Consider the following 57671-nt stretch of genomic DNA (forward strand, 5'->3'; position numbering starts at 1 on the left):
TGCTCGCCGCGTGGGTCATCACGCTCGACAAGTTCAAGCTCCTCGAGGCCAAGGTCGAGGGCAAGACCTTCACCCCGGGCTGCAGCCTCAACCCGGTCGTCTCCTGCGGCAGCGTCATGGAGAGCAAGCAGGCCGCCGTCTTCGGCTTCCCGAACCCGATGCTCGGCCTCGTCGCCTACGGCATCGTCGTCGGCGTCGGCATGGCCCTGCTCGCCCGCGCCCGCTTCCCGCGCTGGTACTGGCTCACCTTCAACGCCGGCTGCCTGTTCGGCGTCGTCTTCTGCGCCTGGCTGACGTTCCAGTCCCTGTACCGGATCAACGCGCTGTGCCTGTGGTGCTCCCTGGCCTGGGTCGCCACGATCGTCATGTTCTGGTACGTGACGTCGTTCAACATCCGCAAGGGCTTCCTGCCCGCCCCGAGCTGGCTCAAGGGCTTCTTCGGCGAGTTCACCTGGGTCCTGCCCGTACTGCACATCGGCATCATCGGCATGCTGGTCCTGACCCGCTGGTGGGACTTCTGGACCAGCTGACCCGGGCGCTCCGGGGCCCGGACGGATTGTCAGTGCCGTGATTTAGGGTTTTGGACGTGGAGCCCGACCTGTTCACCGCCGCAGCCGAAGAGCGCCAGGAGAAGGAGCCGTCCAGCAGCCCCCTGGCGGTGCGGATGCGCCCGCGCACGCTCGACGAGGTCGTGGGCCAGCAGCACCTGCTGAAGCCGGGCTCGCCCCTGCGCAGACTGGTCGGCGAGGGCGCCTCCGGCCCGGCCGGCCCCTCCTCGGTGATCCTGTGGGGCCCGCCCGGCACCGGCAAGACGACCCTGGCGTACGTCGTCTCCAAGGCGACCGACGCCCGCTTCGTGGAGCTGTCCGCGATCACCGCCGGCGTCAAGGAGGTCCGCGCGGTCATCGACGGCGCCCGCCGCGCCTCCGGCGGCTACGGCAAGGAGACCGTCCTCTTCCTCGACGAGATCCACCGCTTCAGCAAGGCCCAGCAGGACTCCCTGCTCCCGGCCGTCGAGAACCGCTGGGTGACGCTCATCGCGGCGACGACGGAGAACCCCTACTTCTCGGTGATCTCACCCCTGCTGTCCCGCTCCCTGCTGCTCACCCTCGAACCGCTCACGGACGACGACATCAGGGGCCTGGTCCGCCGCGCCCTCGCCGACGAGCGCGGCCTCAACAGCGCCGTCACCCTCCCCGAGGAGACCGAGAGCCACCTCCTGCGCATCGCCGGCGGTGACGCCCGCCGCGCCCTGACCGCCCTGGAGGCGGCCGCCGGAGCCGCCCTCGACAAGGGCGAGGCGGAGATCGGCCTGACCACCCTGGAGGAGACGGTCGACCGGGCGGCCGTGAAGTACGACCGCGACGGCGACCAGCACTACGACGTGGCCAGTGCCCTGATCAAGTCCATCCGCGGCTCCGACGTCGACGCCGCCCTGCACTACCTGGCCCGCATGATCGAGGCCGGCGAGGACCCCCGCTTCATCGCCCGGCGCCTGATGATCTCCGCGAGCGAGGACATCGGCCTGGCGGACCCGACCGCCCTGCAGACGGCGGTCGCCGCCGCCCAGGCCGTCGCCATGATCGGCTTCCCCGAGGCCGCCCTCACCCTGAGCCACGCCACGATCGCCCTCGCCCTGGCGCCGAAGTCCAACGCCGCGACGACGGCGATCGGCGCCGCCCTGGAGGACGTACGCAAGGGCCTGGCCGGACCGGTGCCGGCCCACCTGCGCGACAGTCACTACAAGGGCGCGACCAAGCTCGGCCACGGCCAGGGCTACGTCTACCCGCACGACCTGCCCGAGGGCATCGCCGCCCAGCAGTACGCCCCGGACGCCCTCAAGGACCGCCAGTACTACGAGCCCACCCGGCACGGCGCGGAGGCCCGCTACGCGGACGCGGTCGAGTGGACCCGCAAGAACCTCGGTCGAAAGCGGTCCTGAGGACCCTGTAAACTCGATCGGAGTGCCGCGTCCCGTGCAGTCAGAACGGGACAGTCGGCCGGAGCCCGATCCTCCGGGATCGGCTCCAGGAGCGTCGCGCACCGTCGAACGGTGTCGCGGGCAGCCCACCACCCCTCGTCGTACGGACGGGACCGGTCGGTGGGCCACTCGCGTGCTGCACGTATGTGCCCAGACCAGGGGAGCGGCTGCCCACCGAGGTCCACCAGGACCGAGGCGGGTTTCCCCGGCTGCGGATGCGACCTCCCTCAACCCTGACAAGCCGAATCCAGGAAATGAGAAAGCAGTGGCGAACCAGTCCCGCCCCAAGGTCAAGAAGTCGCGTGCCCTCGGCATCGCGCTGACCCCGAAGGCCGTCAAGTACTTCGAGGCCCGCCCCTACCCGCCGGGTGAGCACGGCCGTGGCCGCAAGCAGAACTCGGACTACAAGGTCCGTCTGCTCGAGAAGCAGCGTCTGCGCGCGCAGTACGACGTGTCCGAGCGCCAGCTCGTCCGCGCCTACGAGCGCGCCTCCAAGGTCCAGGGCAAGACCGGTGAGGCCCTGATCATCGAGCTGGAGCGCCGTCTCGACGCCCTGGTCCTGCGTTCGGGCATCGCCCGCACGATCTACCAGGCCCGCCAGATGGTCACGCACGGCCACATCGCCGTCAACGGCAAGAAGGTCGACAAGCCCTCCTTCCGTGTCCGCCCGGACGACGTCGTGCAGGTCCGCGAGCGCTCCAAGGAGAAGACGCTCTTCACGATCGCCCGTGAGGGTGGCTTCGCCCCCGACGGCGAGACTCCGCGCTACCTCCAGGTGAACCTCAAGGCCCTGGCGTTCCGCCTGGACCGCGAGCCGAACCGCAAGGAGATCCCGGTGATCTGCGACGAGCAGCTCGTCGTCGAGTACTACGCCCGCTGATCCCGGCAGGCACGCGGTACCCCGGCCCGCCGTCTCCCCGCCCCTGTGGGCGGGCGAGGCGGCGGGCTTTCGCGATTGACCAGCCCCCGGCGGGTAATCCGGTACGGAGCGCCACCCCCGGCGCGATAGGCTCGTCGCACGACTTTTTCGATGTTCAGGCACGTTTCAGGGAGCGGGTGCACAGTGTCCGGTGGAGAGGTGGCCGGAATCCTGGTGGCCGTCTTCTGGGCGATCCTGGTCTCCTTCCTCGCCGTCGCGCTGGCGAGGCTGGCCCAGACGCTCAGGGCGACCACCAAGCTCGTGGCGGACGTGACCGACCAGGCCGTCCCGCTGCTGGCCGACGCATCCTCGGCGGTCCGCTCCGCGCAGACCCAGATCGACCGGGTCGACGCGATCGCGTCCGACGTCCAGGAGGTCACGTCGAACGCCTCCGCGCTGTCGACCACCGTCGCCTCCACCTTCGGCGGCCCCCTGGTCAAGGTCGCGGCCTTCGGCTACGGCGTGCGCCGGGCCCTCGGCGGCCGCAAGGAGGACGTGCCCGCCAAGACGCCGAGGCGTACCGTGATCGTGGGCCGCACGGTCTCCCGGCGCAGCTCCCGAGGGAAGAGGGACTGAGAGCCAGCGATGTTCCGCCGCACCTTCTGGTTCACCACGGGCGTCGCCGCCGGTGTGTGGGCCACCACCAAGGTCAACCGCAAGCTGAAGCAGCTGACCCCCGAGAGCCTCGCCAGAACCGCTGGGAACAAGGCGATCGAGGCCGGTCAGCGCCTCAAGGACCGCGCGGTGGACTTCGCGCTCGACGTCCGGGACAACATGGCCGTGCGGGAGGCCGAGTTGGGGGACGCCCTCGGGATCAACGAGAACCCCGAACTCCCCGCACCCCGGCGGTACGCCGCCATCGAGAACCGCAGCAACCCGAAGTACGTCGACAGGACGACGTACTCGTACAACCGGAATGAGGACCACTGATGGAGTCGGCTGAGATCCGCCGCCGCTGGTTGAGCTTCTTCGAGGAGCGCGGTCACACCGTCGTCCCTTCGGCGTCGCTCATCGCGGACGACCCGACTCTGCTCCTCGTCCCGGCCGGCATGGTGCCCTTCAAGCCCTACTTCCTGGGTGAGGTCAAGCCGCCCTACGCCCGCGCCACGAGCGTGCAGAAGTGCGTGCGCACGCCGGACATCGAAGAGGTCGGCAAGACCACCCGGCACGGCACGTTCTTCCAGATGTGCGGCAACTTCTCCTTCGGCGACTACTTCAAGGAAGGCGCCATCAAGCTCGCCTGGGAGCTGCTCACCAGCCCCCAGGACAAGGGCGGTTACGGCCTCGACCCCGAGCGCCTGTGGATCACCGTCTACCAGGACGACGACGAGGCCGAGCGCATCTGGCACGAGGTCGTCGGGGTGCCCAAGGAGCGCATCCAGCGCCTGGGCAAGAAGGACAACTACTGGGACATGGGCGTACCCGGTCCCTGCGGTCCCTGCTCCGAGATCAACTACGACCGCGGCCCCGAGTTCGGTGCCGAGGGCGGCCCCGCCGTCAACGACGAGCGGTACGTGGAGATCTGGAACCTCGTCTTCATGCAGTACGAGCGGGGTGAGGGACCGGGCAAGGACTACCCGATCCTCGCCGAACTGCCCAGCAAGAACATCGACACCGGCCTCGGCCTCGAGCGCCTCGCCATGATTCTGCAGGGCGTGCGGAACATGTACGAGATCGACACCTCGATGGCCGTCATCGACAAGGCCACCGAGCTGACCGGCGTCCGCTACGGCGACGCCCAGGCCTCGGACGTCTCCCTGCGCGTGGTCACCGACCACATGCGCACCGCCACCATGCTCATCGGCGACGGCGTCACCCCCGGCAACGAGGGCCGCGGCTACGTACTGCGCCGCATCATGCGCCGCGCCATCCGCAACATGCGCCTGCTCGGCGCCACCGGCCCGGTCGTCAAGGACCTGATCGACGTCGTCATCGGCATGATGGGCCAGCAGTACCCCGAGCTCATCACCGACCGCGAGCGCATCGAGAAGGTCGCCCTCGCCGAGGAGAACGCCTTCCTCAAGACGCTGAAGGCCGGCACCAACATCCTCGACACCGCCGTCAGCGACACCAAGGCCGCCGGCGGCACCGTCCTGCCCGGCGACAAGGCCTTCCTGCTCCACGACACCTGGGGCTTCCCGATCGACCTCACCCTGGAGATGGCCGCCGAGCAGGGGCTGTCCGTGGACGAGGAGGGCTTCCGCCGCCTGATGAAGGAGCAGCGGGAGCGCGCCAAGGCCGACGCCCAGGCCAAGAAGACCGGCCACGCCGACATGGGCGCCTACCGCGAGATCGCCGACCGCGCCGGTGCCACCGACTTCATCGGCTACACCGACACCGAGGGCGAGTCCACGATCGTCGGCATCCTCGTCGACGGCGTCTCCTCCCCGGCCGCCACCGAGGGCGACGAGGTCGAGATCGTCCTCGACCGCACCCCCTTCTACGCCGAGGGCGGCGGCCAGATCGGCGACACCGGCCGCATCAAGGTGGACTCGGGCGCCGTCATCGAGATCCGCGACTGCCAGAAGCCGGTCCCCGGTGTCTACGTGCACAAGGGCGTCGTCCAGGTCGGCGAGGTCACCGTGGGCGCCAAGGCCCACGCCGCCATCGACGACCGCCGCCGCAAGGCCATCGCCCGGGCCCACTCGGCCACGCACCTCACCCATCAGGCCCTGCGCGACGCCCTCGGCCCGACGGCCGCCCAGGCCGGTTCCGAGAACCAGCCCGGCCGCTTCCGCTTCGACTTCGGCTCCCCGTCCGCCGTTCCGACGGCCGTGATGACCGACGTCGAGCAGAAGATCAACGAGGTGCTCGCCCGCGACCTCGACGTCCGCGCCGACGTCATGGGCATCGACGAGGCCAAGAAGCAGGGCGCCATCGCCGAGTTCGGCGAGAAGTACGGCGAGCGGGTGCGCGTGGTCACCATCGGCGACTTCTCCAAGGAGCTGTGCGGCGGCACGCACGTGCACAACACCGCCCAGCTGGGCCTGGTGAAGCTGCTCGGCGAGTCCTCCATCGGCTCCGGTGTGCGCCGCATCGAGGCCCTCGTCGGCGTCGACGCCTACAACTTCCTCGCCCGGGAGCACACGGTCGTCGCGCAGCTCCAGGAGCTGATCAAGGGCCGCCCGGAGGAGCTCCCGGAGAAGGTCTCCGCCATGCTCGGCAAGCTGAAGGACGCCGAGAAGGAGATCGAGAAGTTCCGCGCCGAGAAGGTCCTCCAGGCCGCCGCCGGTCTCGCCGAGTCCGCCAAGGACGTCCGCGGCGTTGCCGTCGTGACCGGTCAGGTCCCGGACGGCACGACCGCCGACGACCTGCGCAAGCTCGTCCTCGACGTGCGCGGACGCATCCAGGGCGGCCGGGCCGCCGTGGTCGCCCTGTTCACGGTGGCGAACGGCAAGCCGCTCACGGTCATCGCCACCAACGACGCCGCCCGCGAGCGCGGCCTCAAGGCCGGCGACCTGGTCCGCACGGCCGCCAAGACCCTCGGGGGCGGCGGTGGCGGCAAGCCGGACGTCGCCCAGGGCGGCGGCCAGAACCCGGCCGCCATCGGTGACGCCGTGGACGCCGTCGAGCGACTCGTCGCCGAGACGGCCAAGTAAGAGACGGTCGAGAACATGCGCAGAGGACGTCGACTCGCGATCGACGTCGGGGACGCCCGCATCGGGGTCGCCTCGTGCGACCCCGACGGGATCCTCGCCACCCCGGTGGAGACGGTCCCGGGGCGTGACATCCCCGCAGCTCAGCGACGGTTGAAACAACTCGTCGAGGAGTACGAGCCCCTCGAGGTCGTGGCCGGTCTCCCGCGCTCCCTCAAGGGCGGCGAGGGCCCGGCCGCGGTCAAGGTCCGCGGCTTCGTCCAGGAACTGGCACGCATGATCGCCCCGGTTCCGGTGAGACTCGTGGACGAACGCATGACGACGGTGACGGCCACTCAGGGACTGCGCGCTTCGGGCGTGAAGTCCAAGAAGGGGCGGTCCGTCATCGACCAGGCGGCGGCCGTGGTCATCCTGCAGCAGGCCCTCGAATCCGAACGGGTGTCAGGTAAAGCACCCGGCGAAGACGTCGAAGTGGTCATCTGATCGCGATACGGTAACGTTCCGCGCGATGCGGCGGGCATTCGAACAGCCGCCGCACAGCAAGAGGCGGGACGGGAGCCGAGCCGGAAGCCGCGTGACCGCCGCCTCGCGGCTCTAGGGGATCGATGACTGAGTATGGCCGGGGCCAAGGCTCCGAACCGTGGCATCCGGAGGACCCGTTGTACGGGGACGGCGGATGGGGAGGACAGGAGGCCCACCAGGGTCGGCAGTCCCCCTACGGCGGCCAGCCGCAGCACTATCCAGAGCAGCCGCAGCAGCCGCAGCAGCCGCAGTACGGCGACTGGGGCACCGGCGAGCAGGCCGGATACGGTCAGGCGCAGCAGCAGTACCCGTACGACCAGCAGTACGCGGCACAGGCTCACGGGCACCAGCAGTACCCGGGCCAGGGCGACCACCACCAGCAGCAGGCCCAGGGCTACCACCAGCAGCAGTACGACAACGGCGGCTGGAACACCGGCGGCCACCAGCAGGCCTCCTACCCCGGGGATCCGGCGGACCCCTACGGGCAGCAGACCGGCTCCTACGGCGGGGGCCAGCAGGACTACTACGGCACGCCCGACGCGTATCCGCCCCCGGAGCCGCCCGGCCGCCGACAGGCCGAACCGGAACCGGAGACCGACTGGGACCCCGGCCCCGACCAGGGCGAACACGCCTTCTTCGCGGGCGGGGACGACGATGACGACGAGCCGGAGGACCGCCGGGGGCGCGAGGACAAGCGCGGACGCGGCGGCAAGCCCAAGAAGCGCCGCAACGGCATGGCCTGCCTGCTGGTCGTCCTGGTCCTCGGCGGCGGCATCGGCGGCGTCGGCTACTTCGGCTACCAGTTCTTCCAGGATCGTTTCGGCGACGCCCCGGACTTCGCGGGCGACGGCAACGGGCAGGAAGTGACCGTCGAGATCCCCCAGGGCGCGGACGGCTATGCGATCGGCCGGGCGCTGAAAGCCGCGGGTGTCGTCAAGAGCGTCGACGCGTTCGTCTCGGCCCAGGCCGGCAACCCCGACGGCCGGAGCATCCAGGACGGCGTGTACACGCTGCAGAAGCAAATGTCGGCCAAGAGTGCAGTCGAACTGATGCTCAGCCCGGAGAGCCGAGACAACCTGATCATCGCCGAGGGCAAGCGCAACGTCGACATCTACCGGCTCATCGACAAGCGGCTGGAGGTCAAGGAGGGCACCACCGCCGCGGTCGCCAAGAAGGACTACAAGAAGCTCGGCCTGCCCGCCTGGGCGCAGAACCAGCCGAACGTCAAGGACCCGCTGGAAGGCTTCCTCTACCCGTCCAGCTACGGCGTCAGCGAAGGCCAGAAGCCCGAGGACGTCCTGAAGCAGATGGTCAAGCGGGCCACCGAGACCTACGAGAGGTTCGGCGTCGAGAAGAAGGCCGAGAGCCTCGGACTCGAGAACCCCTGGCAGCTCGTCACCGTCGCCAGCCTGGTCCAGGCCGAGGGCACGAGCCACAGCGACTTCCGCAAGATGGCCGAGGTCGTCTACAACCGCATGAAGCCCGGGAACCCACAGACCAACGGCATGCTGGAGTTCGACTCCACCTACAACTACATCAAGAACCAGAGCAAGATCGACCTGAGCCTGAGCGAACTGCGGAACTACGACAACCCGTACAACACGTACTTCCACAAGGGCCTGCCGCCCGGTCCGATCGACAACCCGGGAGAGGACGCGATCAAGGGCGCCCTCAACCCGACGGACGACGGCTGGTACTACTTCATCTCGCTCGACGGCAAGACCAGCAAGTTCACGAAGACGAACGCGGAACACCAGAAGCTGGTCGACCAGTTCAACGCCTCACGGAACAACTGAGGACACCTTTGATGGCCGCCGCACCACGCCGAGCCGCCGTACTCGGCTCCCCGATCGCCCACTCGCTCTCCCCGGTCCTGCACCGCACCGCCTACCGGGAACTGGGGCTGAGCGGCTGGACGTACGACAGGTTCGAGGTGGACGAAGCCGGCCTGCCCGGGTTCTTCGACACACTCGGCGCCGAGTGGGCCGGGCTGTCGCTGACCATGCCGCTGAAGCGGGCCGTCATCCCGCTGCTCGACGAGATCAGCGAGACGGCGGCCTCCGTCGACGCCGTCAACACCGTCGTCCTCACGGAGGACGGCCGCAGGACCGGCGACAACACCGACATCCCCGGCATGGTCGCGGCGCTGCGCGAGCACGGCATCGACAAGGTGGAGGCCGCCGCGATCCTCGGCGCGGGCGCCACCGCCTCGTCCGCCCTGGCCGCGCTGGCGCGGATCTGCCCGGGCGAGATCGCCGTGTACGTGCGCAGCGAGGCCCGGGCCGACGAGATGCGGCAGTGGGCCGAGCGGCTGGACGTCGCGGTGCGCATCGCCGACTGGACGGACGCCGAGCAGGCGCTGCGCGCCCCGCTGGTGATCAGCACCACGCCGGCCGGGGTCACCGACACCCTCGCCCGGTCCGTGCCGGAGCGGCCGGCGGCCCTCTTCGACGTGCTGTACGACCCCTGGCCGACCGCCCTCGCGGCCCGCTGGTCGGCGTACGGCGGCGCCGTCGTCAGCGGCCTCGACCTGCTGGTGCACCAGGCCGTGCTCCAGGTCGAGCAGATGACGGGGCTGGCCCCGGCACCCCTGGACGCCATGCGAAAAGCCGGCGAGCGCGCTCTCGCCGCCCGCTAAGATCCGCTCTCGGTTCCGCAGGGGCGGAACAGGGGAGGGGAAAAGCCGTCATGTCCGCAGGCCTGCCTCAGGCGTCCGTCAAGTCCCAGATATTCGAGTCGGTGCTCGGCTTCCTGCCCGACTGGGTCCAGATCACGGTGCTCGCGCTGATCGTGCTCGTCGTCGTGGCGTCCTGGGTCGTGAAGATCAAGCGCAAGATCGCCTACCGGCGCGCCGTCCGCAGCGGGCAGCCCGTCCACGCGGCGGCCCGGTACGGGCAGGGGCGCGGGGCGGACTACCTGGGGGAGTACGCACCACAGCGGGCTCAGCAGACGCAGCCGGCCCAGCAGCAGGTCAGCGGGGCCGACTTCCTCGGCGCGTACGGCCCGCAGCAGGCCCAGCCCGCGCAGCAGCCGAGCGGCGCCGACTTCCTGGGGGCGTACGCGCCGCCGCAGCGCCAGGGCGACGGTCCGTCCGCGAGCGCGTCCGCTTGATGGACCGGCCGCCGGACGGACGGCCGGGACGTGGGAGGATCGGAGGTGGCGGACCGGGCCGCGCACCCGGTCGGGCCGTCGCCGTAAGCGAGGACGCGCGTACGCAGCAGTACGGGCGCGAGCACTGAGGAGCACCGTTGAGCAGGTTGCGCTGGCTGACCGCGGGGGAGTCCCACGGTCCCGCACTCGTCGCGACGCTGGAGGGTCTTCCCGCCGGCGTGCCGATCACCACGGAGATGGTGGCGGATCACCTCGCGCGGCGGCGCCTGGGCTATGGGCGCGGTGCCCGGATGAAGTTCGAGCGGGACGAGGTCACCTTCCTCGGTGGCGTCCGGCACGGCCTCACCCTCGGCTCCCCGGTGGCGATCATGGTGGGCAACACCGAGTGGCCGAAGTGGGAGCAGGTCATGGCGGCCGACCCGGTCGACGAGGAGGTCCTGGCGGGGCTGGCCCGCAACGCCCCGCTGACCCGCCCGCGCCCGGGCCACGCCGACCTCGCCGGCATGCAGAAGTACGGCTTCGACGAGGCGCGGCCGATCCTGGAGCGGGCGTCCGCGCGGGAGACGGCGGCCCGGGTGGCGCTGGGTGCGGTGGCCCGGTCGTACCTGAAGGAGACGACCGGCATCGAGGTCGTCTCCCACGTGGTGGAGCTTGCTTCGGCGAAGGCGCCGCAGGGCGTGTACCCGACGCCGGCGGATGTGGAGCGGCTGGACGCGGACCCGGTGAGGTGCCTGGACGCGGACGCGTCGAAGGCGATGGTCGCCGAGATCGACCAGGCCCACAAGGACGGCGACACCCTCGGCGGCGTGGTGGAGATCCTGGCCTACGGCGTGCCGGTGGGTCTCGGCTCGCATGTGCACTGGGACCGCAAGCTGGACGCCCGGCTCGCGGGTGCGCTGATGGGCATCCAGGCGATCAAGGGCGTCGAGATCGGCGACGGCTTCGAGCTGGCCCGCGTCCCCGGCTCCAAGGCGCACGACGAGATCGTGAGGACCGACGAGGGCATCCGGCGCACCTCCGGCCGCTCCGGCGGTACCGAGGGCGGGCTGAGCACCGGTGAGCTGCTGCGGGTGCGTGCCGCGATGAAGCCGATCGCAACCGTCCCGCGCGCGCTGCAGACCGTGGACGTGACCACGGGTGAGGCCGCCCAGGCCCACCACCAGCGCTCGGATGTCTCCGCGGTTCCGGCGGCCGGCATCGTGGCCGAGGCGATGGTGGCGCTCGTCCTGGCGGACGCCGTGGCGGAGAAGTTCGGTGGTGACAACGTGGCCGAGACCCGCCGGAACGTGACCTCGTACCTCGACAACCTCGCCATCCGATGACCGGCCCACTGGTCGTCCTCGTCGGCCCGATGGGCGTGGGCAAGTCCACCGTCGGGCAGCTGCTGGCCGAGCGGCTCGGCGTCTCCTACCGGGACACCGACGACGACATCGTCGCCGCGCAGGGCCGGACCATCGCCGAGATCTTCGTCGACGAGGGCGAGCCCGCCTTCCGGGCGATCGAGAAGCAGGCCGTGCGCCAGGCGCTCGCCGAGCACGACGGCGTCCTGGCACTCGGCGGCGGCGCGATCCTCGACGCCGACACACGTGCGCTGCTCGCCGGGCAGCGGGTGGTGTACCTGTCGATGGACGTCGAGGAGGCGGTCAAGCGCACCGGCCTCAACGCCGCCCGCCCGCTGCTCGCCGTCAACCCGCGCAAGCAGTGGCGCGAGCTGATGGAGGCCCGCCGGCACCTGTACGAGGAGGTCGCCACGGCCGTCGTAGCCACCGACGGCCGTACGCCCGAAGAGGTCACCCAAGTGGCTTTGGACGCACTGGAGTTGAAGGACGCATGACTGAGGCAGTGACGCGGATCCAGGTCGGCGGCACGGCGGGCACCGAGCCGTACGAGGTCCTGGTGGGCCGCCAACTCCTGGGCGAACTGGGCGGGTTGATCGGCGACAAGGCCAAGCGGGTCGCGATCGTGCACCCCGAGGCACTGGCCGAGACCGGTGAAGCGCTCCGCGCCGACCTGGCCGGGCAGGGCTACGAGGCGGTCGCCATCCAGGTGCCCAACGCGGAGGAGGCCAAGACCGCCGAGGTCGCCGCCTACTGCTGGAAGGCGCTCGGCCAGTCCGGATTCACGCGCACGGACGTCATCGTCGGCGTCGGCGGCGGCGCGACCACGGACCTCGCCGGGTTCGTGGCCGCCACCTGGCTGCGCGGTGTGCGCTGGATCGCCATCCCCACCACCGTGCTCGCCATGGTCGACGCGGCCGTCGGCGGCAAGACCGGCATCAACACCGCCGAGGGCAAGAACCTCGTCGGCGCCTTCCACCCGCCCGCCGGTGTCCTCTGCGACCTGGCCGCGCTGGACTCCCTCCCGGTCAACGACTACGTCTCCGGGCTCGCCGAGGTCATCAAGGCCGGCTTCATCGCCGACCCGGTGATCCTCGACCTCATCGAGTCCGACCCCGAGGCCGCCCGCACCCCGGCCGGTCCGCACACCGCCGAGCTGATCGAGCGCTCCATCCGGGTCAAGGCCGACGTCGTCTCCTCGGACCTCAAGGAGTCGGGCCTGCGCGAGATCCTCAACTACGGCCACACGCTCGGCCACGCCATCGAGAAGAACGAGCGCTACAAGTGGCGCCACGGCGCCGCGGTCTCGGTGGGCATGCACTTCGCCGCCGAACTCGGCCGCCTCGCAGGCCGGCTCGACGACGCGACGGCCGACCGCCACCGCACCATCCTCGAATCGGTGGGGCTGCCGCTGCACTACCGCCACGACCAGTGGCCCAAGCTGCTGGAGACCATGAAGGTCGACAAGAAGTCCCGCGGCGACCTGCTGCGCTTCATCGTCCTCGACGGTCTGGCCAAGCCCACCGTCCTGGAGGGACCCGACCCGGCCGTGCTGCTCGCCGCGTACGGCGAAGTCGGGCAGTAAGTCCACCGGCGCGCCTTCCGCCCGAAATCGCCTTACGGCGCCGGGCACTTCGGGCCGCCCCCGGCCGTTCACACATCGATGACCGGGGGCGGTACCGTTCGGTAGCAGCGGGTTCCGCCCCCGCTGTCAGCGCCCATCGCCTGTACGAGACGGAGTGGCACCGGATGCAGCACGCAGTGGGTTCTCCGCTGCCGCCGCCCCATCAGCCGGGGCACGGACCGGCCGCCGGCTGGTCGCCGGCCGCACACCACCCGCGTCCGCACCACCCGGGCGCGCACCAGGGCTCCGTGCCCGTGCCCCCGCCGCCCCCGGCACCGGGGTATCCCGCGCCCCCACCCGGCCCGGCCGCGCCCCCACCGGGCCCGGCCGCACCTCCACCGCAGGCTTCCGTTCCACCGCCGCCGGACACCACCGGCCATGTGCCCCTGCCGCCGGGTGGCCCCGTCGCCATGCCGAGCGCGCCGCCCGCCGCGACGGCTCCCGACCCCGCCGGTACGACGCTCGCCGTGCTGCTCATAGGCCCCGCGGGCGCGGGCAAGACCAGCGTCGCCAAGTACTGGGCGGATCATCGCCGCGTGCCCACGGCGCACATCAGCCTCGACGACGTACGCGAGTGGGTCCGCTCCGGCTTCGCCGACCCGCAGTCCGGGTGGAACGACAACTCCGAGGCGCAGTACCGCCTGGCCCGCCGCACCTGCGGCTTCGCCGCGCGGAACTTCCTGGCCAACGGCATCTCGTGCATCCTTGACGACGCGGTCTTCCCCGACCGGCCGGTCGTCGGCCTCGGTGGCTGGAAACGCCACGTCGGGCCCGGCCTGCTCCCCGTCGTCCTGCTCCCCGGGCTGGACATCGTCCTCGAACGCAACGCGGAGCGCTCGGGAAACCGGCGGCTGTCGGACGAGGAGGTCGCCCGCATCCATGGCCGCATGGCCGGGTGGTACGGGTCCGGCCTGCCGATCATCGACAACTCACAGCTGGACGTCCCGGAGACGGCGAGGGTGCTGGACGACGTCCTGGCCCGCTCCATCGCCAGCCCACCCCAGTGGTGAGCGCACCTTAGAGGCGCGGGGAACTGCGCGATCAGCTCCCACCGGCTCGCGGACGACGAACGTGCGGCTGCCCCACTCGGCCTCTCCCGAACGGCGCCGAACCCGCGGAGCTCATACGCTCGGGTCATGTCAGAGGTGTACGCGGCCCGCCGGACGCGTCTGAGGGAATACTGCAACGCGGGCGGCAGCGCGGCGGCGCTGGTCTCCCGCCCCGCCAACGTGCGCTATCTCGCGGGTGCCGCCCCGCTCGGCGCCGTTCTGCTGCTGGGCAGGACCGAGGACCTCCTGGTGTGTCCCGGCTCGTCCGCGGACCGACCCACGCAGGAGCGCCCCGACGAGGCCCTGCGCGTACAGACCCTGCCCGGAGCCGACGGCGGTGACCCCGCCGTCGCGGCGGCCCGCCTCGCCGCCGGCCAGGGCGCCGACTCCCTCGCCGTGGAGGAGCACCACCTCACCGTGGCCCGGCACCGGGCCCTCGGCTCGGTCGCCCCCCGGCTGCGCCTGGCCAACCTCGGCGGCGCCGTCGAGCAGCTCCGGGTCGTCAAGGACGAGGAGGAGATCTCCTGCCTCCGCATCGGCGCCGAGATCGCCGACCAGGCCCTCGGCGAACTGCTGGAGTCCATCCTCGTCGGCCGCACCGAGCGCCACCTCGCCCTGGAGCTGGAGAGACGCCTGGTCGACCACGGAGCCGACGGCCCGGCCTTCCCGACCTCTGTGGGCACGGGGCCCAACGCCGGGCGGCCGGGCCACCGCCCCACCGACCGCCGCGTCGAGGAGGGCGACTTCCTCTCCGTCTGCCTCGGCGCGACGTACCGCGGCTACCGCTGCGAGATCGGCCGCACGTTCGTCATCGGCACCGCGCCCGCCGACTGGCAGATCGAGCTGTACGACCTGGTCTTCGCCGCCCAGCGGGCCGGACGTGAGAGCCTGGTACCCGGCGCCGCCTGCCGGGACGTCGACCGCGCCGCCCGCCAAGTCCTGGACTCCGCGGGCTACACCGAGGGCCTCACGGTCCTCACCGGACACGGTGTCGGGCTCGAAATCGACGAGGACCCTCAGTTGAGCCCGGCGGCCATGGGTAAACTGGACGCTTGCGTGCCGGTCACCGTCGAACCGGGGGTCCACCTCCCGGGCCGGGGCGGCGTCCGGATCGATGACACGCTCGTCGTCCGCCCCGAGGCGGACGGCGGACCCGAGCTACTCACCATCACGACCAAGGAGCTGCTCGCCCTGTAGGCAGGTGCGTGCCCCGGGGTCGTACGTCAGTCCAGGAGATTCCGCAACCGTGGCTTCCACGAACGACCTCAAGAACGGCATGGTGCTCAAGCTCGAAGGCGGCCAGCTCTGGTCCGTCGTCGAGTTCCAGCACGTCAAGCCCGGCAAGGGCCCGGCCTTCGTGCGCACCAAGCTCAAGAACGTGCTCTCCGGCAAGGTCGTCGACAAGACCTTCAACGCCGGCGTCAAGGTCGAAACGGCCACCGTCGACAAGCGCGACATGCAGTTCTCCTACATGGACGGCGAGTACTTCGTCTTCATGGACATGGAGACCTACGACCAGCTCATGGTCGACCGCAAGGCCGTCGGCGACGCCGCCAACTTCCTCATCGAGGGCTTCATGGCCACCGTCGCCCAGCACGAGGGCGAGGTGCTCTTCGTGGAGCTCCCGGCCGCCGTCGAGCTGACCGTCCAGGAGACCGAGCCGGGCGTCCAGGGCGACCGCTCCACCGGCGGCACCAAGCCCGCCACCCTGGAGACCGGCCACCAGATCCAGGTCCCGCTCTTCATCACCACCGGTGAGAAGATCAAGGTCGACACCCGCACCAGCGACTACCTCGGCCGGGTGAACAGCTAACCGTGGCTGCCCGCAACACGGCCCGCAAGCGTGCCTTCCAGATCCTCTTCGAGGGCGACCAGCGCGGCGCCGACGTCCAGACGGTCCTCGCGGACTGGGTCCGGCACTCCCGGACGGACACCCGGCAGCCGCCGGTGAGCGAGTACACGATGGAGCTGGTCGAGGGCTACGCGCAGCACGCGAAGCGCATCGACGAGCTGATCGCCCAGTACTCGGTCGGCTGGACGCTCGACCGGATGCCGGTCGTCGACCGCAACATCCTGCGGCTCGGTGCCTACGAGCTGATCTGGGTCGACGGGACCCCGGACGCCGTCGTCCTCGACGAGATGGTGCAGCTGGCGAAGGAGTTCTCCACGGACGAGTCGCCCTCGTTCGTGAACGGTCTGCTCGGCAGGCTGAAGGAGCTCAAGCCCTCGCTGCGCCGCGACGAGGTCTGAGACAGACAGAACGCCGGAGGGCCCGCAGCGTGACCGCCGCGGGCCCTCCGGCGTTCCCACGTACCAGCCGGGGCCGCCAGGCCCGGAGAACGCCGCCGGGGTGGCCGGAACCACAAGGTTCCGGCCACCCCGGCGGCACGTTTCTGCTGGGCCCCAGCGGAGCGCTCAGCCCTCCTCGTGGGTCGCCACCGCGCGGCGCGCGTCCGCGTCCAGGACACCCCAGCTGATCAGCTGCTCCGTGAGCACCGACGGCGACTGGTCGTAGATGACGGCGAGTGTGCGCAGGTCGTCCTGGCGGATCGAGAGCACCTTGCCGTTGTAGTCACCGCGCTGCGACTGGATCGTGGCCGCGTAGCGCTGCAGGGGGCCCGCCTTCTCGGCCGGCACCGTGGCCAGCCGCTCCAGGTCCAGGACCAGCTTCGGCGGCGGCTCGGCGGCGCCGCCCGGGGTCGTGCCCGGAAGCAGCTCCTGCACCGGAACGCCGTAGAAATCCGCCAGCTCGGCAAGGCGCTGCACGGTCACGGCACGGTCGCCGCGCTCGTAGGAACCGACCACGACCGCCTTCCAGCGTCCCTGGGACTTCTCCTCGACACCGTGGAGGGAAAGGCCCTGCTGGGTGCGGATCGCCCGGAGCTTGGCCCCGAGCTGTTTGGCGTATTCGCTGGACATATAGCTCCCCGGCACTGTGTCGACGCGTCTGGCGTGGGTGCCAGCCCGCGCGGCTGGTAACTCACTGTGAGGTTACGCAGCGTTACTCTGCCGCGTCAAGCCGAATGGTCCGCACCGACTCTTCCGTGGTAGTGGCACCGCGTTGGGCCGAATAGGTGATCCGAGGGGGCCGTCCGGGCGATCGCGGGGGCCTGCTACCGTGGATGGCGCAATCCCGACGTCCTTTAAGGTCCGTCCCGTGAGGCGGAGAAGGAGGTCCGTTTCGTATGGACAAGCACGACGCGCAGTCCGATGCCCGGCCCGTTCTCGAAGGGCCCGACATCGCGCGGGTACTGACCCGCATCGCCCACGAGATCGTCGAACGCGCCAAGGGCGCCGATGACGTGGTGCTCCTCGGCATCCCGACCCGGGGCGTCTTCCTCGCCCGCCGGATCGCCGACAAGCTGGAGCAGATCACCGAGCGCAAGGTCCCGTGCGGCTCGCTCGACATCACCATGTACCGCGACGACCTGCGCATGCACCCGCCGCGTGCGCTGGCCCGCACCGAGATCCCCGGTGACGGCATCGACGGCAAGCTGGTCGTCCTCGTCGACGACGTGCTCTTCTCCGGCCGCACCATCCGCGCCGCCCTCGACGCCCTGAACGACATCGGCCGCCCGCGGGCGGTGCAGCTCGCCGTGCTCGTCGACCGCGGTCACCGTGAACTGCCCATTCGCGCCGACTACGTCGGCAAGAACCTCCCCACGTCGTTGCGGGAGACGGTCAAGGTCCAGCTCGCCGAGGAGGACGGTCGCGACACCGTGCTGCTCGGCGCCAAGCCGGACGCCCAGTAGCGCCTCAGGCGTACGCCGCTGTCGTACGCCGGCTCAGTGCGCGCGCTCGCGCGCCCGTCTGCCCCGAATCTCCCGTTTGAACTGCCTTACGGAGCCTGACAGATGCAGCGTCATCTCATCTCGGCCGCCGACCTCACCCGCGACGACGCCGTCCTGATCCTCGACACCGCCGAGGAGATGGCCCGGGTCGCCGACCGGCCGATCAAGAAGCTGCCGACCCTGCGCGGCCGCACGATCGTCAACCTCTTCTTCGAGGACTCCACCCGCACCCGGATCTCCTTCGAGGCCGCCGAGAAGCGGCTGTCCGCGGACGTCATCAACTTCTCCGCCAAGGGATCCAGCGTCTCCAAGGGCGAGTCCCTGAAGGACACCGCCCAGACCCTGGAGGCCATGGGCGTCGACGCCGTGGTCATCCGGCACGGCGCCTCGGGCGCCCCGTACCGGCTGGCGAACTCCGGCTGGATCGACGCGGCCGTGGTCAACGCCGGTGACGGCACCCACCAGCACCCGACCCAGGCCCTGCTGGACGCCTTCACCATGCGCCGCCGTCTGATCGGCCCGGACGCCGGACTCGGCCAGGACCTCGCCGGCCGGCGCATCACGATCGTCGGCGACGTCCTGCACAGCCGCGTCGCCCGCTCCAACGTCGACCTGCTGCACACCCTCGGCGCCGAGGTCACCCTCGTCGCCCCGCCGACCCTGCTGCCGGTCGGCATCGAGACCTGGCCGTGCGAGGTCTCCTACGACCTCGACAGCACCCTGCCCAAGTCCGACGCGGTGATGATGCTGCGCGTCCAGCGCGAGCGGATGAACGCCGCGTTCTTCCCGACCGAGCGCGAGTACTCCCGCCGCTACGGCCTCGACGGCGACCGCATGGCGCGGATGCCCGAGCACGCCGTCGTGATGCACCCCGGGCCGATGGTCCGCGGCATGGAGATCACCGCCGAGGTCGCCGACTCCGACCGCTGCACCGTCGTCGAGCAGGTCGCGAACGGAGTCTCCATCCGGATGGCCGTCCTGTACCTGCTGCTCGGTGGAAACGAGCCCGCCGTCACCCACACCCGTACCGAGGAGAAGCAAGACCGATGAGCAAGATCCTGATCCGTGGTGCCAAGGTGCTCGGCGGCGAGCCGCAGGACGTGCTGATCGACGGGCAGACGATCGCGGAGGTCGGTGCCGGTCTGAGCGCCGAGGGCGCCGAGGTCGTCGAGGCCGGGGGCAAGGTGCTGCTGCCGGGCCTGGTCGACCTGCACACCCACCTGCGTGAGCCGGGCCGCGAGGACTCCGAGACCGTCCTCACCGGCACCCGCGCCGCGGCCTCCGGCGGCTACACCACCGTCTTCGCCATGGCCAACACCTTCCCCGTCGCCGACACCGCCGGCGTCGTCGAGCAGGTCTGGCGGCTCGGCAAGGAGCACGGCTACTGCGACGTCCAGCCGATCGGCGCCGTCACCGTCGGCCTCGACGGCAGGAAGCTCGCCGAGCTGGGCGCCATGCACGAGTCGGCCGCCGGCGTCACCGTCTTCTCCGACGACGGCAAGTGCGTCCACGACGCCGTGATCATGCGCCGCGCCCTGGAGTACGTGAAGGCCTTCGGCGGTGTCATCGCGCAGCACGCGCAGGAGCCGCGGCTCACCGAGGGCGCCGAGATGAACGAGGGCGTCGTCTCCGCCGAGCTGGGTCTCGGGGGCTGGCCCGCGGTGGCCGAAGAATCGATCATCGCCCGGGATGTCCTGCTCGCCGACCACGTCGGCTCCCGCGTCCACATCTGCCACCTGTCGACCGCCGGGTCCGTCGAGATCGTCCGCTGGGCCAAGTCCCGCGGCATCGCCGTCACCGCCGAGGTCACCCCGCACCACCTGCTCCTCACCGACGAGCTGGTCCGCACGTACAACCCGGTCTACAAGGTGAACCCGCCGCTGCGCACCGAGCGTGACGTCATGGCGCTGCGCGAGGCGCTCGCCGACGGCACGATCGACATCGTCGCCACCGACCACGCCCCGCACCCGCACGAGGACAAGGACTGCGAGTGGGCCGCGGCCGCCATGGGCATGGTGGGGCTGGAGACGGCGTTGTCAGTGGTCCAGGAGACCATGGTCGACACGGGCCTGCTGGACTGGGCCGGCGTCGCCGACCGCATGTCCTTCAAGCCCGCGCAGATCGGACAGGCCACGGGCCACGGCCGTCCCGTCTCGGCAGGTGAGCCCGCCAACCTCACCCTGGTCGACACGGCATACCGTGGGCTCGTGGAACCCGCGGGCTTCGCCTCGCGCAGCCGCAACACCCCCTACGAGGGGCGTGAGCTGCCGGGCCGTGTGACGCACACGTGGCTGCGGGGCAAGGCCACACTCGTCGACGGGAAGCTCACGTGACACCTGTACTGCTGCTGGCCGCCGAGAAGGAATCGGCGCAAGTGACCGACTGGGCCGCCCGCATCGGCTGGGTCGTCGGCCTCGCCCTCTTCGTCGCGCTCGTCTACTGGCTGATGCGCGAGGGCTGGAAGTGGCGCGGCACCCTCCAGGGCGACCTGCCCGAGCTGCCCGTCACGCCGGACGACCCGGGCCCGGCGCGCCTGACCATGAGCGGCCGCTACCACGGCTCGACCACCGCCGGGCAGTGGCTCGACCGCATCGTCGCCCACGGCCTGGGCACCCGCAGCCGCGCCGAGCTGACGCTCACAGACGCCGGCCTGGACGTCGTACGCCCCGGAGCGGACGACTTCTTCGTCCCGGTGGCGCAGCTGCGCGAGGCCCGGCTCGACAAGGGCATCGCCGGCAAGGTGCTCACCGAGGGCGGCCTGCTGGTCGTCACCTGGGCGCACGGCGACCGGCTGATCGACTCCGGCTTCCGCTCCGACCACGCGGCCGAGCACAACGAGTGGGTCGAAGCCCTCAACTCCATGATCGAAACGAACACCAGGGAAGGCGCCGAACGATGACCACCTCCACCAGGGGAGCCGCCAAAACTCCCGCCGTACTCGTCCTGGAGGACGGCCGGGTCTTCCGGGGCCGCGCCTACGGGGCCGTGGGGGAGACCTTCGGCGAAGCGGTGTTCTCCACCGGCATGACCGGCTACCAGGAGACCCTCACCGACCCGTCGTACCACCGCCAGGTCGTGGTGATGACCGCCCCGCACGTCGGCAACACCGGCGTGAACGACGAGGACCCCGAGTCCCAGCGCATCTGGGTCGCCGGTTACGTCGTGCGCGACCCCGCGCGCGTGCCGTCCAACTGGCGCTCCCGGCGCACGCTCGACGAGGAGCTGGCCGCGCAGGGCGTCGTCGGAATCTCCGGCATCGACACCCGCGCCCTCACCCGCCATCTGCGCGAGCGCGGCGCCATGCGCGTCGGCATCTTCAGCGGCGACGCCGTCCAGGACGACGGCGCCCTCCTCGCGCGCGTGCAGGAAGCCCCGCAGATGAAGGGCGCGAACCTCTCCGCCGAGGTCGCCACCACCGAGCCGTACGTCGTCCCCGCGATCGGCGAGAAGAAGTTCACCGTCGCCGCCGTCGACCTCGGCATCAAGGGCATGACCCCGCACCGCATGGCCGAGCGCGGCATCGAGGTGCACGTCCTCCCGGCGACCGCCACCGTCGACGACGTCTACGCGGTCAACCCGGACGGCGTGTTCTTCTCCAACGGCCCGGGCGACCCGGCCACCGCCGACCACGCCGTCTCCGTCATGCAGGGCGTCCTGGAGCGCGGCACCCCGCTGTTCGGCATCTGCTTCGGCAACCAGATCCTCGGCCGCGCCCTCGGCTTCGGCACCTACAAGCTGAAGTACGGCCACCGCGGCATCAACCAGCCGGTGCAGGACCGCACGACCGGCAAGGTCGAGGTCACCGCCCACAACCACGGCTTCGCCGTCGACGCCCCGCTCGACCAGGTCTCCGAGACCCCGTTCGGCCGCGCCGAGGTGTCGCACGTCTGCCTGAACGACAACGTGGTGGAGGGGCTCCAGCTCCTCGACCGCCCCGCCTTCAGCGTCCAGTACCACCCCGAAGCAGCGGCCGGCCCGCACGACGCCGCCTACCTGTTCGACCGCTTCGTGAAGCTCATGGAGGGCCAGCGTGCCTAAGCGCACCGATATCCAGTCCGTCCTGGTCATCGGCTCCGGCCCGATCGTCATCGGCCAGGCCGCCGAGTTCGACTACTCCGGCACCCAGGCGTGCCGCGTCCTCAAGGCCGAGGGCCTGCGGGTCGTCCTGGTCAACTCCAACCCGGCGACGATCATGACCGACCCGGAGATCGCCGACGCCACCTACGTCGAGCCGATCACCCCCGAGTTCGTCGAGAAGATCATCGCCAAGGAGCGGCCCGACGCGCTGCTGCCCACCCTGGGCGGCCAGACGGCCCTCAACACCGCCATCTCGCTGCACGAGAACGGTGTCCTCGACAAGTACGGCGTCGAGCTGATCGGCGCCAACGTGGAGGCGATCCACAAGGGCGAGGACCGCGACCAGTTCAAGGAGGTCGTGGAGGAGGTCCGCAAGAAGATCGGCCACGGCGAGTCCGCCCGGTCCTACATCTGCCACTCCATGGACGACGTCCTCAAGGGCGTCGAGGAGCTCGGCGGCTACCCGGTCGTGGTCCGCCCCTCCTTCACCATGGGCGGCGCCGGCTCCGGCTTCGCCCACGACGAGGAGGAGCTGCGCCGCATCGCCGGCACCGGCCTCACCCTCTCGCCGACCACCGAGGTGCTCCTGGAGGAGTCCATCCTCGGCTGGAAGGAGTACGAGCTGGAGCTGATGCGCGACAAGCACGACAACGTCGTGGTCGTCTGCTCCATCGAGAACTTCGACCCCATGGGCGTCCACACCGGCGACTCGATCACGGTCGCCCCGGCGATGACGCTGACGGACCGCGAGTACCAGATCCTGCGCGACATCGGCATCGCCGTGATCCGCGAGGTCGGCGTCGACACCGGCGGCTGCAACATCCAGTTCGCGGTGAACCCCGAGGACGGCCGGGTCATCGTCATCGAGATGAACCCGCGCGTGTCCCGCTCCTCGGCCCTGGCCTCCAAGGCCACCGGCTTCCCGATCGCCAAGATCGCCGCCAAGCTGGCCGTCGGCTACACGCTGGACGAGATCCCGAACGACATCACGCAGGAGACCCCGGCCTCCTTCGAGCCGACGCTCGACTACGTGGTCGTCAAGGCCCCGCGTTTCGCCTTCGAGAAGTTCCCGAGCGCCGACTCCACCCTCACCACCACCATGAAGTCGGTCGGCGAGGCCATGGCCATCGGCCGCAACTTCACCGAGGCCTTCCAGAAGGCCCTGCGCTCCCTGGAGAAGAAGGGCAGCCAGTTCACGTTCGTCGGCGAGCCCGGCGACAAGGACGCGCTGCTGCGCGAGTCGGTCCGCCCCACCGACGGCCGCATCAACACCGTCATGCAGGCCATCCGCGCGGGCGCCACGCCCGAGGAGGTCTTCGAGTACACGAAGATCGACCCCTGGTTCGTCGACCAGCTCTTCCTGATCAAGGAGATCGCCGACGAGCTGGCGGCCGCTCCGGAGCTGACCACCGACCTGCTCGCCGAGGCCAAGCGGCACGGCTTCTCCGACCAGCAGATCGGCGAGATCCGCGGCCTGCGCGAGGACGTCGTCCGCGAGGTCCGGCACGCGCTCGGCGTCCGCCCGGTCTACAAGACGGTCGACACCTGCGCCGCCGAGTTCGCCGCGAAGACGCCGTACTTCTACTCTTCCTACGACGAGGAGACCGAGGTCGCCCCGCGCGAGAAGCCGGCCGTCATCATCCTGGGCTCCGGCCCGAACCGCATCGGCCAGGGCATCGAGTTCGACTACTCCTGCGTCCACGCCTCCTTCGCGCTGAGCGACGCGGGCTACGAGACGGTGATGGTCAACTGCAACCCGGAGACCGTCTCCACGGACTACGACACCTCCGACCGCCTGTACTTCGAGCCGCTGACGCTGGAAGACGTGCTGGAGATCGTGCACGCCGAGCAGCAGGCCGGACCCGTCGCCGGCGTCGTCGTCCAGCTCGGCGGCCAGACCCCGCTGGGCCTGTCGCAGGCGCTCAAGGACAACGGCGTGCCGATCGTCGGCACCTCCCCGGAGGCCATCCACGCCGCCGAGGACCGGGGCGCCTTCGGCCGAGTCCTCAAGGAGGCCGGCCTCCCGGCCCCCAAGCACGGCACCGCCACCACCTTCGCCGAGGCCAAGGCCATCGCCGACGAGATCGGCTACCCGGTCCTGGTGCGCCCCTCGTACGTCCTCGGCGGGCGCGGCATGGAGATCGTCTACGACGAGACGCGCCTGGAGGCGTACATCGCCGAGTCGACCGAGATCAGCCCCTCGCGGCCGGTCCTGGTCGACCGGTTCCTCGACGACGCGATCGAGATCGACGTCGACGCGCTCTACGACGGCGAGGAGCTGTACCTCGGCGGCGTCATGGAGCACATCGAGGAGGCCGGCATCCACTCCGGCGACTCGGCGTGCGCCCTGCCCCCGATCACCCTCGGCGGCTTCGACATCAAGCGCCTGCGCGCCTCCACGGAGGGCATCGCCAAGGGTGTCGGGGTGCGCGGCCTGATCAACATCCAGTTCGCGCTCGCGGGCGACATCCTCTACGTCCTGGAGGCCAACCCGCGCGCCTCCCGGACGGTCCCCTTCACCTCGAAGGCGACGGCGGTGCCGCTGGCCAAGGCCGCCGCCCGGATCTCGCTGGGCGCCACCATCGCCGAGCTGCGCGCCGAGGGCCTGCTCCCGGCCAGTGGCGACGGCGGCGAGCTGCCCTTCGACGCGCCGATCTCCGTCAAGGAGGCCGTCATGCCGTGGTCGCGGTTCCGCGACATCCACGGCCGCGGCGTCGACACGGTCCTCGGCCCGGAGATGCGCTCCACCGGTGAGGTCATGGGCATCGACTCCGTCTTCGGCACGGCGTACGCCAAGTCGCAGGCCGGCGCCTACGGCCCGCTGCCCACCAAGGGCCGCGCCTTCATCTCGGTCGCCAACCGCGACAAGCGCTCGATGATCTTCCCGGCCCGCGAGCTGGTCGCCCACGGCTTCGAGCTGCTGGCCACCTCCGGCACGGCCGAGGTCCTCAAGCGCAACGGCATCAACGCCACGGTCGTGCGCAAGCAGTCCGAGGGCACCGGCCCGAACGGCGAGAAGACCATCGTCCAGCTCATCCACGACGGCGAGGTCGACCTCATCGTCAACACCCCGTACGGCACCGGCGGCCGCCTCGACGGCTACGACATCCGTACGGCGGCCGTGGCGCGCTCCGTGCCCTGCCTGACGACGGTCCAGGCGCTGGCGGCGGCGGTCCAGGGCATCGACGCCCTCAACCGCGGCGACGTGAGCGTCCGCTCGCTCCAGGAACACGCGGAACACCTGACCGCGGCCCGCGACTAGCAGCCCCGAGGGGGACACCGGAAACGGTGTCCCCCTCTTCGTGAGGACGCCACGTCCTCGTGAGGACACCATGTACAAACTCTTCTTCCGTCTCGTCTTCAAGCGGCTGGACCCGGAGCAGGCCCACCACCTCGCCTTCCGCTGGATCCGCCTGGCCGCCCGGGTGCCCGTGCTGCGCACCTTCCTCGCGGCCGCCCTCGCGCCCCGCCACAAGGAGCTGCGCACCGAGGCCCTCGGCCTGCGCATGCACGGCCCCTTCGGGCTCGCGGCCGGCTTCGACAAGAACGCCGTCGGCATCGACGGCATGGCCATGCTCGGCTTCGACCACGTCGAGATCGGCACGGTGACCGGCGAACCGCAGCCCGGCAACCCCAAGCAGCGGCTGTTCCGCCTGGTCAAGGACCGGGCGCTGATCAACCGCATGGGCTTCAACAACGACGGCTCGCTCCGCGTCGCCGCCCGCCTCGCCTCCCGCACGCCCGTCTTCAAGACCGTCGTCGGCGTCAACATCGGCAAGACCAAGGTCGTCCCGGAGGAGGAGGCCGTCGCGGACTACGTGAAGTCCGCCGAGCGGCTCGCGCCCTACGCCGACTACCTGGTGGTCAACGTCTCCTCGCCGAACACGCCCGGCCTGCGCAACCTCCAGGCCACCGAGGCGCTGCGCCCGCTGCTGAGCGCCGTCCGCGAGGCCGCCGACCGCACGGTGCCCGCGCGGCGCGTCCCGCTCCTGGTCAAGATCGCGCCGGACCTCGCCGACGAGGACGTCGACGCCGTCGCCGACCTCGCCGTGGAACTGGGCCTGGACGGCATCATCGCCACCAACACCACCATCGCGCGCGACGGACTCGGCCTGAAGTCCGACCCGGCGCTGGTCAAGGAGACCGGCGGCCTGTCCGGGGCGCCCCTGAAGGAACGCTCCCTGGAGGTCCTGCGGCGCCTCTACGCGCGCGTGGGCGACCGGATCACCCTGGTGGGCGTCGGGGGCGTCGAGAACGCCGAGGACGCCTGGCAGCGCATCCTGGCCGGTGCCACGCTGGTCCAGGGCTACAGCGCCTTCATCTACGAAGGGCCCTTCTACGCCCGCGCGATCCACAAGGGGCTCGCCGCGCGCCTGCGCACCAGCCCGTACGCCACGCTCGCCGACGCGGTGGGCGCCGACGTGAGGAAGACGGCATGAGTGGTCTCGAACCCTTCGGCGCCCGCCTGCGCCGGGCCATGGACGAGCGCGGTCCGCTGTGTGTCGGCATCGACCCGCACGCCTCCCTGCTCGCCGAGTGGGGCCTGAACGACGACGTGGCGGGCCTGGAGCGGTTCAGCCGCACGGTCGTCGAGGCCGTGGCCGACCGGGTGGCCGTGCTCAAGCCGCAGAGCGCGTTCTTCGAGCGCTTCGGCTCGCGCGGCGTCGCGGTGCTGGAGCAGTCCGTCGCCGAGGCGCGGGCGGCCGGCGCGCTGGTCGTGATGGACGCCAAGCGCGGCGACATCGGCTCGACCATGGCCGCCTACGCCGAGTCCTTCCTGCACAAGGACGCGCCGCTGTTCTCGGACGCGCTGACGGTCTCCCCGTACCTCGGCTACGGCTCGCTCAGCCCGGCCGTCGCGCTGGCCCGGGAGAGCGGCGCGGGGCTGTTCGTGCTGGCGCTGACGTCCAATCCGGAGGGCGGCGAGGTCCAGCACGCCGTGCGCTCCGACGGTCGGAACGTCGGAGCGACGATGCTGGCCCACCTCGCCGCCGAGAACGCGGGAGAGGAGCCCCTGGGGTCCTTCGGCGCGGTCGTCGGCGCCACCCTCGGTGATCTGTCGACGTACGACCTCGACATCAACGGCCCGCTCCTCGCACCCGGCATCGGCGCCCAGGGGGCCACGCCGGCCGATCTTCCCCGGGTCTTCGGCGCCGCGGTGCGCAACGTCGTGCCGAACGTCAGCCGGGGAGTGCTACGCCACGGTCCCGACACGGTCGCTCTGCGTGACGCCGCAGACCGCTTCGCGGAGGAGATCCGTCACACCGTGGCGCCGTCCTGACCTCTTCCGGAGACCTCCGATGAGTGGTCCGGGGCCCGCTTGAGTCTGAATACATCCTCAAATCCGGGGCAGTATGTCCTAAATGTCCGTTCAGATGAAGGCTGACCAGGACTTTTCCGCTGTTCTCGCTGACTCTGGCGGACTTGCCCGCTAGTCTCCGACGAGAGTGAACGGGCAAGCGTGTTGCTCGTGGCTCCCCAGGTGTGGGGCGACTAGGTTCCTCACCGGTCCGTATCCGACAGTTCGACATCCGAGGTGACGTAGGCGTGGCTCTTCCGCCCCTTACCCCTGAACAGCGCGCAGCCGCGCTCGAAAAGGCCGCCGCGGCTCGCCGGGAGCGGGCCGAGGTCAAGAATCGACTCAAGCACTCCGGCGCCTCCCTCCACGAGGTCATCAAGCAGGGCCAGGAGAACGACGTCATCGGCAAGATGAAGGTCTCCGCCCTTCTTGAGTCCCTGCCGGGCGTGGGCAAGGTCCGCGCCAAGCAGATCATGGAGCGACTCGGTATCTCCGAGAGCCGCCGTGTGCGCGGCCTCGGTTCCAACCAGATCGCCTCCCTGGAGCGCGAGTTCGGCAGCACCGGCTCCTGACCCGGGCACTCCGGGGAAGCGAGTCCCGGGCACTCCGGGATTGCTGGATAATCGCTGCATGGCTGTAACACCCCGGGGGACGACCCCCGTACCCCCGGACGCACGTCCGCGGCTGACCGTGCTCTCCGGCCCCTCCGGGGTCGGCAAGAGCACGGTCGTCGCCCATATGCGCAAGGAACACCCCGAGGTCTGGCTCTCCGTGTCGGCGACGACCCGCAAGCCCCGCCCCGGCGAGCAGCACGGCGTCCACTACTTCTTCGTCACCGACGACGAGATGGACAAGCTGATCGCCAACGGCGAACTGCTGGAGTGGGCCGAGTTCGCCGGCAACCGCTACGGCACGCCGCGTGCGGCCGTGCAGGAACGCCTGGAGAAGGGCGAGTCCGTCCTGCTGGAGATCGATCTCCAGGGCGCCCGCCTGGTGCGGGAGTCGATGCCGGAGGCCCAGCTGGTGTTCCTGGCCCCTCCCTCCTGGGAGGAGCTGGTGCGCAGACTGACCGGGCGGGGTACCGAACCGCCTGAGGTGATCGAGCGCAGGCTGGCGGCCGCCAAGATCGAGCTGGCCGCCGAACCGGAGTTCGACACGACGCTGGTCAACACCTCCGTCGAGGACGTGGCGCGCGAGCTGCTAGCCTTGATGAACGTCGTGTGACCATCGCTGATCGATCCGGTCCTCGCTGATCACCCCGACAGAATCTTTCCCATCCATCGGAAGGTAGAGCGTGTCCTCTTCCATCTCCGCGCCCGAGGGCATCATCAACCCGCCGATCGACGAGCTCCTCGAGGCCACCGACTCGAAGTACAGCCTCGTGATCTACGCGGCCAAGCGGGCCCGCCAGATCAACGCGTACTACTCGCAGCTCGGCGAGGGTCTCCTCGAGTACGTCGGTCCTCTCGTCGACACCCACGTCCACGAGAAGCCGCTCTCGATCGCCCTCCGCGAGATCAACGCGGGGCTCCTGACGTCCGAGGCCGTCGAGGGCCCGGCGCAGTAAGTCGTATTAGCAGCTTGATGCTGACTTTTCCACAGGCCCGGCAGGCCGACTGCCGGGCCTGTGGTGTGTCATGGAGTCGTACGGTGTGCCGGTTGCCGAGGTCCGGGTCGCCGAGTCCGGGGAGAGACGGGGAGAGACGTGGACAAGCCGAAGGTCGTTCTGGGGGTCAGCGGTGGCATCGCCGCCTACAAGGCCTGTGAGCTGCTGCGGCGGCTGACGGAGTCGGGCCATGAGGTGCGCGTGGTGCCCACGGCCTCCGCGCTGCAGTTCGTCGGCGCCGCCACCTGGTCCGCGCTCTCCGGGAACCCGGTCTCCACGGAGGTCTGGGACGACGTGCACGAGGTGCCGCACGTCCGCATCGGACAGCACGCCGACCTGGTCGTCGTCGCCCCGGCCACCGCCGACCTGCTCGCCAAGGCGGCCCACGGCATCGCCGACGACCTCCTCACCAACACCCTGCTCACCGCCCGCTGCCCCGTCGTCTTCGCCCCCGCCATGCACACGGAGATGTGGGAGCACCCGGCCACCCAGGAGAACGTGGCGACGCTGCGCCGCCGCGGCGCCCTCGTCATCGATCCTGCCGTGGGCCGCCTCACCGGCGTCGACACCGGCAAGGGCCGGCTGCCCGACCCGGCCGAGATCTTCGAGGTCTGCCGCCGGGTGCTGGCCCGGGGCGTGCGGGAACCGGACCTCAAGGGCCGACACGTCGTGGTCAGTGCCGGGGGCACCCGCGAGCCCCTGGACCCCGTCCGGTTCCTCGGCAACCGCTCCTCCGGCAAGCAGGGCTACGCCCTCGCCCGCACGGCGGCCGCCCGCGGTGCCAGGGTCACGCTCATCGCGGCCAACAGCACCCTGCCCGACCCGGCGGGCGTGGACGTCGTCCCGGTCGGCACGGCCGTGCAGCTGCGCGAGGCCGTGCTGAAGGCCGCCGCCGACGCCGACGCCGTGGTCATGGCGGCCGCGGTGGCGGACTTCCGCCCGGCGACGTACGCGGCCGGGAAGATCAAGAAGAAGGACGACCAGGAGCCGGAGCCGATCACCCTGGTGCGGAATCCGGACATCCTCGCGGAGGTCTCCGCCGACCGCGCCCGCGCCGGGCAGGTGGTCGTCGGCTTCGCCGCGGAGACGGACGACGTCCTCGCCAACGGCCGCGCCAAACTGAAGCGCAAGGGGTGCGATCTGCTGGTGGTGAACGAGGTGGGCGAGCGCAAGACCTTCGGCTCCGAGGAGAACGAGGCGGTCGTCCTCGGCGCCGACGGCAGCGAGACGGCGGTGCCGCACGGCCCCAAGGAAGCCCTGGCCGAAACCGTGTGGGACCTGGTCACGGAGCGCCTCCAGTGATGCTCCAGTCCCTCTCGAAGCCGATCAAACCCGGCCGATCGAGGCGTGGCGCCTCTGGCCAACGGCGCTCGGCATTGGGCAGAATGCCCGTGCCGCAGGTCACAGCACTCCCGAGTGGCGAGACAGGGGGACCGTGGCCGAAGCGTGACCGATAAACTGTTCCACGGACGGCGCCGGGTGCAGCCCCCGCCGTCCGCCAATGATCAGCCAGCAGCCGCTGCAACCCCAGGGAGCGTTGTGTCCCGTCGCCTGTTCACCTCGGAGTCCGTGACCGAGGGTCACCCCGACAAGATCGCTGACCAGATCAGCGACACCATTCTCGACGCGCTCCTGCGCGAAGACCCGTCCTCCCGGGTCGCCGTCGAGACCCTGATCACGACCGGCCTGGTGCACGTGGCCGGCGAGGTCACGACCAAGACGTACGCGGACATCGCGACGCTGGTCCGGAACAAGATCCTCGAGATCGGCTACGACTCCTCGAAGAAGGGCTTCGACGGCGCCTCCTGCGGCGTCTCGGTGTCGATCGGCGCCCAGTCCCCGGACATCGCCCAGGGCGTGGACACGGCGTACGAGTCCCGTGTCGAGGGCGACGAGGACGAGCTGGACAAGCAGGGCGCGGGCGACCAGGGCCTGATGTTCGGCTACGCGACGGACGAGACGCCGACGCTGATGCCGCTGCCGATCTTCCTGGCCCACCGCCTGTCGAAGCGCCTGTCCGACGTGCGCAAGAACGGCACGATCCCCTACCTCCGCCCGGACGGCAAGACCCAGGTCACCATCGAGTACGACGGCGACAAGGCGGTCCGCCTGGACACCGTCGTCGTCTCCTCCCAGCACGCCTCCGACATCGACCTGGACTCGCTCCTGGCGCCGGACATCAAGGAGTTCGTCGTCGAGCCGGAGCTGAAGGCGCTCCTGGACGAGGGCATCAAGCTCGACACGGAGAACTACCGCCTGCTGGTCAACCCCACCGGCCGCTTCGAGATCGGCGGCCCGATGGGCGACGCCGGCCTCACCGGCCGCAAGATCATCATCGACACCTACGGCGGCATGGCCCGCCACGGCGGCGGTGCCTTCTCCGGCAAGGACCCGTCCAAGGTCGACCGCTCGGCGGCGTACGCGATGCGCTGGGTCGCCAAGAACGTCGTCGCCGCGGGTCTCGCCACCCGCTGCGAGGTCCAGGTCGCGTACGCGATCGGCAAGGCCGAGCCGGTCGGTCTGTTCGTCGAGACCTTCGGCACCGCCAAGATCGACACGGACCGGATCGAGAAGGCCATCGACGAGGTCTTCGACCTCCGCCCGGCCGCCATCATCCGCGACCTCGACCTGCTCCGCCCGATCTACTCCCAGACGGCGGCGTACGGCCACTTCGGCCGCGAGCTCCCCGACTTCACGTGGGAGCGGACGGACCGCGTGGACGCGCTGCGCAAGGCGGCGGGGCTGTAACGAGCCCCGAGGCTTGAGGAGGCCCGGTTCCCTTCGGGGAGCCGGGCCTTCGCCGTGCCCCGGGCCCCTCCCGGGCGCCGTCGTCTGTCAGTGGTGTTTGGTAAGAATGCAAGCGTGAGCAGCGAGAACGAACAGGCGGGTGGCGGTGGCGAGGGTGCGCCGCCCGAGCAGCTCGCGCTCATCCGGGAGAGTGTGCGGAAGGCGAAGACGCCCCGGGCCAAGCCGCGGACGTGGCGGGGGGCCGCGCTCGCCAAGGAGCTGCCCGTGGCGCGGGTGCTCGTGGACAAGGGCGTGCTGCACCTCGACCGGTACTTCGACTACGCCGTCCCCGAGGAGCTGGACGCGCAGGCCCAGCCGGGCGTGCGGGTCCGGGTGCGGTTCGGGGCCGGGCGGCACCGGGTGCGGGAGGGACGCCGTGAGGGCGGCGGGCTGATCGACGGCTTCCTCGTCGAGCGGCTGCCCGAGTCCGACTACTCCGGGCCGCTGGCCGCCCTCGCCCAGGTCGTCTCGCCCGAGCCGGTGCTGAGCGAGGAACTGCTCGGGCTGGCCCGGGCGGTCGCCGACCGGTACGCGGGCAGCCTCGCCGACGTCCTGCAGCTCGCGGTGCCGCCGCGCAACGCCCGGGCCGAGCAGCGCGCCTCCCCCGAGCCCCTGCCGCCGCCCCCGGCACCGGAGCCGGGGTCCTGGCGGCGGTACGAGCGGGGTGCGGCCTTCCTGGAGTCGCTGGCCTCCGGCGGCGCGCCCCGGGCCGTGTGGAACGCGCTGCCCGGGCCGCAGTGGAGCGAGGAGCTGGCCCGGGCCGTCGCGGCGACCCTGGCCTCCGGCCGAGGGGCACTCGTCGTCCTGCCGGACGGGCGGGCCGTCGCCCGGGTCGACGCCGCGCTGACGGCCCTGCTGGGGGAGGGGCGGCACGCGGTGCTCACCGCCGACGCCGGTCCCGAGAAGCGGTACGCGCAGTGGCTCGCGGTGCGGCGGGGATCCGTCCGGGCCGTGATCGGGACCAGGGCCGCGATGTTCGCGCCGGTCCAGGGCCTCGGTCTGGTCGCCCTCTGGGACGACGGGGACGACAGCCACAGCGAGCAGCACGCCCCGCAGCCGCACGCCCGCGAGGTGCTCCTGCTGCGGGCCGCCCAGGACAAGTGCGGCTTCCTGCTGGGCAGCTGGTCCTGCACGGTGGAGGCGGCGCAGCTCGTGGAGAGCGGCTGGGCGCGGCCGCTCGTCGCCGGGCGGGAGCAGGTGCGCGGAGCCGCTCCGCTCGTACGGACCGTCGGGGACGGGGATCTCGCCCGGGACGAGGCCGCTCGCGCCGCCCGGCTGCCGAGCCTCGCCTGGCAGGCCGTCAGGGACGGCCTGCGGCAGGGGCCGGTGCTGGTGCAGGTGCCCCGGCGGGGCTACGTGCCGCGCATGGCGTGCGCCGGCTGCCGTGCCCCGGCGCGGTGCCGGCACTGCTCGGGGCCGTTGGAGACGCGGGACGGCGGTGCCCTGTGCTGCGGCTGGTGCGGGCGTGAGGAGAGCGGCTGGCACTGCCCGGAGTGCGGGGCCTTCCGGCTGCGGGCCTCGGTCGTGGGAGCCCGGCGGACCGCCGAGGAACTCGGACGGGCCTTTCCCGCCGTGCCGGTGCGGACCTCGGGGCGTGAACATGTGCTCGACACGGTGCCGGGAGCGCCCGCGCTGGTCGTGAGCACGCCGGGGGCCGAGCCCGTCGCCGAGGGCGGTTACGCCGCGGCGTTGCTGCTGGACGGCTGGGCCATGCTCGGGCGGCCCGATCTGCGGGCAGGGGAGGACGCGTTGCGGCGGTGGATCGCGGCCGCGTCCCTGGTCCGGCCGCAGTCGGCCGGGGGGACGGTGGTGGTCGTCGCCGAGCCGACGCTGCGGCCCGTGCAGGCGCTCGTGCGGTGGGACCCCGTGGGACACGCGGTGCGCGAACTGGCGGAGCGGGCCGAGCTGGGCTTCCCGCCCGTGTCGCGGATGGCGGCCGTGTCGGGGCCGGCGGATGCGGTGGCCGACTTCCTCCGCACGGCCGAACTGCCGCCGGAGGCAGAGGTGTTGGGACCCGTGCCGCTGCCCGTTCCCCCTCCGGGGCGACCGAGGCGTGCGGGGGCGCCGCCGCCCGGGGAGCAGTGGGAGCGGGCGTTGTTGCGGGTGCCGCCGGGGAAGGGCGCGGCGCTGGCGGCAGCGCTGAAAGCCGCGCAGGCCGCGCGGATGGCCCGGGGGAGTGGGGGAGGGAGCGGTACCGGGGTCTGGGTGCGGATCGATCCGGCGGATATCGGGTGAGCGGGGGCCGCGCTGGCAGCCGTAACACCGTCCGGATGGGTTGCCGCGCATCGCCTGGATGGGGCGCGGCGTACCGTCGGGATGTGCGGCCGTGCGCCGTCTGGATGGTCGTCGCGCATCGCCCGGATGGGTCGCCGCGTACCGTCCGGATGGGTCGCCGCGCACCACGCGGATGCGCCGCCGCACACCGCTCTGACACGCCGTCGCCCTCCCGGCGGCGCATCCGGGAGGGCGGGGCGGGTGGGGGAGGGCAGGACGGGGGAGGCAGAGTTGTGTCAGCCGTTGCGTGGGCCCGGGAAGGCCGTCGGTCGTGCCTCGTCGCGGATCGCCGGGCTGCCGGCCGTCGGCTGCGTGGGCATGGAACGGGCCGCGGGGACCGTCGGCACCGTGGGGAGGCCGGTGCCCACACTGACCGTGCGCGTGCCGGACGGTTCCGGCGTGCGCTCCGGCTCGGCCGCGGCCGGCTGGGCCGTAGCACGGCGGGCGCCGTAACGGCGGTGGACCGCCTGTTTGGTGACTCCGAGTGCGGAGCCCACCGCGTCCCACGAGAAACCGAGTGAGCGATCGAAGTCCACGGCCGCCGTGACCAGGGTCTCGACACTGTCCCGCAGTTCCTGGGCGAGACGTACCGTCGGGGCGGGGGCCCGTCCGTAGACGACGAAGCCCGTGGAGGGGCCGGAGCGGCGCGGGCGGTAGACGTTGCCCAGCTGGGCGGTCAGGGTGCGCAGTGCGTCCACCTGCCGGCGGACCCGCTCGATGTCCCGCACCAGCAAGTGCAGGCTGGCCCGAGCCTGGGCGTCGTGGGTTGCGTGGTCGGCCATGAACAAGCCTCTCGAACCGGCGTTGAAAGGAATGGGCCGCGATCGCGGCCCGAAGTGGTCAACTCTGTCTTGACCAACGCGGATTCGCTCCGTGGGTCACGGTGTGGGGGCGTGGGGGCATATGCGTGCGCCCGTTTGCGCCGGGCGTGCGCCTTCGGCCTTCGGCCTTCGGCGTTCGTCTCCCACCCGCGCAGCGCCCGTATCCCATCCGCGCAGCGCCCGTAACTGTTGGCCGAGAGGCCGAGCTCTCCCGTGGGGGCGGGCCGTCGTCGGCGGCTGTGCGTTCGCGGCTCATAGACTTGGGCGTTGCCCGTCATCGCCCCCGCCCGAGAGGCCCCCAGCACCCCATGAAGCTCGTCTTCGCCGGTACACCCGAGGTCGCCGTTCCCGCTCTGGACGCTCTGCTCGCCTCCGGGCGGCACGAGGTGGCCGCCGTCGTCACGCGGCCCGACGCGCCGGCCGGGCGCGGGCGCAGGCTCGTCGCGTCGCCCGTCGCCGAGCGGGCGGAGGAGGCCGGGATCGAGGTGCTGAAGCCCGCGAAGCCGAAGGACCCCGAGTTCCTGGAGCGGCTGCGGGAGATCGGGCCGGACTGCTGCCCCGTCGTCGCCTACGGCGCACTGCTGCCCCGGGTCGCCCTCGACGTCCCCGCGCACGGCTGGGTCAATCTGCACTTCTCCCTGCTGCCCGCCTGGCGGGGCGCCGCGCCCGTGCAGCACGCCATCATGGCCGGTGACGAGATCACCGGGGCCTCCACCTTCCTGATCGAGGAGGGGCTCGACTCCGGCCCGGTGTACGGGACGGTGACCGAGGAGATCCGGCCCACCGACACCAGCGGCGACCTGCTGACGCGGCTCGCCTTCGCCGGTGCCGGGCTGCTCGCGGCCACCATGGACGGGATCGAGGACGGCACCCTCAAGGCCGTGCCGCAGCCCGCCGAGGGGGTCACGCTCGCCCCGAAGGTCAACGTCGAGGACGCCCGCGTCGACTGGAACGCTCCCGCGCTGCGCGTCGACCGGGTGGTACGGGGCTGCACCCCGGCCCCCGGCGCCTGGACCACGTTCCGCGGTGAGCGGCTCAAGCTGATCCAGGTGACCCCCGTTCCCGACCGGACCGACCTCGCCCCGGGGCAGATCTCCGCCGGGAAGAACAACGTGTACGTCGGCACCGGCTCGTACGGCGTGGAGCTGCTGTGGGTGCAGGCGCAGGGCAAGAAGCCGATGCGGGCGGCGGACTGGGCGCGCGGCGTGCGGATCGGCGAGGGGGAGCGGCTCGGGGGCTGACCGCCACGGGGCAGCCGGCCGATCCGACTCGCCCACCCAGGGGCAGCGGCCGACACGGCTCGCCCCACCCCAGGGGCAGCGGCCGACACGGCTCGCCCCACCCCAGGGGCAGCGGCCGACACGGCTCGCCCCACCCCGCGTGTCCTGCCGCCCCGCCCACCTGGCCCCGGTCCGCACGGCGTCGCGGCGTAGGCTGGAGGGCGCACTTCATCTCACACCCGGAGCACCTTTTTCGTGAGCGACCAGCCCCGTCGGCCCCGTCCGTCCGGCAAGCCCTACCGTCGGCCCAAGAAGGACCCCGTCCGCGTCCTCGCCTTCGAGGCGCTGAGGGCCGTGGACGAGCGGGACGCCTACGCCAACCTCGTACTGCCGCCGCTGCTGCGCAAGGCGCGGGAGAAGGAGGGGCCCGAGGCGTTCGACGCCCGGGACGCGGCGCTCGCCACCGAGTTGGTCTACGGGACGCTGCGGCGGCAGGGCACGTACGACGCGGTCCTCGCGCGGTGCGTCGACCGGCCGCTCGGCGAGGTCGATCCGCCGGTGCTGGACGTGCTTAGCCTCGGCGCGCACCAGTTGCTCGGGACGCGTATCCCCACCCACGCGGCCGTGTCCGCCACGGTCGAGCTCGCCCGGGTCGTGCTGGGCGACGGGCGGGCCAAGTTCGTCAACGCCGTGCTGCGCAAGGTCGCCCAGGACGATCTGGACGGCTGGCTGGAGCGGGTCGCGCCGCCCTACGACGAGGACCCCGAGGACCATCTCGCCGTGGTCCACTCGCACCCGCGCTGGGTCGTGTCCGCGCTGTGGGACTCCCTCGGCGGCGGGCGCGCCGGCATCGAGGAGCTGCTGCGCGCCGACAACGAGCGGCCCGAGGTGACCCTGGTGGCCCGGCCCGGCAGGGCCACCACCGAGGAACTGCTCAGGGAGGACGCCGCCGTGGCCGGGAGCTGGTCGCCGTACGCCGTGCGGCTGGCCGAGGGCGGTGAGCCGGGCGCCATCGCGGCCGTGCGGGACGGGCGCGCGGGCGTTCAGGACGAGGGCAGCCAGCTCGTGGCCATCGCCCTCGCCAACGCGCCCCTGGACGGGCCCGACCGGCGGTGGCTGGACGGGTGCGCGGGCCCCGGCGGCAAGGCCGCGCTGCTGGGCGCGCTCGCGGCGCAGCGGGGCGCCGCTCTCGTGGCCTCGGAGAAGCAGACCCACCGTGCCGGGCTGGTGGCCCGCGCGCTGGAGGGCAACCCCGGGCCGTACCAGGTGATCGCCGCGGACGGGACCCGTCCGGCCTGGCGGCCGGGCAGCTTCGACCGGGTGCTGGTCGACGTGCCGTGCACCGGGCTCGGTGCCCTGCGGCGCCGCCCCGAGGCACGCTGGCGACGCCGGCCGGAGGACCTGGAGGGGTTCGCGCCGCTCCAGCGCGGGCTGCTGCGGACCGCCCTGGAGTCGGTCCGGGTCGGCGGTGTCGTCGGCTACGCGACCTGCTCGCCGCACCTGGCCGAGACCCGGGCCGTGGTCGCCGACGTCCTCAAGCAGTACCCGGACAGCGACCTCGTCGACGCCCGGCCGCTGCTGCCCGGCGTACCGGACCTGGGCGAGGGGCCCGACGTCCAGCTGTGGCCGCATCTGCACGGGACCGACGCGATGTACCTGGCGCTCATTCGCCGGACCGGCTGACCCCCGCCGGGACGCTCTCCCGGACCGCCGCGCCCCCGTCCTCGCGCGCCAGCCGGTGCGGCCACCACACCTTCGGGCCCACGTCCAGGAACAGCGACGTCACGAGGACCGAGCGCACCACGAAGGTGTCCAGGAGCACGCCGAGGGCGACCGCGAAGCCGATCTCGGCGAAGGCGACCATCGGGAGGGTGCCGAGGGCGGCGAAGGTGCCGGCCAGGACCAGGCCGGCCGACGTGATGACCGCGCCGGTGGCGGCCAGCCCCGTGACCACGCCCGGTCTGGTGCCCTGGCGGGCCGCCTCCTCGCGGATGCGCGTGGTGAGGAAGATGTTGTAGTCGATGCCCAGGGCCACCAGGAAGACGAAGACGAACAGCGGGAAGTCCGTCGTCTCGCCCGCGTAGTCGAAGACGTACCGGAAGGCGAGCGCGCTGATGCCGAGCGCCGCCGCGAACGACAGGATCACCGTCCCAATGAGCAGCAGCGGGGCGATCAGGGCGCGCAGCAGCACGCAGAGGATCAGCAGCACGACCACCAGCACCAGCGGGATGATCAGCACGTTGTCGTGCGTGGTCGCCTTGTCCATGTCCAGCAGGGCCGCCGTGCCGCCGCCCACCCGGGCGTCGGCGTCCGGCACCGCGTGCACCGCGTCCCGCACCCGCTCCACCGTCTGCTTGGCGGCCTCGCTGTCCGCCGGGGCGGTCATGGTGGCCTCGAACAGCACTCTGCCCTCGAAGACGGGTTTCGCGCCGGGCGGCAGCCCGAGGGACTGGGGGACCACGCCCTGCGTGGCGGCGACCGCGCGGCCCACCTGCTCGGCCTGTGCCTGGTTGCTGACGATGACCAGGGGATCGCCGCTGCCCGCCGGGAAGTAGCGCGCCGACACCTCCTGGCCGGTGATCGAGTCCGGTTTCCCGGTGAACGCGTCCGCGTTGCCGATGCCCTCCGCGCGCAGCTGGATCAGCCCCAGCGAGCAGACCGCCAGGACCAGTGCCGTCACGGCCCACGTCATCCGCGGCCGGTGGGCGATGCGGCGGCCCATGCGGGCCCACACGCCGCGCTCGGTCGGCTCGGGGGAGCCGAGGTGCGGGATCACCGGCCAGAAGATCCACCGGCCGAAGATCACCAGAAGGGCCGGGAACAGGCTCATCATCGCCAGCAGGGCGACGGCGACGCCGATCGCGGCTACCGGGCCCAGGCCGCTCGTCGAGTTCATCTCGGCGGCCAGCAGCACCAGCATGCTCAGCACGACCGTCGCGCCGGAGGCCAGCACCGCCGGGCCGGCGCGGTGCAGCGCCAGGGCCATCGCCTCGTGCCGGTCCTCGTGCCGGCGCAGCTCCTCCCGGTAGCGGGCGACCAGCAGCAGGGCGTAGTCCGTCCCCGCGCCGAAGACGAGCACCGTGAGGATGCCGGCGCTCTGGCCGTTGACCGTCAGGCCCGCGTGCTCGGCCAGCAGGTAGATCAGCGCCTGGGAGGCGAACAGCGCGCAGACCACCGCGACCAGGGGCACCAGCAGCAGGGTCAGGCTGCGGTAGGTGATCAGCAGCATGACGATGACGACGGCCATCGCCGAGAACAGCAGGGTCGAGTCGATGCCCTCGAAGCCCTCCGCGAAGTCCGCGGACGTGCCGCCTGGGCCGGTGATGTGCACGGCCAGCCCACCGCCGCCCTCCCCGACGTCCTCCCGGATGGAGTCGACGGCGGGCGAGATCCGCTCCCAGCCCTTCTCGTCCATCGTGATCGGCACGAAGACCTGCGCCGCCCGCGGATCGGTCTGCCGGTCGAAGACCGGGCCCCGGGTCTGCTCACCGATGATGCCGTGGTCACGCAGCTGCTTGAGCTGTGTGACGTCCTCGGCGATCTCCGCCCGGTCCCGCGCCGTCAGCCCACCGTCCCGGGCGTAGATCACCACCGCCGGGATCTGCTCCGGCCGGAAGTCCTCCGACTCCTGCAGGACCTGCGTCGACTCGGCGGATCCCGGCAGCCAGGACGTGGCGTCGTTGTCCTGCGCGTCGGTCAGCTTCATGGCGACCGGCGCGGCGACGACCAGCACCACCACCCACAGCGCCAACACGAGCCACTTGGCCCGCCGGCCGCAGACGAGATGCGCGACGCCCTGCTTCATGACATCCCCCTCCGCGGAGCCCGCCCACGAGGGGCGCGGGGAACTGCGCGATCAGCCACATACGACCCGCACCCAGCGGACCACCCGACACCGATGCCCACAACCCCCGGAGAGCATGGCAGGCTTAGGGCATGGCCGTGCAGATCAACCCCAGCATCCTCTCCGCCGACTTCGCCCGCCTCGCGGACGAGGCGAAGGCCGTGGAGGGAGCCGACTGGCTCCACGTCGACGTCATGGACAACCATTTCGTCCCCAACCTCACGCTCGGCGTGCCGGTCGTAGAGTCGCTCGCCCGTGCGACGGACACCCCGCTGGACTGCCATCTGATGATCGAGGCCCCCGATCGGTGGGCGCCCCAGTACGTGGAAGCGGGGGCCGGTTCCGTCACCTTCCACGTCGAGGCGGCCGCCGCCCCGGTCCGGCTGGCCCGGGAGATCCGCGCCAAGGGCGCCCGGGCCTCCATGGCGCTGAAGCCCGCGACCCCCATCGAGCCGTACGAGGACCTGCTCCCCGAGCTCGACATGCTGCTGATCATGACGGTCGAGCCGGGCTTCGGGGGACAGGCCTTCCTCGACATCATGCTTCCTAAGATCCGCCGCACCCGCGAGTTGATCAGCAAGCACGGACTGGAGCTCTGGCTCCAGGTCGACGGCGGAGTTTCCGCTTCCACGATCGAGCGCTGCGCCGACGCCGGAGCCGACGTCTTCGTGGCCGGATCGGCGGTCTACGGGGCAAACGACCCGGCAGAAGCGGTACGTGCACTACGCACCCAGGCGGAGGCGACGACGGCGAAGGCCTCCTGGGCCTGCGACCACTGAGCCACAGCAAAGTGAACGGCTCCCATCAGGGCTGATCATCCGCGCCGGATCTGCAAGGATGAACGGCGAATCCAGAGTGTGAACAGCAGTGAGGAGATCGCCGTGTCGGGTATGTCGGCGGGCCGGTCAGCCATGCGGATGGGACCCGCTGAGCTGGTGCAGGCGGCGGCCATGGCCCGCCGCTTCTACCTCGAGGGGAAGTCCAAGATCCAGATCGCCGAGGAGTTCGGCGTGAGCCGCTTCAAGGTGGCCCGGGTCCTGGAGACCGCCCTCGAACGGGATCTCGTACGCATCGAGATCCGTGTGCCGGCCGAGCTGGACGCCGAGCGCTCGGACGCGCTCCGCGCCCGCTACGGCCTCAGGCACGCCGTCGTGGTCGAGTCCCCGGCCGAGGCCGAGGAGACGCCCGACCCCGAGAACCTGGGAGAGGTGGCCGCCGACCTGCTCGGCGAACTGGTCAACGAAGGTGACGTCCTGGGCCTGGCCTGGGGCCGCTCCACCATCCACATGGCGGCGGCGCTCGACCGGCTGCCGCCCTGCACGGTGGTGCAGCTGACGGGTGTCTACGACGCCGGGACCGCCGAACGCGGCTCGGTCGAGGCCGTCCGCCGGGCCGCCCAGGTGTCCGGCGGGGACGCCCACCCCATCTACGCGCCGATGCTGCTGCCCGACGCGGCCACGGCCACGGCGCTGCGCAACCAGACGGGCATCGCCCGGGCCTTCGAGCACTTCGACAAGGTCACCGTCGCCTGCGTCTCCATCGGCTCCTGGGAGCCGGGCATCTCCACGGTGCACGACATGCTGACCGAGGAGGAGCGCGCCCACTACGCCTCCCTCGGAGTCGCCGCCGAGATGTCCGCGCACCTCTTCGACGCCGAGGGCCGCCGGGTCGGCCGGGACCTGGGCGAGCGGTGCATCACCGTCAAGGCCGACCAGCTCCGCCGCATCCCCGAGGTCGTCGCGATCGCGGGCGGGCAGCGCAAGGGGCCCGCCATCGATGCGGTGCTGCGCTCCGGGCTCGTCACCAGCCTGGTGACGGACACGTCGGCCGCGGACTACCTGATGACGGCGGGCCCGGCCCCGAAGTCCGCGCTCAACCGCTCCGACCCGGACGGAGTCTGACGGGTGGTCGGTCAGACGCACGGGGTGCACGACCCGGCGGGCCGCATCGTGGTCGTCCTCGACCTCGAAGGGGTCACGGACAAGGCGGGCCTCATGGACCGCTGCGCCCGTGACCTGTCCCTGCCCGAGTGGTTCGGCCGCAACTGGGACGCGCTCGCCGACTGCCTGTCCGACCCCGCCCTCTGGCCCGAGGGCGCCGAGGACCGCGGACTGCTGGTCGTCGTCCGGGGCTGGCGGGCGTACGCCGAGGCGCGGCCCGAGGAGTGGCAGGTCGCGGAGGAGATCTTCGCCGAGGCGACGGACCGGGGCCCCGGCCTCTTCGTCACCCTCGGCCTTGGAGAATCCTCCGAACGGCGCCCTGACCAGCCTGGATGATCTGCTGGGGGACGTTCGCGCACCCGGCATGGGAGAATGAAGTACGTGCTCTTTTCCCCCTGGCCGGCCGGTCGGGGGGTCACCTCTGATCGACTGGGATGTGCAGCACGTGCGTTTCCTCAATGACATCCAGCCCGGGTACGACCTGACGTACGACGACGTCTTCATGGTGCCGAGCCGCTCCTCGGTGGGCTCCCGGCAGGCCGTCGACCTCAGCTCCCCGGACGGCACGGGCACCACCATCCCGCTCGTCGTCGCCAACATGACCGCCATCGCCGGGCGCCGCATGGCCGAGACCGTGGCCCGCCGCGGCGGCCTGGTGGTGATACCGCAGGACATCCCGATCGACGTGGTCACCGACGTCGTCTCCTGGGTGAAGAGCCGCCACCTGGTCCTGGACACCCCGATCATCCTGTCCCCGCACCAGACGGTCGCGGACGCGCTGGCCCTGCTGCCCAAGCGGGCGCACAACGCCGGCGTCGTCGTCGACGAGGACCACAAGCCGATCGGCGTGGTCACCGACTCCGACCTGTCCGGCGTCGACCGCTTCACGCAGCTCTCCGAGGTCATGTCCCGGGACCTGCTGCTCATCGACGCGGGCATGGACCCGGGCGAGGCCTTCGACACCCTCGACCACGCCAACCGCCGCTACGCCCCCGCGGTCAACGAGGACGGCAGGCTCGCCGGCATCCTCACCCGCAAGGGAGCCCTGCGCGCCACGCTGTACAAGCCGGCCACCGACGCGCGGGGACGGCTGCGCATCGCCGCCGCCGTCGGCATCAACGGCGACGTCGCGGGCAAGGCCCAGCAGCTGCTGGACGCGGGCGTCGACACCCTCGTCATCGACACCGCGCACGGCCACCAGGAGTCGATGATCAGCGCCCTGAAGCTGGTGCGCGACCTCGACCCGCAGGTGCCGATCGTCGCGGGCAACGTCGTCGCCGCGGCGGGCGTGCGCGACCTCATCGAGGCGGGCGCCGACATCGTCAAGGTCGGTGTCGGACCGGGCGCCATGTGCACCACGCGCATGATGACCGGCGTCGGCCGGCCGCAGTTCTCCGCCGTCCTGGAGTGCGCCGCCGAGGCGAGGAAGTACGGCAAGCACGTGTGGGCCGACGGCGGTGTCCGCCACCCCCGCGACGTGGCCATGGCCCTCGCGGCCGGCGCGTCCAACGTGATGATCGGCTCCTGGTTCGCGGGCACCTACGAGTCCCCGGGCGACCTCCAGCACGACGCGCAGGGCCGCGCCTACAAGGAGTCCTTCGGCATGGCCTCCGCCCGAGCCGTGCGCAACCGCACCTCGGAGGAGTCGGCGTACGACCGGGCCCGCAAGGCCCTGTTCGAGGAGGGCATCTCCACCTCCCGCATGTTCCTCGACCCGGCCCGCCCCGGCGTGGAGGACCTGATCGACTCGATCATCGCGGGCGTCCGCTCCTCCTGCACCTACGCCGGCGCCGGCTCCCTGGAGGAGTTCGCCGAGAAGGCCATCGTCGGCATCCAGAGCGCCGCCGGCTACGCCGAGGGCAAGCCGCTGCACGCCAGCTGGAGCTGACCCGGCCCACGCCCGCCCAACGCCCTTTCGTGCGGCCCCCGTTCGACCTGCCCCGCAGGGAGGGACGGGGGCCGTACGCGTCTGCCCGCGCAACGGTCGAAACCGGCGGTGCAACGAACCTCCGGTCAGCCTCCATGCACGCAATGATCTTGCGTGTACGCGCAAGGTTGCTGCATTTCGACAGCAACGCCGCTCCTCGTAGGCTGTCGCCTCGTACGTGGCGTGGCGGGGACTCCGCTCGACGGGTCCCTGCTCAAGGGTGCCCGCGGTCCCTGCCGCCCTGACCGGCAGCGATGAAGGAGCCAGCGCGTGCTCGACCAAGGCGCACCCCCGCAGAACCCAGGCCAGACGGCCGCCCCCTCGTCCCCGGGCGTCGGCGCGCGCCTCATGCGCCGCAAGCCCGTGGAACGCCTGGTCGCGGAGGGTGGCCAGGGCGAGGGAGGGTCGCTGCGGCGTACCCTCGGGCTCTGGCAGCTCACCATGATCAGCATCGGTGCCACCCTCGGCACCGGCATCTTCGTCGTCCTCGGCGAGGCCGTCCCGAAGGCGGGCCCGGCCGTCACGCTCTCCTTCGTCATCGCGGGCCTCACCGCCCTCTTCTCGGCCCTGTCCTACGCCGAGCTGGCCGGCACCATCCCCGTCTCCGGGTCCTCCTACTCGTATGCGTACGCAACGATGGGCGAGCTGATCGCCTGGGTCTGCGGCTGGTGCCTGGTCCTGGAGTACGGCGTGTCGGTCGCCGCCGTCGCGGTCGGCTGGGGCGAGTACCTCAACGAACTGCTCGACGGGACCATAGGCGTCACCATCCCGGCCGCCCTGTCCGCACCGCCCGGTGACGGCGGCGTGTTCAACCTGCCCGCGCTGATCGTCGTGCTCCTCGCGATGGCGTTCCTGCTGGGCGGTGCCCGCGAGTCCGCCCGCGCCAACACCGTGATGGTCATCGTGAAGATCGGCGCGCTGGTGCTGTTCTGCGCCATCGGCGTCCAGGGCTTCCGCTCCGGCAACTACGAGAACTTCATGCCGCTCGGCATGGCCGGGGTCAGCGCCGCCGGCGCCACCCTGTTCTTCTCCTACATCGGCTTCGACGCCGCCTCCACCGCCGGCGAGGAGGCGAAGAACGCCCAGCGCGACCTGCCCCGCGCGATCATGCTGTCGCTGGTCATCGTCACCGCGCTGTACGTCCTCGTCGCCGCCGTCGCCGTCGGCGCCAAGCCCTGGCGGAACTTCACCGACTCCGAGGCCGCCCTGGCCCAGATCATGCGCGAGGTCACCGGGCAGACCTTCTGGGGCACGCTGCTGGCGTTCTGCGCGGTCATCGCCATCGCGAGCGTCGTGCTGACCGTGCTCTACGGCCAGACCCGCATCCTGTTCGCCATGTCCCGCGACGGGCTGGTGCCCAAGGTGTTCGCCAAGGTCCACCCCAAGACCGGCACGCCCCGCGCCAACACCCTGATCGTCTCCCTGTTCTGCGGCGTCCTGGCCGCCGCGATCCCGCTGGGGCAGCTCGCCGACGCCACCAGCATCGGCACCCTGTTCGCCTTCGCCCTGGTCAACGTGGCCGTCGTGGTTTTGCGCCGGACCCGGCCGGACATGCCCCGCACCTTCCGCGTGCCGCTCTCGCCGGTCCTGCCCGCGCTGGGCTTCGGCTTCTGCGTCTGGATGATGGGCAGCCTGTCGACCGTGACCTGGGTGGTCTTCGGTGTCTGGATGGCCGCCGGGCTCGTGTTCTACTTCGTGTACGGCTACCGCCGTTCCCGACTGGCACCATCCGAGAAGTGAACGACCCACAGTGCTGAACGATCTCGACGAACGCATCGTGCACGCCCTCGCCGAGGACGCCCGCCGCTCCTACGCCGACATCGGCCACCTCGTCGGCCTGTCCGCGCCCGCCGTGAAGCGGCGCGTGGACCGGCTGCGGGCCACCGGAGCCATCACCGGCTTCACCGTCCGCGTGGACCCGGGCGCCCTGGGCTGGGAGACCGAGGGGTTCGTCGAGATCTACTGCCGCGGCAACACCTCCCCGGAGACCATCCAGCGCGGCCTGGAGCGCTACCAGGAGGTCGTGGCCGCCTCCACCGTCACCGGGGACGCCGACGCGATCGCCCAGGTCTTCGCCTCCGACATGCGGCACTTCGAACGGGTCCTGGAGCGCATCGCCGGGGAGCCGTTCGTCGAGCGCACCAAGTCCGTGCTCGTGCTGTCGCCGCTGCTGCGGCGCTTCTCGTCGGGATCGCCCACGTAACGGGCGGGCGAAATCCAGGGGCCGATCCGCCGGACACCGCCTAGCATCGGTGTCATGACCTGGCGACATTGATCCACCCGCCGTGCCTCCCGAGGACCGCCTCGGCCGCCGTACCTCCGGCGTCCGATCGGTCCTTACGGGAAGGCCTCATGACACTCTCACCCGCACGCGTGCCCGCCACCGGCGTCCGGCGGCTGACGACCACGCTGTACGGCTACGCGTTCCTCGACGACTTCGTCCTGCTCTACCCGGTGTACGCGCTGCTGTTCGCCGACACCGGCCTGTCGCTCTGGCAGATCTCCTCCCTGTTCGCCCTGTGGTCGATCACCGGCGTGCTGCTCGAAGTGCCCTCCGGCGCCTGGGCGGACGCCGTCTCGCGCCGTCGGCTGCTGTGGATCGGCCCGCTGCTCACCGCCGTCGGCTTCGCGCTGTGGGTGGCTCTCCCGTCGTACGGCGCCTTCGCGGTCGGCTTCGTCCTGTGGGGCGCCGGCGGAGCGCTCGGCTCGGGCGCGCTGGAGGCCCTCGTCTACGACGAGCTGGACCGCCTCGGCGCCGCCGGCCGGTACGCGCGGGTCATGGGCCGGGCCCGGGCCGCGCGGCTGACGGGCACCGTGGCCTCCCTGGGCCTCGCCGGACCCGTCTTCGCCCTGGGCGGCTACGAGGCCGTCGGCGCCGCCAGCATCGTGGCCTGTGTACTGACCGCCCTCACCGCGACCCGGTTCCCCGAGCACCGGGTGCGCCCGGAGGCATCCGGCGACAGCTGGGCGGCGACCCTGCGGACCGGGCTCGCGCAGGTCCGCGGGGACCGTGCGGTGCGCGGCGCCCTGCTGCTGGTCCCGGCCGTCGCCGCGGTGTGGGGCGCGCTCGACGAGTACACCCCGCTGCTCGTGCGGGACATCGGCGTCGCGGAGGCGACGGTGCCCTACCTGGTCATGCTGATCTGGGCGGGCGTCACCGTCGGCAGCCTCCTGGCCGGACCGGCCGAGCGCCTCGGCACGGCCGGGTTCGCGGCCCTGCTCGCGGGCGGAGCGCTCGCCCTGGCCGTGGGCGCCGCCTCCCACTCACTCGCCGGTATCGCCCTGGTGAGCCTCGCCTTCGCCGGGTTCCAGCTGGCGGAAGTGCTGGCCGACGTCCGTCTCCAGCACCGCATCGACGAGTCCCGCCGGGCCACGCTCACCTCGGTGGCGAGCCTGGGCACCGAGCTGGCCACGGTCGCCACGTTCGGCGTGTACGCGCTGCTCGGTGCCCGTCTGACGCACGGCACCGTCTTCGCGGTGCTTGCCGTGCCCTACCTGGTGACGGCCCTGGCGCTGGTCAGAGCTCGGGCTGCCAGGGCACGACCGTGAAGTCGCCCGTCCCCTTCGCGACCTTCTCGAAGGGGGCGGAGCTCACGCACTTGGGCAGCCCGTCCGTCTCGGCGGGGGTGCCCGTGGTGGCCCAGCTGTAGCCGAGCCGGTCGTGGCGGCCCAGGTCGTGGACGGTGACCCCGACCCGCTTGCCCTCGGCGCCGGGCAGGTCGGACTCGGTGACGATGCCCGAGACGACGGCGACCTTGCCGCCGGTCAGCAGGCAGTCGACGGCGACCTCGGCCCGGGCCCCGTTGCCGTTCTGGTAGTGGCTGAACGCGAAGGTGCCGGTGGCCTTCATGGGGTCGGCCTTGTCCTTCGCGGCCAGGTGCGCGTCGAAGGAGAAGGTGATGTCGTCCCCGGCCGAGCGGTACAGCTTGGCGGTGCCGGTGAGGGCCGCCGCCTCGCGCGGCCGGTCCGCCTCCGACGCCGCCGCCTCGCGCGGCCGGGGCGGGTCCGACGCGGTCGCGGCCGAGGCCGCCCCGGCGGTGAGCAGCAGTGCGGTGCCGAGCACGACGATCTTGGTACGGCGCTTCATCGCGGTCCTTTCCGCAGGTCGTGTGGACAGCCCTTACTCTCCCGGCCCGGCGCGGACGGGACATCGCGCTGCGGACGCAACCCCGCCTCCGCCGCCCGGCGGGGAAGACCGGCCCGGACCGCGCTCCCAGGAGGAGCGGGGCTGGGCCCGAAGTCGCGCAACGAATCGCCGCCGGACCTCGGAAGCACGCAACGAACCGTCCACCGGCGCGCAACGGCTCCCGCTTGTCCGCCCTGGTCAGCCGCCCGTACCGTCTACGTGGCCCCTCCAACGACCCCGCGGGCCCTCCGACCACCCTTCGCCCGGTGAGGAACACGCATGCGCACCGCCCTGCTCCAGAGCTCCGGCCGCCCCGGCTCCACCGTCGAGAACCTCAAGGTCCTCGACGAGGCCGCGGGCCGGGCCGCCGCCGCGGGTGCCGGGCTGTTGCTCACGCCGGAGATGTTCCTGACCGGCTACGCGATCGGCGACGAGATCGGCCGGCTCGCCGAGCCCGCCGACGGCGACTGCGCGGACGCGATCGCCGAGATCGCGACGAGCCACGGCCTGGCCATCGCCTACGGCTACCCCGAGCGGGCCGGCGAGGCGGTGTTCAACTCCGCCCAGCTGATCTCCGCCGACGGCACCCGCCTGGCGAACTACCGCAAGACCCACCTCTTCGGCTGCTTCGAACGCGATCACTTCACGCCGGGGGAGCAGCAGGTCGTCCAGGCGGAGATCGACGGTCTGCGCGTCGGGATCCTGATCTGCTACGACGTGGAGTTCCCGGAGAACGTCCGCGCCCACGCCCTGGCCGGCACCGACCTGCTGGTCGTCCCGACCGCGCAGATGCACCCGTTCCAGTTCGTAGCCGAGTCGATGATCCCGGTGCGGGCCTTCGAGAGCCAGATGTACGTCGCCTACGTCAACCGGGTCGGCCGGGAGGGTGAGTTCGAGTTCGTGGGCCTGTCCACGCTCGCCGGGCCCGACGGCATCGCCCGGACCCGGGCCGGACGGGGCGAGGACCTCGTCCTGGCCGACGTCGACCCGGCCTTCCTCGCCGCCTCGCGCGAGAACAACCCGTATCTGCGGGACCGGCGCCCCGGCCTGTACGCGTCGCTCGTCTGAAACCCCCACACCCGCCAGTTCGTCACCGTGCAAGGAGTCCGTACCCCATGACGTCCACCGTGCCCAACGCCGTCGAGCACGCAGACGCGCAGCAGCCGCCGATCACCATGTTCGGCCCGGACTTCCCGTACGCCTACGACGACTTCCTCGCCCACCCGGCGGGCCTCGGCCAGATACCCGCGACCGAGCACGGCACGGAGGTCGCGGTCATCGGCGGCGGCCTGTCCGGCATCGTCGCCGCGTACGAGCTGATGAAGATGGGCCTCAAGCCGGTCGTCTACGAGGCCGACCAGATCGGCGGGCGGCTGCGCACGGTCGGCTTCGAGGGCTGTGACGACTCCCTGACGGCCGAGATGGGCGCGATGCGCTTCCCGCCGTCCTCCACGGCCCTGCAGCACTACATCGACCTCGTCGGCCTCGAGACGCGGCCGTTCCCGAACCCCCTCGCGGAGGCGACCCCGTCGACCGTCGTCGACCTCAAGGGCGAGTCGCACTACGCCGAGACGATCGACGACCTGCCCCAGGTCTACCGGGACGTCGCCGAGGCCTGGAACCGCTGCCTGGAGGAGGGCGCCGACTTCTCCGACATGAACCGCGCCCTGCGCGAGCGGGACGTCCCGCGCATCCGCGAGATCTGGTCCCGGCTCGTCGAGAAGCTCGACAACCAGACCTTCTACGGGTTCCTGTGCGACTCCGAGGCGTTCAAGTCCTTCCGGCACCGGGAGATCTTCGGCCAGGTCGGCTTCGGCACGGGCGGCTGGGACACCGACTTCCCCAACTCCATCCTGGAGATCCTGCGGGTCGTCTACACCGAGGCCGACGACCACCACCGCGGCATCGTCGGCGGCTCCCAGCAGCTGCCGCTGCGCCTGTGGGAGCGCGAGCCGCAGAAGATCGTCCACTGGTCCCAGGGGACCTCGCTGGCGAGCCTGCACGAGGGCCGCGAGCCCCGCCCGGCAGTGACCCGGCTGCGCCGCACGGCCGGCAACCGCATCACGGTGACCGACGCGCGCGGCGACATCCGCACCTACCGGGCGGCCGTCTTCACCGCCCAGTCCTGGATGCTGCTGTCGAAGATCGACTGCGACGACTCGCTCTTCCCGATCGACCACTGGACGGCCATCGAGCGCACCCACTACATGGAGAGCTCCAAGCTGTTCGTGCCGGTGGACCGCCCGTTCTGGCTGGACAAGGACGAAGAGACCGGCCGGGACGTCATGTCGATGACGCTCACCGACCGCATGACGCGCGGCACCTACCTCCTCGACGACGGCCCGGACAAGCCCGCCGTCATCTGCCTGTCGTACACCTGGTGCGACGACAGCCTGAAGTGGCTGCCGCTGTCCGCGAACGAGCGGATGGAGGTCATGCTGAAGTCGCTCGGCGAGATCTATCCCAAGGTCGACATCCGCAAGCACATCATCGGCAACCCGGTGACCGTGTCCTGGGAGAACGAGCCCTACTTCATGGGCGCGTTCAAGGCGAACCTGCCCGGCCACTACCGCTACCAGCGGCGCCTGTTCACGCACTTCATGCAGGACCGGCTGCCCGAGGACAAGCGCGGCATCTTCCTCGCCGGCGACGACATCTCCTGGACGGCCGGCTGGGCCGAGGGCGCGATCCAGACCGCCCTCAACGCGGTCTGGGGCGTCATGCACCACCTGGGCGGCACGACCGACCCGACCAACCCGGGCCCGGGCGACGTGTACGACGAGATCGCGCCCGTCGAACTGCCGGAGGACTAACCTCGGAGCGGCGGTTCGGCCAGGGGCGTGAGCAGCATGCGTCCCGCGAGGCCCACCGCCGTGTCCAGGTGTTCCGTGAACTCCCCGGCGATGTCGGGGAGTCCGCGCAGGGCCCACAGGGCCCGGGCCGCCGTCCAGGCCGCGTCGCGGGCCCGCTCCAGGCTCCAGGAGCCGAGCAGGTGGGTGAGCGGGTCGGCGATCTGGAGGAGATCGGGGCCCGGCATCAGATCTTCGCGGATGCGCTCCTCCAGCGAGACGAGGAGATCACCCACCGCGTCGAACTCGTCCTGCAGGTCGACGGGTGCGCAGTCGAGCGTACGGCAGGTGTCCACGACGGCCAGCGCGAGATCGTGCCCGATGTGCGCGTTGATGCCCGCCAGCGCGAACTGCAACGGCCGTACCCCGGGATGGCGGCGGAGCTGGAACAGCGGCCGCCAGCAGGCCGGTGCGCGCCGGTCCCGCGCGGCCGCCTCGACGGCGTCGAGATACCGCTCGGCGAACCGTACGTCCAGCGTGATCGCGGCCCGCGGGTCCGTGAACCGTCCCCTGTCGACGTGCCCGTCCACCGCCTCCGTCACCGCCAGATAGACGCGGTTGAAGACCGCCACCCCGTCCCGGGGGTGCAGGGTCGCACCGAGGGCGCGCATACGGGAGATGACGGCGTCGACCGGTGTGTCCACGGCTGGGGGGACTTGTTCGCATCGCGGCATGCGGGCAGAGTCCCAGCTCTAGGCTGGCGGGAGTGCCGGCGGGCCCGGCGCTTCCCCGGAACGGGGGAACGCCGGGCCCGCCGCAGGGGGAGGGGGAGCAGCACCGTGTCAGGCTCGCGTGCGCAGCGCCTGGCCGCTCGCAGGGCCGCGCGCAGGCGCGCCGCCCGGCGCGGCGCGATGGTCGTGGCGGCCTCCGTCGTGGTCGCGGCCGGCGCGGTCGCGGGGGTCCTCTCCGCGTTCGAGGACGGGCGCGGCTCGGACCAGGCCCGGCGCCCCCAGGTGTCCGCCTCGCCCCGCCTGGCGCCCCTGCCCGCCGTGCCGTCGGCGTCCCCGACCGCCGCCGCCGAGTCCGCCTCACCCTCGCCCTCCACGTCGGTGCGCAGGACGCCGAGCCCCCTGCCGTCACCCTCGAGGACCGAGCAGAAGCGGGAGCGGACCGCGACCGTGGCCACCCGGCTCTACCGCCATCCGGACTCCCAGGTGCTGGACTGGGTCCGGGCCCATGCCGGCGATCCCCGTCACGCGGTCATCGCGTCCCGGATCGCCGACCAGCCGGCCGCCGTCTGGTTCGCCGAGTACGCCCCGGACACGCTCACCGCGCGGGTCGCCGCGGTGACGTCGGGCGGCGCGGCCCAGGGCCGGGTGCCCGTCCTCGTGCCGTACGCGATCCCCGGCCGCGACTGCGGCGGCCACTCCCAGGGCGGGGCGCCCGACCTGGACGCCTACGACGCCTGGATCGACCGGTTCGCGGCCGGGCTGGGCTCCGGCGAGGTCATCGTCGTCCTGGAGCCGGACTCGGTCGCCCAGGCCGAGTGCCTCTCCGCGGGCGAGCGCGCGGACCGCTTCGCCTCCCTGGCCCGGGCCGGACGCGTCCTGAAGGCCGCCAACCCCCGGGCCCGCGTCTACTTCGACGCGGGACACTCGGGGTGGAACGCCCCCGGCAAGCAGGCGGCGTGGCTGCGGCAGGCCGGTGCCGCCTCGCCCGGGTCCTCCGACGGGATCTTCAGCAACGTCTCCAACTTCCACACCACCGCCGACGAGGTCGCCTACGACCGGCGGGTCCTGGACGCCCTCGGCGGCCCGGCGAGCCTGGGCGCCGTCATCGACACCAGCCGCAACGGCAACGGCGCCCCGGCCGACGGCCAGTGGTGCGACCCGGCGGGCCGCAAGCTCGGCCGGACACCCACCCTCAGCACCGGCGAGCCCCGGATCCACGCCTATCTCTGGGTCAAGTTGCCGGGGGAGTCGGACGGCTGCAAAGGCCGGCCCGGGACGTTCACCGCGTCGTACGCCTACGACTTGGCCTCGTCGTAGGAGCTGGTGCCCTCGTCCAGCAGCGGCCGCTGCGTCTTCAGGTGGGCCGGGGCGAAGGCCCGCAGGGCGTGGTAGCCGGTGATGACGACGAGCGTGCCGAGGGCGATGCCGCTCAGCGAGAACGTGTCCGTGAACGTCATGGTGACGTTGCCGACGCCGATGATGATGCCCGCCGCCGCCGGGACCAGGTTCAGCGGATTGCGCAGGTCCACCCCGGCGTTGATCCAGATCTGCGCGCCGAGCAGCCCGATCATGCCGTACAGGATGACGGTGATGCCGCCGAGCACCCCGCCCGGGATCGCGGCGACGACCGCGCCGAACTTCGGGCAGACACCGAAGAGCAGGGCGAAGCCGGCGGCGGCCCAGTAGGCGGCCGTGGAGTAGACGCGGGTCGCGGCCATCACGCCGATGTTCTCGGAGTACGTGGTGTTGGGCGGGCCGCCGACCGCCGTGGACAGCATCGAGCCGACGCCGTCGGCGGAGATCGCCGTGCCGAGCTTGTCGTCCAGCGGGTCGCCGGTCATCTCGCCGACCGCCTTGACGTGCCCGGCGTTCTCCGCGACCAGCGCGATCACGACCGGCAGGGCGACCAGGATCGCGGACCACTCGAACGACGGGCCGTGCAGGGTCGGCAGCCCGATCCAGTCGGCCTGGCCCACGCCGGACAGGTCCAGCCGCCAGTGGTCGGTCAGCTTGCCGCTCGCGTCCACCGAGTGGATCTTGCCGAAGACCCGGTCGAAGACCCAGGAGACGCCGTACCCGAAGACCAGCCCCAGGAAGATGGCGATCCGGGACCAGAAACCGCGCAGGCACACCACGGCGAGACCGGTGAACAGCATCACCAGAAGGGCCGTCCACTGGTCCTGCGGCCAGTACGTCGAGGCCGTCACCGGCGCCAGGTTGAAGCCGATCAGCATCACCACGGCACCCGTCACGATCGGCGGCATCGTGGCGTGGATGATCCGCGCCCCGAACCGCCGCACGGCGAGCCCCACCAGGAACAGCGCGGCCCCGACGACGAAGACCGCGCCGGTCACGGTCGCGCTGCTCCCGCCCTGGGCGCGGATGACCGCCGCCACACCGACGAACGAGAGCGAGCAGCCCAGGTAGCTGGGAACCCGGCCCCGCGTGGCGAGCAGGAACACGACGGTCGCGACACCCGACATCATGATCGCGAGGTTGGGGTCCAGGCCCATGAGGACCGGGGCCACGAACGACGCCCCGAACATCGCCACCACGTGCTGGGCGCCGAGCCCGACCGTGCGGGGCCAGGAGAGCCGCTCGTCGGGGCGGACCACCGCGCCGGGCGCCGGGGTGCGTCCGTCGCCGTGCAGTTTCCAGCGGACGCCGAGATCCATGGTGCGGTTTCGCTTTCGTCGTACGGGCGAGTGTCCGGACCATTGTCGGGGTGCGTCGCGAGCGCCGGTGACCGGGGCTGTCCGGTCCGGCAGGGTGCCGGCTCAGCCCCGGTGTCCGTTCAGGGACGCGGGTCCGGGACCGCCGCGTCCGGCCGGCTGATCTTCGGCCGGTCGCCGGGGCGCAGCACGCCCGCGAACGCCACCAGGCCGCACGACAGCGCCGTCACCAGGCAGAACGACACCATCAGGCTGGTCACCTGCGCCAGCATGCCGATCGCGCTCGGCGCGATCAGGCCCGAGGTGTAGGTGATGGTCGCGACGCCCGCGATGGCCAGGCTCGGGTTGGAGCCGCTGCGGCCCGCCGCCGCGAAGCACAGCGGCACGACCACCGCGATGCCCAGCCCCATCAGCGCGAAGCCGCTCATGGCCACCGCGGGCTCCTCGGCGACCACGATGAGCAGCCCGCCGAGGACGGCGAGCACCCCGCTCGCCCGCACGGTCCGCACCGCGCCGAAGCGGTCCACGATCCTGTCGCCGGCGATCCGGGCGAGCGCCATGGTGAGTGTGAAGCCCGTCGTGCACGCCGCCGCGAGACCGGCCGAGGTGTCCAGCTGCTCGCGCAGGTAGACGGCGGACCAGTCCAGGCTCGCGCCCTCCGCGAAGACCGCGCAGAACCCGATCGCGCCGATGAGAAGCGCCGACCGGGGCGGCAGCGCGAACCTCGGCGGCGGCTCCTCGTCCTCGGCGGGCTGCAGGTCGAGCACCCACCGGCAGGACAGCACGCCGATCACGGTGAGGACCGCGGCGGCCAGGGCGTGGTGCAGCCGGGCGTCCGAGCCGAGGTGCGCGGCGAGCGTGCCGGCCGCCGAGCCGATCAGGGCGCCCGCGCTCCACATGCCGTGCAGCCCCGACATGATCGACCGCTCGAGGCGGTTCTCGACCTCCACGCCCAGCGCGTTCATCGCGACGTCCGCCATGCCCGCCGTCGCGCCGTAGGCGAACAGGGCCAGGCAGAGCGTGAGCAGGTTGGGGGCGAGGGAGGGCAGAACCAGCGACAGCGTCCACAGCGCGATCAGTCCGCGCAGCGCGTTCCGGGCCCCGAAGCGGTGGCTGACACTGCCCGCGAGCGGCATCGCGACGGACGCGCCGAGCGCGGGGAAGGCCAGCGCGATGCCCAACTGCCCGGCGCTGACGCCCGCGTGGTCCTGGATCCACGGCACGCGGGTGGCGAACGAGCCGGTCACGGCGCCGTGCACGGCGAAGACGGCGGCCACGGCGTACCGGGACCGCTTCACCTCGCGCAGATCGTCAACCACGTTGCCCATTCTGCGGTCCCCCTCCAGGTCTCTGCCTCGCTCGCGTCGCTGCGGGCGTAAACTATCAGGAACCCTGCCTGATAGATAAGGGCATAAACCGTCGGCCCGTCCGTCCGCCCCGCCGATCTGGGAGGATCCCGGCATGCCCGCATCCCCGAGCACCGCCCGGGCCATCAACGACCGGCTCGCCCTCAGCCTGCTCCAGCAGGAAGGCCCGCTCACGGCAGGGCAGTTGAAACAGCTGACCGGCCTGTCCCGGCCGACCGTCGCCGACCTCGTCGAACGCCTCACCGCCGCCGGCCTGATCGCGGTGGTCGGTGAGGCCGGCGAGCAGCGGCGCGGCCCCAACGCCAAGGTCTACGGCATCGTCGCCGACCGGGCGCACCTCGCCGCCCTGGACGTACGCACCGAGGGCGTCGCCGTGACCGTCGCCGACCTGGTGGGCCGGGTGCTGGCCGAGGCATCGGTGCCCATCGACGGCGACACGGGGACGGGCCCGGCCGTGGAGCAGGCGGTCGCGCTGGTCGAGCGCGTGGTGAAGGAGGCCGGCGCCGACCGGCTGCACACCGTCGGCATCGGCGCGCCCGGCCTGATCGACCCGGCGAGCGGCGAACTCCGCGACTCCGGCGGACTGCCGGCCTGGCACCGCCGCCTGGTCGCCGCCCTCCAGGAACGGCTGCCCGAGGCCCGCGTCAGCGTCGAGAACGAGACCAACCTCGCCGCGCTGGCCGAGCAGCGCGACGGAGCGGCCCGGGACCGGGACACGTTCGTCCTGTTGTGGCTGGGTCACGGCACCGGAGCGGCCGTGGTCCTCGACGGCGCACTGCGGCGCGGCGCCTCCGGCGGCACGGGGGAGATCGGCTTCCTCCCGGTCCCGGGCACGGCGGCCCTGCCGTCGGCGACGGACTGCGCCGGCGGCTTCCACTCCCTGGCCGCGGCGGCCGCGGTCGTGGACCTCGCGGCGCGGTACGGGATGTCACCGGCGGGAGGGGAGGGGCCGTCGGCGGTGGGCGTGGTGCGGGCGGCCGTCGACGTGGTGGAGGCGGCGGTGGGCCGGGTGCGGGAGCCGAGCAACGGCGTCGTGCCCGCGTCTTCCGCCGGCCGTTTCCTCGACGCCCTCGCCGACCGTCTCGCCGTCGGCATCGCGGCGGTCGTCGCGATCCTGGACCCGGGGTGCGTGGTGCTCGGCGGAGAGGTCGGCCGGGCCGGGGGCGAGGAACTCGCCGCGCGGGTGCAGGACCGCATCGCCCGGATGACCCCCCTGCCCACCGAGGTGCGCTCGACCACCCTGGGCGGCGGCGCGGTGCTGCGCGGCGCGCTGCTGACGGCCCGGGAGCGCGCGCAGGAGGAGCTCTTCACCCCTCGGGAGCGTCCGCTTCCCCGGGGGTGAGGCGGCGTGGGAAGGCCCGACGGCGGGCAAGGGCCGTCGTCACCGCCGCCGGGCCGGTCTTGGATGGCGCCGACCCTAGAAAGGACTAGACCACAGCGTCAATAGGTACGGACCAACCCCGACCCGTCAAGGCCGGATCGCCGCACGGAAGTTGGGCGGAGGTGTCGCACTGGGGAAGGGGTATGACACGTTCTGTGAGGCACCCCACACGCATCGCCGGTCTGGACACCGATGAGGCGTGGCACACTGGCCCTGTACCAGTAGCAGCGCACTCCGGGGTCGGTGAAAGTCCGAACCGGCGGTTACAGTCCGCGACCCGGTCGCCTCCAGCGGCCGGTTGACCAGGTGAAATTCCTGGACCGACGGTTAAAGTCCGGATGGGAGGCAGTGCGCGGCGAGCGGGCATCCGTGCGCGCCGCCCAGAAGTCCGTCCTGAGGGCGGACTCCATCCGGCGTCGTCCCCGGTGTTCCCGCTCGTACCTTCTGTCGTCATCGACAGCCCCGGAGTCCGTGCCCGAAGAGGCAGGAGGACCCGGGAAGTGTTCACCGGAATCGTCGAAGAGCTGGGCGAGATCACCGCCGTCGAGACCCTCGACGACGCCTGTCGCTTCCGCCTGCGCGGCCCCGTCGTCACCCAAGGCGCGAAACACGGCGACTCCATCGCCGTCAACGGCGTCTGCCTCACGGTCGTCGACCACGAGGGCGACGAGTTCACCGCCGACGTCATGGCCGAGACGCTGAACCGCTCCAGCCTCGGCGCTCTCGAGGTCGGCTCCCGCGTCAACCTCGAACGCCCCATGGCCGTCGGCGAACGCCTCGGCGGGCACATCGTGCAGGGCCACGTCGACGGCACCGGCGAGATCCTGGAGCGCAAGCCGTCCGAGCACTGGGAGATCGTGAAGATCTCCCTCCCCGCCGA

At 71.8% G+C, this 57671-nt stretch carries 52 protein-coding genes and 1 riboswitch (2 of these 53 cut by a window edge); of the genes, 45 read left to right on the plus strand and 7 right to left on the minus strand.

All coding sequences use genetic code 11. The features are described from left to right. The 17 genes from ACSUPV_RS33705 to nusB all read left to right on the plus strand — a co-directional run. Positions 1–530 carry the 3' portion of a vitamin K epoxide reductase family protein gene (locus ACSUPV_RS33705; RefSeq protein ID WP_031116605.1) on the plus strand. Its footprint begins 127 nt before the window's first position, so only the last 530 of its 657 coding nucleotides appear in the window; its start codon lies off the left edge, out of view; the stop codon is at positions 528–530. Positions 531–586: 56 nt separating this feature from the next. Next, the gene (locus tag ACSUPV_RS33710; RefSeq protein ID WP_382617566.1) at positions 587–1942 is read left to right on the plus strand and encodes a replication-associated recombination protein A; all 1356 of its coding nucleotides are present in this window, start codon (positions 587–589) and stop codon (positions 1940–1942) included. A 304-nt stretch (positions 1943–2246) separates the two neighbouring features. Next, positions 2247–2861: a 30S ribosomal protein S4 gene (rpsD, locus tag ACSUPV_RS33715; protein ID WP_031116607.1), complete on the plus strand. Its 615-nt coding sequence runs from the start codon at positions 2247–2249 to the stop codon at positions 2859–2861. A 150-nt stretch (positions 2862–3011) separates the two neighbouring features. Next, positions 3012–3476, plus strand: coding sequence for a DUF948 domain-containing protein (locus ACSUPV_RS33720; RefSeq protein ID WP_078651120.1), 465 nt, complete (start codon positions 3012–3014; stop codon positions 3474–3476). 9 nt (positions 3477–3485) lie between these two features. Beyond that, a complete protein-coding gene (locus ACSUPV_RS33725; RefSeq protein WP_031116609.1) occupies positions 3486–3830 on the plus strand; it encodes a hypothetical protein in 345 nt (114 codons plus the stop codon). Then, positions 3830–6499 carry an alanine--tRNA ligase gene (alaS, locus tag ACSUPV_RS33730; protein WP_031116610.1) on the plus strand — a complete coding sequence of 890 codons (2670 nt, stop codon included), beginning with the start codon at positions 3830–3832 and terminating at the stop codon, positions 6497–6499. The genes ACSUPV_RS33725 and alaS overlap by 1 nt, the downstream gene beginning before the upstream one ends. Positions 6500–6514: 15 nt before the next feature. Then, a complete protein-coding gene (ruvX, locus tag ACSUPV_RS33735; protein WP_031116611.1) occupies positions 6515–6979 on the plus strand; it encodes a Holliday junction resolvase RuvX in 465 nt (154 codons plus the stop codon). A 122-nt stretch (positions 6980–7101) separates the two neighbouring features. Beyond that, positions 7102–8814 carry an endolytic transglycosylase MltG gene (gene mltG / locus ACSUPV_RS33740; protein WP_436949132.1) on the plus strand — a complete coding sequence of 571 codons (1713 nt, stop codon included), beginning with the start codon at positions 7102–7104 and terminating at the stop codon, positions 8812–8814. A gap of 11 nt (positions 8815–8825) precedes the next feature. Then, a complete protein-coding gene (locus ACSUPV_RS33745) occupies positions 8826–9656 on the plus strand; it encodes a shikimate dehydrogenase (protein ID WP_382617572.1) in 831 nt (276 codons plus the stop codon). Between the two features lie 50 nt (positions 9657–9706). Next, positions 9707–10129, plus strand: coding sequence for a hypothetical protein (locus tag ACSUPV_RS33750; protein WP_037769123.1), 423 nt, complete (start codon positions 9707–9709; stop codon positions 10127–10129). A 137-nt stretch (positions 10130–10266) separates the two neighbouring features. Further along, positions 10267–11451: a chorismate synthase gene (gene aroC / locus ACSUPV_RS33755; protein WP_382617575.1), complete on the plus strand. Its 1185-nt coding sequence runs from the start codon at positions 10267–10269 to the stop codon at positions 11449–11451. Then, entirely contained in the window at positions 11448–11963 is a 516-nt protein-coding gene (locus ACSUPV_RS33760) for a shikimate kinase (protein ID WP_031116616.1), read from the plus strand. The genes aroC and ACSUPV_RS33760 overlap by 4 nt, the downstream gene beginning before the upstream one ends. Then, positions 11960–13051, plus strand: a complete 1092-nt coding sequence (aroB, locus tag ACSUPV_RS33765; RefSeq protein ID WP_031116617.1) for a 3-dehydroquinate synthase — start codon at positions 11960–11962, stop codon at positions 13049–13051. Before ACSUPV_RS33760 ends, aroB begins: the two co-directional genes overlap by 4 nt. Before the next feature lie 164 nt (positions 13052–13215). Next, on the plus strand, positions 13216–14100 hold the full coding sequence (locus ACSUPV_RS33770) for a Pro-rich N-terminal domain-containing protein (RefSeq protein WP_436949133.1): 885 nt from the start codon (positions 13216–13218) through the stop codon (positions 14098–14100). Positions 14101–14226: 126 nt separating this feature from the next. Continuing rightward, complete coding sequence (locus ACSUPV_RS33775; RefSeq protein ID WP_037769132.1) at positions 14227–15336, plus strand: aminopeptidase P family protein; 1110 nt, start codon at positions 14227–14229, stop codon at positions 15334–15336. 49 nt (positions 15337–15385) lie between these two features. Further along, the gene (efp, locus tag ACSUPV_RS33780; RefSeq protein WP_031116621.1) at positions 15386–15952 is read left to right on the plus strand and encodes an elongation factor P; all 567 of its coding nucleotides are present in this window, start codon (positions 15386–15388) and stop codon (positions 15950–15952) included. A 2-nt stretch (positions 15953–15954) separates the two neighbouring features. Next, entirely contained in the window at positions 15955–16389 is a 435-nt protein-coding gene (gene nusB, locus ACSUPV_RS33785; RefSeq protein ID WP_031116622.1) for a transcription antitermination factor NusB, read from the plus strand. Positions 16390–16554: 165 nt separating this feature from the next. Here the strand turns inward: nusB and bldD are convergent, their stop codons facing one another. Continuing rightward, on the minus strand, positions 16555–17058 hold the full coding sequence (bldD, locus tag ACSUPV_RS33790) for a transcriptional regulator BldD (RefSeq protein WP_010046440.1): 504 nt from the start codon (positions 17056–17058) through the stop codon (positions 16555–16557). Between the two features lie 266 nt (positions 17059–17324). Here bldD and pyrR point away from each other — a divergent pair, with 266 nt between their 5' ends. The 14 genes from pyrR (at position 17325) to ACSUPV_RS33860 (ending at position 33934) form a co-directional block, all read left to right on the plus strand. Next, the gene (pyrR, locus tag ACSUPV_RS33795) at positions 17325–17891 is read left to right on the plus strand and encodes a bifunctional pyr operon transcriptional regulator/uracil phosphoribosyltransferase PyrR (RefSeq protein ID WP_031116623.1); all 567 of its coding nucleotides are present in this window, start codon (positions 17325–17327) and stop codon (positions 17889–17891) included. Between the two features lie 102 nt (positions 17892–17993). Continuing rightward, entirely contained in the window at positions 17994–18980 is a 987-nt protein-coding gene (locus ACSUPV_RS33800; protein WP_031116624.1) for an aspartate carbamoyltransferase catalytic subunit, read from the plus strand. Continuing rightward, entirely contained in the window at positions 18977–20263 is a 1287-nt protein-coding gene (locus tag ACSUPV_RS33805; RefSeq protein WP_037769136.1) for a dihydroorotase, read from the plus strand. Before ACSUPV_RS33800 ends, ACSUPV_RS33805 begins: the two co-directional genes overlap by 4 nt. Next, positions 20260–20829, plus strand: coding sequence for a PH-like domain-containing protein (locus ACSUPV_RS33810; protein WP_031116627.1), 570 nt, complete (start codon positions 20260–20262; stop codon positions 20827–20829). Before ACSUPV_RS33805 ends, ACSUPV_RS33810 begins: the two co-directional genes overlap by 4 nt. After that, positions 20826–21968: a glutamine-hydrolyzing carbamoyl-phosphate synthase small subunit gene (gene carA, locus ACSUPV_RS33815; RefSeq protein ID WP_031116628.1), complete on the plus strand. Its 1143-nt coding sequence runs from the start codon at positions 20826–20828 to the stop codon at positions 21966–21968. The genes ACSUPV_RS33810 and carA overlap by 4 nt, the downstream gene beginning before the upstream one ends. Continuing rightward, complete coding sequence (gene carB / locus ACSUPV_RS33820) at positions 21961–25269, plus strand: carbamoyl-phosphate synthase large subunit (RefSeq protein WP_037769139.1); 3309 nt, start codon at positions 21961–21963, stop codon at positions 25267–25269. The genes carA and carB overlap by 8 nt, the downstream gene beginning before the upstream one ends. 70 nt (positions 25270–25339) lie before the next feature. Next, positions 25340–26446 carry a quinone-dependent dihydroorotate dehydrogenase gene (locus ACSUPV_RS33825; protein ID WP_436949134.1) on the plus strand — a complete coding sequence of 369 codons (1107 nt, stop codon included), beginning with the start codon at positions 25340–25342 and terminating at the stop codon, positions 26444–26446. Continuing rightward, complete coding sequence (pyrF, locus tag ACSUPV_RS33830; protein WP_031116631.1) at positions 26443–27288, plus strand: orotidine-5'-phosphate decarboxylase; 846 nt, start codon at positions 26443–26445, stop codon at positions 27286–27288. Before ACSUPV_RS33825 ends, pyrF begins: the two co-directional genes overlap by 4 nt. 266 nt (positions 27289–27554) lie before the next feature. Next, positions 27555–27878 (plus strand): integration host factor, encoded by a 324-nt coding sequence (locus ACSUPV_RS33835; RefSeq protein ID WP_003977346.1) that lies wholly within the window; start codon positions 27555–27557, stop codon positions 27876–27878. 58 nt (positions 27879–27936) lie between these two features. Further along, the gene (gene gmk / locus ACSUPV_RS33840) at positions 27937–28530 is read left to right on the plus strand and encodes a guanylate kinase (RefSeq protein WP_031116632.1); all 594 of its coding nucleotides are present in this window, start codon (positions 27937–27939) and stop codon (positions 28528–28530) included. A gap of 70 nt (positions 28531–28600) precedes the next feature. Continuing rightward, the gene (rpoZ, locus tag ACSUPV_RS33845) at positions 28601–28873 is read left to right on the plus strand and encodes a DNA-directed RNA polymerase subunit omega (protein WP_003988945.1); all 273 of its coding nucleotides are present in this window, start codon (positions 28601–28603) and stop codon (positions 28871–28873) included. A gap of 138 nt (positions 28874–29011) precedes the next feature. Continuing rightward, positions 29012–30214 (plus strand): bifunctional phosphopantothenoylcysteine decarboxylase/phosphopantothenate--cysteine ligase CoaBC, encoded by a 1203-nt coding sequence (coaBC, locus tag ACSUPV_RS33850; protein ID WP_037769148.1) that lies wholly within the window; start codon positions 29012–29014, stop codon positions 30212–30214. 237 nt (positions 30215–30451) lie between these two features. After that, the gene (metK, locus tag ACSUPV_RS33855; protein WP_031116634.1) at positions 30452–31660 is read left to right on the plus strand and encodes a methionine adenosyltransferase; all 1209 of its coding nucleotides are present in this window, start codon (positions 30452–30454) and stop codon (positions 31658–31660) included. Positions 31661–31774: 114 nt separating this feature from the next. Beyond that, positions 31775–33934 (plus strand): primosomal protein N', encoded by a 2160-nt coding sequence (locus tag ACSUPV_RS33860; RefSeq protein ID WP_436949135.1) that lies wholly within the window; start codon positions 31775–31777, stop codon positions 33932–33934. 275 nt (positions 33935–34209) lie between these two features. Here the strand turns inward: ACSUPV_RS33860 and ACSUPV_RS33865 are convergent, their stop codons facing one another. After that, positions 34210–34755, minus strand: a complete 546-nt coding sequence (locus ACSUPV_RS33865; protein ID WP_031116637.1) for a hypothetical protein — start codon at positions 34753–34755, stop codon at positions 34210–34212. Positions 34756–35102: 347 nt separating this feature from the next. Here ACSUPV_RS33865 and fmt point away from each other — a divergent pair, with 347 nt between their 5' ends. Beyond that, a complete protein-coding gene (gene fmt, locus ACSUPV_RS33870) occupies positions 35103–36035 on the plus strand; it encodes a methionyl-tRNA formyltransferase (protein WP_031116638.1) in 933 nt (310 codons plus the stop codon). Between the two features lie 234 nt (positions 36036–36269). After that, a complete protein-coding gene (locus tag ACSUPV_RS33875; protein ID WP_436949136.1) occupies positions 36270–37697 on the plus strand; it encodes an RsmB/NOP family class I SAM-dependent RNA methyltransferase in 1428 nt (475 codons plus the stop codon). On the opposite strand, the gene ACSUPV_RS33880 is transcribed toward ACSUPV_RS33875, so the two are convergent. Further along, on the minus strand, positions 37678–39819 hold the full coding sequence (locus tag ACSUPV_RS33880; protein WP_436949137.1) for an MMPL family transporter: 2142 nt from the start codon (positions 39817–39819) through the stop codon (positions 37678–37680). The two genes, ACSUPV_RS33875 and ACSUPV_RS33880, sit on opposite strands and share 20 nt — an antisense overlap. A 131-nt stretch (positions 39820–39950) precedes the next feature. Here ACSUPV_RS33880 and rpe point away from each other — a divergent pair, with 131 nt between their 5' ends. From rpe to ACSUPV_RS33915, 7 genes are all read left to right on the plus strand, one after another. After that, complete coding sequence (rpe, locus tag ACSUPV_RS33885; RefSeq protein WP_037769158.1) at positions 39951–40637, plus strand: ribulose-phosphate 3-epimerase; 687 nt, start codon at positions 39951–39953, stop codon at positions 40635–40637. 78 nt (positions 40638–40715) lie between these two features. Continuing rightward, entirely contained in the window at positions 40716–41759 is a 1044-nt protein-coding gene (locus tag ACSUPV_RS33890; RefSeq protein ID WP_031116674.1) for a sugar-binding transcriptional regulator, read from the plus strand. 3 nt (positions 41760–41762) lie between these two features. Next, on the plus strand, positions 41763–42134 hold the full coding sequence (locus tag ACSUPV_RS33895) for a barstar family protein (protein WP_359793794.1): 372 nt from the start codon (positions 41763–41765) through the stop codon (positions 42132–42134). A gap of 109 nt (positions 42135–42243) precedes the next feature. Continuing rightward, the gene (locus tag ACSUPV_RS33900; RefSeq protein WP_436949138.1) at positions 42244–43686 is read left to right on the plus strand and encodes a GuaB1 family IMP dehydrogenase-related protein; all 1443 of its coding nucleotides are present in this window, start codon (positions 42244–42246) and stop codon (positions 43684–43686) included. 309 nt (positions 43687–43995) lie between these two features. Beyond that, the gene (locus ACSUPV_RS33905) at positions 43996–45465 is read left to right on the plus strand and encodes an amino acid permease (RefSeq protein ID WP_037769161.1); all 1470 of its coding nucleotides are present in this window, start codon (positions 43996–43998) and stop codon (positions 45463–45465) included. A 10-nt stretch (positions 45466–45475) separates the two neighbouring features. Continuing rightward, positions 45476–45928 (plus strand): Lrp/AsnC family transcriptional regulator, encoded by a 453-nt coding sequence (locus ACSUPV_RS33910; RefSeq protein ID WP_031116678.1) that lies wholly within the window; start codon positions 45476–45478, stop codon positions 45926–45928. Positions 45929–46077: 149 nt separating this feature from the next. Next, entirely contained in the window at positions 46078–47274 is a 1197-nt protein-coding gene (locus ACSUPV_RS33915) for an MFS transporter (RefSeq protein ID WP_436949139.1), read from the plus strand. On the opposite strand, the gene ACSUPV_RS33920 is transcribed toward ACSUPV_RS33915, so the two are convergent. Next, positions 47243–47812 (minus strand): Repetin, encoded by a 570-nt coding sequence (locus ACSUPV_RS33920; RefSeq protein WP_436949140.1) that lies wholly within the window; start codon positions 47810–47812, stop codon positions 47243–47245. The genes ACSUPV_RS33915 and ACSUPV_RS33920 overlap by 32 nt on opposite strands. A gap of 318 nt (positions 47813–48130) precedes the next feature. Here ACSUPV_RS33920 and ACSUPV_RS33925 point away from each other — a divergent pair, with 318 nt between their 5' ends. Beyond that, positions 48131–48919, plus strand: a complete 789-nt coding sequence (locus tag ACSUPV_RS33925; RefSeq protein ID WP_359793802.1) for a carbon-nitrogen hydrolase family protein — start codon at positions 48131–48133, stop codon at positions 48917–48919. Between the two features lie 47 nt (positions 48920–48966). Then, positions 48967–50664 carry a flavin monoamine oxidase family protein gene (locus ACSUPV_RS33930; RefSeq protein ID WP_436949141.1) on the plus strand — a complete coding sequence of 566 codons (1698 nt, stop codon included), beginning with the start codon at positions 48967–48969 and terminating at the stop codon, positions 50662–50664. Here the strand turns inward: ACSUPV_RS33930 and ACSUPV_RS33935 are convergent. Beyond that, positions 50661–51374: a DUF5995 family protein gene (locus tag ACSUPV_RS33935; protein WP_031116684.1), complete on the minus strand. Its 714-nt coding sequence runs from the start codon at positions 51372–51374 to the stop codon at positions 50661–50663. The two genes, ACSUPV_RS33930 and ACSUPV_RS33935, sit on opposite strands and share 4 nt — an antisense overlap. 177 nt (positions 51375–51551) lie before the next feature. Here ACSUPV_RS33935 and ACSUPV_RS33940 point away from each other — a divergent pair, with 177 nt between their 5' ends. Next, positions 51552–52688, plus strand: a complete 1137-nt coding sequence (locus ACSUPV_RS33940) for a glycoside hydrolase family 6 protein (RefSeq protein ID WP_436949966.1) — start codon at positions 51552–51554, stop codon at positions 52686–52688. Here the strand turns inward: ACSUPV_RS33940 and ACSUPV_RS33945 are convergent. Together ACSUPV_RS33945 and ACSUPV_RS33950 are read right to left on the minus strand one after the other, a co-directional pair. Next, the gene (locus tag ACSUPV_RS33945) at positions 52667–54046 is read right to left on the minus strand and encodes a uracil-xanthine permease family protein (RefSeq protein ID WP_037769171.1); all 1380 of its coding nucleotides are present in this window, start codon (positions 54044–54046) and stop codon (positions 52667–52669) included. The two genes, ACSUPV_RS33940 and ACSUPV_RS33945, sit on opposite strands and share 22 nt — an antisense overlap. A gap of 119 nt (positions 54047–54165) precedes the next feature. Next, positions 54166–55371, minus strand: coding sequence for an MFS transporter (locus ACSUPV_RS33950; protein WP_031116687.1), 1206 nt, complete (start codon positions 55369–55371; stop codon positions 54166–54168). Positions 55372–55504: 133 nt separating this feature from the next. Between ACSUPV_RS33950 and ACSUPV_RS33955 the strand changes: the two genes are divergently transcribed. Next, a complete protein-coding gene (locus ACSUPV_RS33955) occupies positions 55505–56752 on the plus strand; it encodes an ROK family transcriptional regulator (protein WP_436949142.1) in 1248 nt (415 codons plus the stop codon). A 264-nt stretch (positions 56753–57016) separates the two neighbouring features. Then, positions 57017–57147: riboswitch (FMN riboswitch) on the plus strand. A 144-nt stretch (positions 57148–57291) separates the two neighbouring features. Then, positions 57292–57671, plus strand: partial view of a riboflavin synthase gene (locus tag ACSUPV_RS33960; protein WP_359793066.1) — the 5' portion only. The gene runs 250 nt beyond the window's last position; 380 of the gene's 630 nt are visible here — the first part of the coding sequence; the start codon lies at positions 57292–57294; the stop codon falls past the right edge of the window.

Origin of the sequence: Streptomyces sp. SudanB52_2052, assembly GCF_964272415.1 — a bacterium.
GTDB lineage: Bacteria > Actinomycetota > Actinomycetes > Streptomycetales > Streptomycetaceae > Streptomyces > Streptomyces olindensis.

Bases quoted from the DNA above. Each gene is read 5' to 3' on its own strand.
- ACSUPV_RS33720 (WP_078651120.1), top strand. From the start codon at position 3,012: ATGTTCAGGCACGTTTCAGGGAGCGGGTGCACAGTGTCCGGTGGAGAG.
- ACSUPV_RS33725 (WP_031116609.1), top strand. From the start codon at position 3,486: ATGTTCCGCCGCACCTTCTGGTTCACCACGGGCGTCGCCGCCGGTGTG.
- alaS (WP_031116610.1), top strand. From the start codon at position 3,830: ATGGAGTCGGCTGAGATCCGCCGCCGCTGGTTGAGCTTCTTCGAGGAG.
- ruvX (WP_031116611.1), top strand. From the start codon at position 6,515: ATGCGCAGAGGACGTCGACTCGCGATCGACGTCGGGGACGCCCGCATC.
- mltG (WP_436949132.1), top strand. From the start codon at position 7,102: ATGACTGAGTATGGCCGGGGCCAAGGCTCCGAACCGTGGCATCCGGAG.
- ACSUPV_RS33745 (WP_382617572.1), top strand. From the start codon at position 8,826: ATGGCCGCCGCACCACGCCGAGCCGCCGTACTCGGCTCCCCGATCGCC.
- ACSUPV_RS33750 (WP_037769123.1), top strand. From the start codon at position 9,707: ATGTCCGCAGGCCTGCCTCAGGCGTCCGTCAAGTCCCAGATATTCGAG.
- ACSUPV_RS33760 (WP_031116616.1), top strand. From the start codon at position 11,448: ATGACCGGCCCACTGGTCGTCCTCGTCGGCCCGATGGGCGTGGGCAAG.
- aroB (WP_031116617.1), top strand. From the start codon at position 11,960: ATGACTGAGGCAGTGACGCGGATCCAGGTCGGCGGCACGGCGGGCACC.
- ACSUPV_RS33770 (WP_436949133.1), top strand. From the start codon at position 13,216: ATGCAGCACGCAGTGGGTTCTCCGCTGCCGCCGCCCCATCAGCCGGGG.
- ACSUPV_RS33775 (WP_037769132.1), top strand. From the start codon at position 14,227: ATGTCAGAGGTGTACGCGGCCCGCCGGACGCGTCTGAGGGAATACTGC.
- bldD (WP_010046440.1), bottom strand. From the start codon at position 17,058: ATGTCCAGCGAATACGCCAAACAGCTCGGGGCCAAGCTCCGGGCGATC.
- pyrR (WP_031116623.1), top strand. From the start codon at position 17,325: ATGGACAAGCACGACGCGCAGTCCGATGCCCGGCCCGTTCTCGAAGGG.
- ACSUPV_RS33800 (WP_031116624.1), top strand. From the start codon at position 17,994: ATGCAGCGTCATCTCATCTCGGCCGCCGACCTCACCCGCGACGACGCC.
- ACSUPV_RS33805 (WP_037769136.1), top strand. From the start codon at position 18,977: ATGAGCAAGATCCTGATCCGTGGTGCCAAGGTGCTCGGCGGCGAGCCG.
- carA (WP_031116628.1), top strand. From the start codon at position 20,826: ATGACCACCTCCACCAGGGGAGCCGCCAAAACTCCCGCCGTACTCGTC.
- ACSUPV_RS33825 (WP_436949134.1), top strand. From the start codon at position 25,340: ATGTACAAACTCTTCTTCCGTCTCGTCTTCAAGCGGCTGGACCCGGAG.
- pyrF (WP_031116631.1), top strand. From the start codon at position 26,443: ATGAGTGGTCTCGAACCCTTCGGCGCCCGCCTGCGCCGGGCCATGGAC.
- gmk (WP_031116632.1), top strand. From the start codon at position 27,937: ATGGCTGTAACACCCCGGGGGACGACCCCCGTACCCCCGGACGCACGT.
- ACSUPV_RS33865 (WP_031116637.1), bottom strand. From the start codon at position 34,755: ATGGCCGACCACGCAACCCACGACGCCCAGGCTCGGGCCAGCCTGCAC.
- fmt (WP_031116638.1), top strand. From the start codon at position 35,103: ATGAAGCTCGTCTTCGCCGGTACACCCGAGGTCGCCGTTCCCGCTCTG.
- ACSUPV_RS33880 (WP_436949137.1), bottom strand. From the start codon at position 39,819: ATGAAGCAGGGCGTCGCGCATCTCGTCTGCGGCCGGCGGGCCAAGTGG.
- rpe (WP_037769158.1), top strand. From the start codon at position 39,951: ATGGCCGTGCAGATCAACCCCAGCATCCTCTCCGCCGACTTCGCCCGC.
- ACSUPV_RS33915 (WP_436949139.1), top strand. From the start codon at position 46,078: ATGACACTCTCACCCGCACGCGTGCCCGCCACCGGCGTCCGGCGGCTG.
- ACSUPV_RS33920 (WP_436949140.1), bottom strand. From the start codon at position 47,812: ATGAAGCGCCGTACCAAGATCGTCGTGCTCGGCACCGCACTGCTGCTC.
- ACSUPV_RS33925 (WP_359793802.1), top strand. From the start codon at position 48,131: ATGCGCACCGCCCTGCTCCAGAGCTCCGGCCGCCCCGGCTCCACCGTC.
- ACSUPV_RS33930 (WP_436949141.1), top strand. From the start codon at position 48,967: ATGACGTCCACCGTGCCCAACGCCGTCGAGCACGCAGACGCGCAGCAG.
- ACSUPV_RS33935 (WP_031116684.1), bottom strand. From the start codon at position 51,374: ATGCCGCGATGCGAACAAGTCCCCCCAGCCGTGGACACACCGGTCGAC.
- ACSUPV_RS33940 (WP_436949966.1), top strand. From the start codon at position 51,552: ATGGTCGTGGCGGCCTCCGTCGTGGTCGCGGCCGGCGCGGTCGCGGGG.
- ACSUPV_RS33945 (WP_037769171.1), bottom strand. From the start codon at position 54,046: ATGGATCTCGGCGTCCGCTGGAAACTGCACGGCGACGGACGCACCCCG.
- ACSUPV_RS33950 (WP_031116687.1), bottom strand. From the start codon at position 55,371: ATGGGCAACGTGGTTGACGATCTGCGCGAGGTGAAGCGGTCCCGGTAC.
- ACSUPV_RS33955 (WP_436949142.1), top strand. From the start codon at position 55,505: ATGCCCGCATCCCCGAGCACCGCCCGGGCCATCAACGACCGGCTCGCC.